Here is a 41,423-nt window from a genome sequence, read left to right on the forward strand (position 1 = left end):
GCGTAACGGCGGCGATTGACACGAAAATGGTCGAGCTTCAAAACAGTCTGCGAGACTTAAACAATGCACTCGAAGCGCCGTCGTTCAACGGTATCGGCCGAAATGAATTGCAGGACTGTAAAAAGAAGTTGGACCAGTTAGGAACCAATTTTTTCGACCCGCCGACGGGCCGTACAGCCCTTGCGCTGCTGACGAGGACGGCCAGCGAATTAGACAGGCTCGGCCACGAGATTGCGAATGAACCCGAGTCGGACCGGAAGTGGGAGTGGCTCACTCACGTGGCCGTTGCCCTCGCGCTCACATTCTCGCTGGTCGCTGTCGCGGCCATCATTGTGGCTACAGTGGGGGGAAGTGGCGCTCCGGCGCTAGTGAGCTGGCTCGCGACAATGGAGCGAATCGCCCACTTCAACTCGAGATCCTCGCGCGCGCAGGAACGGGCGGCGCAAGGCACCCGTCTGCCAGACGAAATCGCACGCCCGCTAAAACCCATCGCGGACTCGCTCAACCGCGTGAAAACCCAGGTGTATCGCCTGGAAGGTACCGCGATGATCGATCGCGTTGGCGTTGGCCTCGACGCGCGCGCGCGCGACTATCTTGCTACCCAACTTGAGAGCGCCGGTGCGGACCCACTCACCGAGGGTGCGGCAGACAGGGTGCTCCATCGCGACTATATCGACTCAGATATCGTGCGCTCCCTGATCCACGCGCTTTGGCGCGGCGAGCTCACGTTCCGCGCCGAGCATGTAGAGACCGGACTCCAGCATTTGGGCGTAGTCCTCGCGCTCGCAGCCGCCGCACCTCAAGACATGAACACGAAGGTTCGAGCCGCGTGGCAGGAACTGATGCCGTGCCTGGAACGTCGCGAGGGCATTGCGAAGCCGAGCGGTGCGCACGCCAGTCCCGCAGTGGGACAACAGCCGCGGCCCCATACTGCGCTGCCGCCGTATCCACACGGGGCTCCACTTGCGTGAGGCCATTACTCACCGATCGGGAGCGCTCGGCAGCGCGCTAACGACTTCCGGAAGCCTCTCTCGGATGATAGCCTGATCCAATACCCCGACAGGGGGAGGCAATATTGCACCTATGACTACCGGAAGCTGCTCAGGCAATTTCAGATGCAAGCATCGATGCGTCACAAAGGCAATTGTTCCGATAACGCCCTAAGAGGCCAGTTCAAAAATCCCGAGAGGGGCTGTTAACTTTCGAGGCGTCTGTCAATCTCAGGTATCCAGGCAACGGGGACTGAGGGAATGCAAGCGCCGATCATCGACGACGATTTGTGGCAACTGATCGAACCGTTACTGCCAGTGACCTGCCCCCAGTCTTAGAAGCTCTAACAAAATGATTTCCTGAGATGGCGCCAGCAGATGATGCAACCAGCCATTTTCAGGAAGGCTTCGTGAATGATTGCGAGGCGCTCGAAGCGGACTCGCAATCGCTTGAAGTTGTGCAGCCACGCGATCGTTCGCTCGACAACCCAACGCGTCTTGCCAAGACCGCTGCCGTGAGGCTCGCCGCGGCGAGCAATCTCGGTGGCGATGCCGACGGCGTGCAGGGGCTTGCGGTACTTGTCGTGGTCGTAGCCGCGATCACCCTGAACGATGTGCGGTTTAGACAAGGGGCGACCGCGCTTGCCTCGAATCGGAGGAATCGCCTCGATCAGTGGCAGCAGTTGGGTAATGTCGTTGCGGTTGGCGCCCGTGAGTATCAGCGACAGTGGAATGCCTTGGGCGTCGGTCAGGACGTGGTGCTTTGAACCTGGTCGCGCGCGATCTGTGGGGTTAGGTCCTGTTTTTGACCCGACCCCACTGCCCGGATAGAAGAGGAATCGACGACTACACGAGACCAGTCGATGCGATCGGCCGCACGGAGCTTGGCCAGAAGTACCTCGTGCAGACGATCCCAGACGCCAGCCTTCTGCCAGGCATGTAGCCGTCGTCAGCAACTCATGCCTGAGCCGCAGCCCATTTCCTGCGGCAGCATTTCCCAAGGGATGCCGGATTGCAGAACGAACAGGATGCCCGTGAGCACGGCACGATCGTCCAGCGGCTTGCGCCCGGGATAGCGGGCGCGCCGAGGCTTCGGTGGCGGCAGCAGTGGCTGGATGATTGCCCACAGTTCGTCGTCGAGTATTGGTTTGGCCATGTCCTTTGCGCAGCGATGACTGCGCAAAGGTTAACAAAAATCACTTTGAGTTAACAGCCCCCGTAAACTCATTTTGTTAGAGATTCTTAGTCCGAAACGCTTTTAGAGTCCGAGGTTAAAAACTTCTGCTCTTCATGCGCCCGAGCAAACTGCTCGGGCGTCAGGTAGCCGAGAGAGCTGTGAGGCCGCTCCGTGTTGTACTCGATACGCCACGATTCAATCAAGTGCTTGGCGTGACGCAGCGAGACGAACCAGTGTTCGTTCAGACATTCGTCACGGAACCGCCCGTTGGAGCTCTCGATGTAGGCGTTCTCCACAGGTTTGCCGGGACGGATGGGGGTGTCAGAAATTCCGTGTTCAAGGCGGGTTGAGAATCACACGGACGGTCGCACGAAACGATCGGCGTAGAGGTTAGCGAATTGGTTCGTGGCCGCTTTCCAGTCCTTGGCTGCACGCCCACAATCAGCGGTGATATTGCGCAGTGCCAGCCAAATGAGTTTCGTCGCTGCGTCATCGGTCGGGAAGTGACCGCGCGTCTTGATGATCTTGCGCAGTTGCGAGTTGATATTCTCGATAGCGTTCGTAACCGGCATGATATAGCCGGTGCCTCGCGTTTCCGCGCCGAGTGGTTTGAGCGTATGGTGTGACCATCCGGGACAGGGGCACTGGGGAGCACTTCGGGTGGGCAGGCCGTTGTTACACGATGAGCCGCGAGCTCGTGTTAGTAGTTGGCCGCCCCTGCGACCCGCCCGGTTGCGCTGTGAGCGCGAATCCGTAGTTGTCGTGCTGTCCCACCGGCTCCCAACAGTGATCTGATACGGGAGACGGTTATGCGAATCGTGGGGTTTGATGTCTCGCGCTCAGTGGCCGAGATCGCGTACCTGGAGGATGGCACGCTTCATGCAGGCGGCCGCACCGGGTTGCGACGCGACGAACTGGAGCGTTTTGCCGAGAAGCTGCGCGCCACCGATCATGTGGTGCTCGAAGCAACCGGCAACACTGCCGCCATCGTCAACGTGCTTCGTCGGCACGTCGCGCGCGTGGCGATTGCCAATCCGCTGCAAGTTCGGCTGATCGCGGAGGCTCGCGTCAAGACGGACAAGATCGATGCAGCCGTACTGGCACAGCTGTATGCAAGCGGCTTTCTGCCGGAAGTATGGATGCCGGACGAGCACACGCTGGCGTTGCGTCGACAGATCTCGCGTCGTTCACAGCTGGTGCGGCAGCGCACGCGGCTGAAGAACGAGATTCATGCGGTTCTGGCCGCGCATCTGATCGAGCGATGCCCCGCCACCGATCTGTTTGGCAAGAAGGGGCGTGCCTGGCTCGGCGTTCAACCGCTTCCGTTGGACGAGCGACTCGGTGTTGAGCAGCGGCTGCGCGAACTGGACCGCCTCGGTGAGGATCTGAGCGAGGTGGAGCAAGCACTCGCGCAAGCGACCATCGACGACGCGCGATTGCGCGTGATGCTGACGATCACCGGCGTCAACACCACGGTAGCGATCGGGCTGCTATCTGCCATTGGCGACATCGAGCGGTTTCCGAATCCGGAGAAGCTGGTGAGCTACTTCGGGCTCAATCCGTCGGTCTATCAGTCCGGCCCGACACCGGCCAGGCACGGCCACATCACCAAGCGCGGGCGCTCTTACGCACGGGCGATGCTGGTCGAGGCTGCCTGGGGCGCCACGCAGGCGCCTGGGCCGCTGCGCGCCTTCTTCCTACGCGTGCGCGATCGCCGCGGCCAGCAAATCGCCGTCGTCGCGACCGCTCGCAAACTCGCAGTGATCGTATGGTATGTGCTGACACGCGACGAGCCGTTCGCGTGGGACCGTCCCGCGTTGACCGCACACAAGTTACGTGCGCTGGAACTGCAGGCTGGAATGCCGGCGCAGCATGGCTCGCGAAAAGGCTCGGCTGCCGCCTACAGTCTGAAGAGTGTCCGTCAGCAAGAGCGAGCCGTGGCTGAGCAGTCTGAGCGAACCTATCAAAGACTGTTTAACCGGTGGAAGCAGTCGCGCCCCAAATCAGACAGCGCGCCGATACGGTGGCCGGAAGCGCGGACATAGCGAACGAGCGAAGTACGGCGTGGGGGGCTTGTGTATTTCATCCGTAGTGTATATAACCTTGCGAATGTCCGGGGGGAACGCGAAGAACGGTATCACGCGGTCCCAGGCGCTGCGCCAGGCAACACTGACTGTCGGGAATTTCTGACCCCATGGGCTTTCGGCAAAGGCATCGAGTTCGGCCTGCGCGGCCTCAGCGCTCGGCGCGATGTAGATCGGCCGAATCGCGGCCGCCAGCGCCTTGCGGTCTTTCCAGCTCGCGTAGGCCAGACTATTGCGGATCAGATGGACAATACAGGTTTGCAGCGTCGTTGCAGGAAACACCGTTGCCAGCGCCTCGGGCATGCCTTTGAGGCCGTCGGTCACGGCAATCAGAATGTCGCCAATGCCGCGCGTCTTCAAATCATTGAACACCTTCATCCAGAATTTGGCGCCTTCGGTGTTCTCGATCCACAAACCGAGAATGTCACGCGAACCATCGGGCAGCACGCCCAAGGCCAGATAGACAGCCTTGTTGCGGACCACGGCATCTTCGCGGATCTTGACACGCAAGGCGTCGAAGAACACGACCGGATACATCGGCTCAAGCGGCCGGCTTTGCCAGGCGGTGACTTCGGCCATGACTTCGTCGGTGACAGAACTGATGAACTCGGGCGAGACTTCGGTGCCGTATTGCTCAAGCAGAAAGCCCTGGATTTCTCGGACCGTCATGCCGCGGGCGTACATGGCGACGATCTTGTCGTCGAAGCCGGTGAAGCGTCGTTCGTGTTTGGGTATCAAGATCGGCTGGAAGCTACCGTCACGATCGCGCGGCACCTCGATACGGACAGGACCATGCTCGGTTAGAACCGTCTTGGCGCCTCGGCCGTTGCGCTGATTGGTGACGTTGGCCGGTTTGGCCCCGCCGGCCGGGTAGCCGAGATGATGGTTCATCTCTCCGTTCAGCGCCCGCTCGATCAAGGCCTTCTTGAAGGCCATCGTCGCGGCGCTAATGGTTACGGCTGTCATCGGGCCGTTGCCGAACTGCTCAAGCAACTCGGCGGGAATCGCCGGCAGATCCGCCGGCTGGGCTTTCGGTTTGCGTGGCATAAACTCTCCTTGGGAGCATGTTATGCCTCAAACACGAAATTCCGGACGGGCCCAACTTGACCGCCTCGAGCTTGAACTCGAGACTGAACATGCTTCTCGTTCCCAACTGCCATCTCCGGTTTCACCTTCACACTTTAACAAGGTGTCCACCGGAACGGCTGCAGCTCAAAATGGGGCCACCTCTTTTATCGGCATCTTCGACGGTCTCCGGGCTGCAGCTAACTGTTGTTATCCGCAGCCAACGCTGCGGCTGCCGCAGCTTCCTTGAGCAGACCCGCATCCTTGTAAGCGGTTTCAGCAAGCGTATACCACCCAGCGGCGTGCCTCTGCCAATCAGCACGCCTGCGCCCCTTAATGTCACCGTTTACCTCGCTATGACCAGCCTTCATAAAGGCCTCTGCGGAGCTCACAAGAGCTTCTTTAGCTCGGTCGGGCAGATCGGCCTTCGCGTAGGCGCGTGCGGCGAGCCCGTAGCGTCTTCCGGCCAAAGCGTCCATACCGTCCTGCGTGTCGGCTTGCGCGCCTTTCGAGAAGGCTTTCGCGGCAGACTCGTATCCGCCCGGCCCGCCCACCAACTCCCATTCCTGCCCAGCCATTTCGTAGATTACTGCCGCTTGGCTGAACCCACGAACTCCCTCGTGGACTTCTGCGGCGCTCTCAAGGGCTCGTGCAACCTGCGCGCGCTGACCAGGCACCCTCTCGAAGGCGGTCGCGGCGTTCATGTAGGTAAGGATAGCCTCTTCCTGCTGATCCGCCTCGTGTGAGTAGACTTCGGCGGCCTGCAGGTAGGCGAGTGCGGCTTGCGTGTGCTGGTCCGCGTCCCTATGAGCTATTGCGGCCTGCAGGTAGGCGGCTGCGGCCTGCGTGGGCAGCCCAGCCTCCTTGAAGGTCTTTGCAGCCTCCAGGTAACTTCTCGCGGCCAGAATGGAATCACGAGCCAACACGTGGGCTGTTGCGACCCTGTTGTGGACTTCTGCGGCGCTCTCGAGGGCCATCGTGACTTGCGCGAGCAGACCACCCACCCTCGCATAAGCGTCTGCTGCGTTCCGGTAGGCGCGTACAGTCAGATTAGCCAGATCTACTAGATCGGCCAGATCGTGCCGTTCAGCCTTCATGTATTCCTTCGCGGCCTTCATAAAGGTTTTTGCGGCCTTTTCGTAGGCTGGTCCAGCCGGCGAATGTAACTCCATCTGCTGAAGAAAAAGAGCTTCTGCACCCTCGTCGTAACACTTTGCAGCGGCCCTGTGATCACCGACCTCCGAGTAGAGTTTCGCGGCCTGCGTAGAGAATTTTGCGGCCTCCGCGGGCGAAACCTTTTGGGTCTCCACAGCCTGCTTATAGACTTCTAAAGCGCTCCCGATAGCTTCTGTGACCTGCGCGTGCTTATCATCCACCTTCGCAAAGGCCTTTGCGACGTTCAAGTAGGCGCGTGCAGCCAGTTCGGGTTGTTCAGCCGCCATGTATTCCTTCACGGCCTGCGTATAGGATTCTGCAGCCTGCGTATAGAAATTTAGGGCCTCCTGGCGAGGTTGCAGACCAGCAAGGTGCGTAAGGGCTGCTGCGACCATCTCATAAGCGTCTCCGGCCAGCTTCTGCTGATTAAGTGTTTTATAAGCTTCTGCTGCCAGTCTGAAGTTGACTCTAGCCAGATCGTACCGTTTGCGCTCCAGGTAGTATTGTGCGGCCTCCCAGTAGGCTTTTGCCGCCTTCCCGCGGGCGGCTTTGCCCTGCTCGTGCTGTCCAGCGTCCATGTAAGCTTGCGCGTTGGCCTGGCGGGCTGCCGCGACCTGCTCATAGGCTTTTTCAGCTAGATCGCGCCGATGCCCTTTTACATAGGCTGTCACGACATCCCCGTAGGCCTGTGCAGCCAGATCGTACCGCCCCTCGTCTCTGTAGGCTTCCGCCACCTCCAGGTAGGCATCCCCGGCCTGCGTGTAAGCTTGTTGGGCTTGAGCGGGATAGTCCCCCTTCATGTAGGCTTGTGCGGCATTCATAAAGTTTTGTGCAGCCAGATCGTGCCGCCCCTCGTGTCTGTAGGCTTCCGCGACCTTCAGGTAGGCGTCCCCGCCCTGCTTGTAGGCTCGTGCAGCTAGATCGCGCCGATTAACATCCACACCCTCATAGGCTTCCGCGGCCGCGCCGAAGGCTTTTGCGGCCTGCCAATAGGCGGTTATGGCGCGCCGAACCTCACCGCGGTAGTGGTACACCTCCCCTTGTGCGGAGGCCACCTGTCCGGCCATGGAACACCTGTCTTGATCAGCAAGGAAGATTGAAAACTCGTTGAGGCCAGTGCCGGATTCAGTGGTTTGCAGGAGATCGGCTTTCGCCGTCTCCGTGAGCGATTCCCCCAGCAGGCTCGCGACCCTTTCGCGGCTTACTACCTGTGAGTCTTCGCGGCCTATCAGGGTATCGTTATCGTGGTGCACCTTAAAATTCACATGAATAAAATCCGTCAGCTTCTTCACCGCGTCTTCGCTCTCTGCGTCGGCATGCTTATAAAGCGCTAGGATGCCGAAGGCGAGCAGACTCGTGGCTTTGCTTTTGTGATGAAAGGCACGGTCGAAGAAGCGATCCGCCCCTCCCATGTGGGTGATATCCCCAAGGGAAGCTCTGATCGATTCCGCACTATTGAAGTCAACGGACTTCAGCGCCCTGTTGGTGTACCCGTGACGTGGCTCGGACACGCATGAATTCCAATGGGCGTAGCGGCGAAACAAGCGAACGGGACTGTCAACCATGAGAAAGCTCCTTAAACCAACATCGGGGAACGCCGATTGAGACCACCGTTAGCCACCATACCCCGATTCTCGTATCGTTCGGAAGGCAAGAAAACGACGCCCCTGCGCCGCCAGGCTTACGGGGGCGAACCTTTTGTTAAGAATTTATCCGTAATTTAGGCGTTGTCAACTTAGGGAGGTTTGGCCGAAGCCGATGCATGAGTCCTCAGCGTCTCAAAAAGCATTGGACGGATTTTGGGTAACGTGGTGAATTCTCGCCATGCAGCAAAGCACACCGCGAGCTGATTGCGGTAAAGGCTTGATTTTCAGCGGTTGCGCCGAAGCGCGCTGCAAGGTTGGTGTTTGCAGTTAATGCTGTCCCATTGATTAGCGAGGTGACGGGTCCTCGGCATGCCCTGACTGCTTCGTGACCCCTGTCGAAACCAGGTCGCCCCCGCAGTGGGATGGCCCGTAAACCACGGGCCAGATATTCATAAAAACAATGTGGTGCAGTAATGCTGAGGAACCCTATGTTTCCGAGGGTTACACTGCGCACCGGCGCGAATGCCGTTGCTGATGCTGTATTGTCCGTAGCGTCGCCGAGCACCGCATCGGGTGAACACCTGAGATGTGCGCGGCACGCGCACGGCCCGGACGCCTTCGCGCCCTGGCACGCGGCGACCCGCAGGCGTGCACCGGAACTTCAGGACGACAGCCCTAAGAAACTCTAACAAAATGATTTTCTGAGACGACGCCAGCAGATGATACAGGCAGCAATTTTGAGGAAGGCTTCATGGATGATGGCCAGACGTTCAAAGCGCACCCGCAGTCTCTTGAAATGGTGTAGCCAAGCAATGGTCCGCTCAACGATCCAGCGTGTTTTGCCCAGACCACTGCCATGCGGCTCACCGCGCCGGGCGATCTGCGTGGCGATGCCCGCGGCGTGCAAGGGGCGGCGATACTTATCATGGTCGTACCCGCGATCGCCTTGCACAATTTTGGGTTTGCACAGGGGCCGCCCGCGCTTGCCGCGAATCGGTGGGATAGCGTCGACTGGAGTTGCCCCTGTAACTCAGGACAGGCGGACACCGTTAGGTTGATGACACCGCATTACACCTGAACTCGCGAGGCGAGCGGTATTTCAGGGCTTTGTGCGGGTGGCGCTCATTGTAGTGTTCAAACGCGATAGCCAGACGCGAGAGCGCGGCTGGTGCGTCAGACTTGTCCATATAGGCTGACCCTGCCTCGATTTCACGTACACCAAGAAGTGGTTAACTTCTGAGGTACGGAGAATCGAAATGAAAGATGGGAAACTGCCCAAGCGGCAGTACACAGAGGAATTCAAGGCTGAAGCCGTCAGGCTTGCGGCGTCGGTGGGCGGGCTCGAGGCCGCACGGCGCCTTGGTGTGCCGGTGGCCACGGTGGGCAACTGGTCAAGGCGCGGCGTTGCTTCGTCCGGCCCGGGCGGTGGGCCAGCCCCTGGAGAGGCGCCGGCCCGTCGCCCCGTCAGTGAGCTGGAGGCGGAGAACAGTCGCCTTCGTAGGGAATTGGCCGAAGCGAAGCTGGATGTAGAAATCCTGCGAAAAGCGACGGCGTACTTCGCCAAAGTGTCGCGATGAAGTACGCCTGGATCGACAAACATCGCGACCAGTACCCTGTCAACCGCTTGTGCCGCGTGTTGGGCGTATCGCGAAGCGGCTATTGCCAGTGGCGTGTGCGTCCACCGAGCTCCCGGGCGTTGGCCAATCAGGCCCTGGATGCCGAGGTGGCCGCCATCGACCAGGCCAGCCGCCGTAGCTACGGCCGGCCTCGAATCGTCCAGAGACTGCGCCAGCAGGGCCAGATGGTTGGCGCCGAGCGGGTTCGCAAGCGCCTACGGCGCCAAGGGCTGAGGCCGGTGTACAGAAGGCCGTTCGTGGTGAGCACCGACTCGGCACATCCTCTGCCGGTGGCCGCGAACCTCCTGGATCGGCGCTTCGATGGCTGGCAGCCCGATCAGGCCTGGGTGGCCGACATCACGTACGTGCCCACGGGCGAGGGCTGGTTGTACCTTGCGGCAGTGATGGACTTGGCTGGCCGGCGGATCGTGGGCTGGTCAATGTCCGAAGCGATAGATGCGAGCTTGGTGTGCGCCGCTCTGAAATCGGCATGGTGGCAACGCAAGCCGGACAAGGGCCTGCTTGTGCATACCGATCGCGGGTCGCAATATGCCAGTGGGCGCTACCGAGCGCTGGCTGGCGACCTGGACATCACGATGTCCATGAGCAGGAGAGCCAACGCTTGGGACAACGCGCCGATGGAGAGCTTCTTCAAGACGCTGAAGGTCGAGCGCATCTACCAGGTACGCTACGAAACGCGGGCGCAGGCCAGGCTCGATATCGTGGACTGGATCGAGGGTTGGGACAACCGCCAGCGCCTGCACTCGGCCAACGGCTTGCTTGCCCCTGTGGCGTGGGAGAATGCCTGCTTGGCTGCATGACTTGATGTACGTGGAAACGAGACAGGGTCAAAGGTGTTGCCTCGACCCATTGAACCTACCGTCGCTTTTGAGAGGATTTCCACATCGAGTTTCGCACTGGCTAATTTGAAAGAGACTGGATTTGACCTGACCGACAGTGTCCGATAGTTCTGCGCTCGGGTTCGTTAACCACTTTTCCGTGCAGACTGTTTCTCGCCGTTCAAAACCGGCCCAGGGTCGTCAGGATAGGACAACTCGAGCACCACACCGGACGGCAACACTTCGCACATTGTCCGTCAGGTCAAGTACCGGCTGATACAGCTAATTCCTTGCGTAGCCGACTGACTTCCGCCTCCAGCTCCGATACGCCGGGCTTGGCGCGGCTCACAGAGGCTGCCGCGCCTGGCGTGGCCGCCCCGCCTTCGCGCTGCTTGCGCGCCCAGTTTCCGAGGGTCGCCATCGGCACCCCCAAACGGCGTGCCGCCTCATTGTGTCCCACCGAATTTGCCAGTCTTGCCGCCTCCACCCGGAACTCATCCGTGTAGCGACGATTCGGTACCCCTTTTTCGCCCATACCCACCTCCGTTCAACAGATTATCCAACTTCTCTGCTGTACATCGTTTCGAGGCAAGGTCAAGCCTAGGGTCTGTTTACATTTGTTGAAACGTGTTTACATCTCGTCTTTTGCGCGAGCGAGACAAGATGATTCGAACGTTGTTGAGCGACGAGGTATGGGCGCGAATCAAATCGGTATTGCCGGGCAAGGAAGGCGATCCTGGGCGAACGGCGGTCGACAACCGCTGGTTTGTCGAAGCCGTCCTGTGGATCGGCCGAACCGGCTGCCCGTGGCGTGATTTGCCCAAGGCCTTCGGGCGGTGGCACACGGTGTACATGCGCTTCTCGCGCTGGCGGCGCAATGGTGTCTGGGAGCGCGTGGTGCACGCCCTAGCCGACGAAACGGAAATCAGATGTGTGCTGATCGACTCAACCATTGTGCGTGCGCACCAACATTCAGCCGGTGCTCGAAAAAAAGCGGCCCGCAAGCACTCGGCCGCTCCCGCGGAGGACTGAGAACCAAGCTGCACCTGGCCGTCGATGAAGCCGGACGTCCTCTGCGAATGATCGTTACCGAGGGACAAGTTTCCGATATTTCGCGCGCGAATGAAATGGTTGAGCACTTGCGCACCGGTGCAGTCATCGCTGACAAGGGTTACGACTCGGATGCCTTCGTCAACACTATCCGGGCTACCCGTGCGAAGGCCGTTATCCCGCCGCACTCGAATAGAAAGGCCAAGCGTCGGTACAGCCGAAAGCTGTACCGAACTCGCAACATCGTCGAACGATTTTTCGGTCGTATCAAACATTTTCGTCGTGTCGCCACTCGCTATGACAAGCTCGCACAGAACTATCTCGCCTTCGCTTCCCTTGCCTGCGCGTTCGGGCCGCTGGTGAGAATGTGAACAGAACCTAAATTGACAACGCCGCAGCGGGAGTGACGCCTACGATAACGCCGTGGCGGAAACGATCCACGGCGCGTCCACGGCGGAAGTGCTCCCTCCCATTGGCCCGGGGCGTCATCGGCGGGCCGGTGGAACCGGCAATCCTCGAATGGGGGAGACGGGGTCAACGATCGTCGGCCGAGGTGGTCAACTTGCCGCGATGCGAGGACGCCCATGCATGCGTCTACCGGGGCGCAAAAAGCAGGAGAGGGCATTGGAGTCACGTTGGCGCATGCACGCCATGCAGCAAAGCGCACCACGAGCGGCTGGCGATAAAGGCCTGCGCGCCCCGCATGGCGTTGGCGTGCGAAGTGCTGTCGGATCGGCCCGAAGCATGACCGGGCGGCCGGCGTGCGCGCAAGCTTGCGAATCCGGGCAATCATGACGTTCGCGCCCTGGTGAATTGAGCGCCGCGCAAACGGCGGGCGTTCAGGGTCGGAGTCCGGCGGAGGGTGATCACGTTCGCCGAACTACGTAATCAACGAAATCAGCGAAAACAGGGTTGCAAAATCTGTCCAAAAACCGCATTCTTGAGGCCCTTTAAAAGCGCATTTCGGCGGCATGATGAGAGGACTCATGATGCCAATCATCCGCGGCCCGGCCACGCCGCTCCGAGATACGCAGTCACACGCCGCAACCGATCATGAGAGTGAGTCGCCCTTGGCTGCCCACGGGATCTTTGGACCGGGCACTAAATCATCAAGTCTCATTTGACGAATTAAGCCACGCCAGCGTTTGTGAGGGAATAGATCGCCACTTTTTTTCCTCGCTCGGCGCTACGGCTGCCCCGATCCGGCTGCGCGTGAATGAGGTGTGGGCGGACGCGGCGCACGGCGCCGTCGCGCTTAACGCGCCGCCCCGCACCGGCAGCGAACTTCTCGAGCAGGTCAGCGCGACAATTAGCGCAGCCTTCGTGGGCGCGGACGTGCCGGGAAACATCGCCCACGTACAGGCTTTTGTGATCGCGAGCCAGCTGGCATGCGAGGAGTTCTTGAATGTGGACCGCCTATTGAGCCTGCCAAATGTCGAGCAAATTGCGTATCAGCAAGTCCTTGACGTCAGCGTCCGGGGCACCGAGGTTTGCTTTCACAAGACGACGACCTACAAGGCGAAGGGGAGTGAGACACTGGCGCAGGTCGTCGACCTGGGGATGAAGATATGGACCGAGCGCAGTTACCTTGGTTTTGGCGACAGTTGGCGGCTCCACGCCCAGGTGACCAATGCGGCGGTGCGTCTGAGCGGCGCACTTGAGCGCGACGTTCTGCTTGGCGCCGACGAGACGCTCACCCCCGCGGGGCGGCATTTCAAGGTGCCGATGGCGCCGAACGGTTTCTGGGGATGTATTACACAGGTATTTTCGCGGCTCGCCGGCCTGCTTGGCAAGCGGGGCATTGAGGTGGTCGTGGGCAATGCGGAAAATCTAGCCAGTGTGAAAGCCGTTACGCGCCCAGGGCAGCTCGAACTGAATTACCTGGATGAGGATTTCGATCGATCGGCCTTACTCGTGTGCGCAGAGCAAGACTACGGCTGGTGGAACAATGGCGTGGCGGAATATCGAAGCGTTGGCGGTCAGGTCATGCGCGGCAATTATCTCCTGGACGACGAGTTACAATTTAAAGCCTATATGGCGAACGGGGAGGCGAAAGCCGATCGGCAGGCCGGCCTTTTGCTAGCGTCGAAAAAACTGACCGTGGGGGATGATCTTCGTGCCGGGGGCCGCTTTGCGCTTGCGTCGCATACCAATCGCTATGCCGACGAGTACCTCACTCGGACCGTTCTCGCTGCCCAATCGACGGCGACGCTGTTCAAAGACCTCGTAGACGCGCTCGGGGGCGATCTGTTTCGGTACAGCATGACGAGCCATGATTTCATCACGCTGGACGCGGAGAACATCATGTCGCGACATGACGCGGAGTTGCTCGAGTATGCCCGGGGGTTAAGCCGCCTGGAGCGCGCGCAAACGGCCGAGGGATCGGCGATGGCGGCCGAGCTGGCGGAATTAAGGCGGCGCGTTGACGCGTTGGCGCGTGCGCACGACCTATCGGGGCTGAGTGAGCCCGAGCAGATAACGCAGGTGAAAAAACGCTTGGTCGTGGCGGTCATCGATCGGATTTCGGAGGCGTTTCCCGGTGATCCGGGGGGGGCCTTTCAAGTGCTCACAACGCTCGCCTATGCAGAGAAAGCCTCGCACGTCGTCATTCAGGGCGACGGTGGTCCTCAGTTTTTGAACGGACGCGATGAGACGCGCCAAATCTCCATCTTCATCAAAAGCCCCGCAGGGGCGAATTTTGCAGGTAAGGCTTTTATCAAGTTTTACTCGTCGGTAAAAACGCTCGGTGAGCGCGGCGCAGTTCGATTCGGCCGCACGACCTTGGCAAAGGACAGGTTTAACGAAGCGAAGATGTCCTCCGGTTCGCTTTGGTGCGTGGACGACAACGATGAGCCCATCTTGGTGAATGCCTGGTACAACGCAACATTCGTGCTTAACGTTCCGGCAACGCCACCGCTTAGCCCGTGGCCAGTGTGACGCAGTATGTCGTCCCGCGATGGTCGCCATTGTCACGCCCCTGCGGCCGGCTGAGGCCGGTCGGAGAAAATGGAAGCCAACGTTTCGTAAAATCGAGAAACGGAGGCATGGGTGAATCGAATTCCAAGAGCGGTCTATACGAAGGAGCTTCGCGACGAAGCGGTCAAGTTGGCGTTGGCCGAAGGTGTGGGGGTATCGGAAGCTTCCCGGCGCTTGTCGATCCCAATCAAGACGCTGGCAAACTGGATGCGCGCGGCGAAGGCCGGTAAGCTGAAAGATGTCGGCCGGCACCAGAGGCGGTATTGTCAGGTTGTTTGGTTGACGATGCGCCAATAGGGAGTTGCAGAAAACGATGCTCGTTATGCCGCCATACGGGCGGAGCAAGCCCATTGCCAGGCGGCGAAGGCCTGGGTGTGTACCGCGCGTTTATGCTCGGCATTGCGGTGATAGCGGCACGCCATGAATAGGTTCGAAACCTGACCGTGGATCGAGGTGAAGCGCTGCAATTGGCGTGCTGACTTAGAAGCTCTAACAAAATGATTTCCTGAGATGGCGCCAGCAGATGATGCAACCAGCCATTTTCAGGAAGGCTTCGTGAATGATTGCGAGGCGCTCGAAGCGAACTCGCAATCGCTTGAAGTTGTGCAGCCACGCGATCGTTCGCTCGACAACCCAACGCGTCTTGCCAAGACCGCTGCCGTGAGGCTCGCCGCGGCGAGCAATCTCGGTGGCGATGCCGACGGCGTGCAGGGGCTTGCGGTACTTGTCGTGGTCGTAGCCGCGATCACCCTGAACGATGTGCGGTTTAGACAAGGGGGCGACCGCGCTTGCCTCGAATCGGAGGAATCGCCTCGATCAGTGGCAGCAGTTGGGTAATGTCGTTGCGGTTGGCGCCCGTGAGTATCAGCGACAGTGGAATGCCTTGGGCGTCGGTCAGGACGTGGTGCTTTGAACCTGGTCGCGCGCGATCTGTGGGGTTAGGTCCTGTTTTTGACCCGACCCCACTGCCCGGGTAGAAGAGGAATCGACGACTACACGAGACCAGTCGATGCGATCGGCCGCACGGAGCTTGGCCAGAAGTACCTCGTGCAGACGATCCCAGACGCCAGCCTTCTGCCAGGCATGTAGCCGTCGCCAGCAACTCATGCCTGAGCCGCAGCCCATTTCCTGCGGCAGCATTTCCCAAGGGATGCCGGATTGCAGAACGAACAGGATGCCCGTGAGCACGGCACGATCGTCCAGCGGCTTGCGCCCGGGATAGCGGGCGCGCCGAGGCTTCGGTGGCGGCAGCAGTGGCTGGATGATTGCCCACAGTTCGTCGTCGAGTATTGGTTTGGCCATGTCCTTTGCGCAGCGATGACTGCGCAAAGGTTAACAAAAATCACTTTGAGTTAACAGCCCCCGTAAACTCATTTTGTTAGAGATTCTTAAAGCGGCGCATCACCTTCTCCCGCACCCGCGTAGGCTGATGCGAATTCTCCGCACGGTTGTTCAACCCTTTATGCTGGCGGTGTTCGGCGCTTAGCCCGAGCTCGTGGTGGGCCGCCGCATAGCTGCGCAGTTTGTCTGTGACGATCACGCGCGCACCGCCATGGCGCTTGAGCAGGCGGCGCATGAGCCGTTTGGCGGCGGCCGTGTCGCGACGGCTTTGCACCAGCACCTCAAGCAATGCGCCGTGTTCGTCGACCGCCCGCCACAGCCAGTGCTTTTTGCCGGGGATCGTCACGACCACTTCGTCAAGATGCCACTTTTCGCCGCGCCCCGCGGACCTCGCTCGAATACGCCCCGCGATGGCCAGACCGAACTTCGTCGCCCAGCACCGTACCGTTTCGTACGTGAGTTCGATCCCGTGGGCGGCCAGCATCTCCTCAACCATGCGCAGGCTCGGCGGGAATCGGTAATATAGCCACACTGCGTAGCTGATGACGTCGGGCGGAAAACGGTAGCCTATGAATGAGATCACGACCTCGCTCGAGCGCGCGGGGCTGACTGAGGTTTTTTTCATGTCGCATTCTATCCTCCATCGCTAACAACCTGACAATACCGTGGGCACTGATCGAACCTTTGCTGCCGACGCCAACACCGCGACGCCAGAAATATCCAGGGCGGCTACCGGTTTCAAACCGAGCTGCACTGAACGGCATCCTGTTCGTGTTCAAGACCGGGATACGCTGGTGCGACCTGTCGACCAAGTTGGGATTCGGTTCGGGGCCAACCTGCTGGAGGCGCTTGTGCGACTGGCAGAAAGCCGGCGTATGGATCAGGTTGCACCAGCTACTGCTGGACAAGTTACGCGAGGCGGGCGAGCTCGATTTCTCACGAGCAGCCGTCGATTCATCTGAAAGAGACTGGATTTGACCTGACCGACAGTGTCCGATAGTTCTGCGCTCAGGCTCGTTAACCACTTTTCCGTGCAGACTGTTTCTCGCCGTTCAAAACCGGCCCGGGGTCGTCGGGATAGGACAACTCGAGCACCACACCGGACGGCAACACTTCGCACATTGTCCGTCAGGTCAAGTACCGGCTGATACAATTCATCGTCGGTGCGAGCCGTTGGGGCGGGCGAAAAACGGACCCGAACCCCACGGATCGCTCGCGACCAGGTTCCAAGCATCACATCCTCGTCGATGCAAATGGCATCCCCGTCAGGGCAATCCTGACCGGCGCGAACCGCAACGACGTCACCCAGTTGCTGCCGCTCGTCGACGCGATCCCACCCATTCGCGGCGTGCGCGGCCAACCGCTTCTGAAGCCCAAAGTCATCTACGCAGACCGTGGCTACGATTCCGGGCCGCATCGTCAGCGGCTTCGCGAGCGCGGCATCAAACCGGTGATCGCCAGGCGCCGGACAGAACACGGCAGTGGCTTGGGCAAATTCCGCTGGGTTGTCGAACGTACTCATGCGTGGCTTCACAACTCTCGCCGTCTTCGCATTCGCTTCGAACGTCGGGCTGACATTCACGAGGCATTCCTCAAACTCGGCTGTTCTCTCGTCTGCTGGAACATCTTCCGGCGCGCTGAGCCGTCTTTTTGAAACAGTCTCTTAACGAGCACTGGTTCACGACGCTCGCGCACGCTCGGGCTGTCATCGCGGCATGGCGTCAGGACTATAACGAGCAAAGGCCACACAGCGCACTGAACTACCTTGCGCCGTCAGAGTTTGGGGTTCCACGCCGGAACCCCGGAAGATTTCGTTAGTGCGCTGGATGCATCGGCTGTGCCACCAGGCGCACGCCCAAGGCAGCGCAAACGCGGCTGATCGTCTCGAAGCGCGGTTCGCTGCCGGGCCGAAGCGCTTTGTACAGCGCTTCGCGCGCGATGCCAGAATCCTTCGCCACCTGCGACATCCCTCGTGCACGGGCAATGTCACCGATAGCAGCGGCCAGCAATGCCGGATCGTTCTCTTCAAGAACGGTTGTCAGGTACGCCGCCACTTCCTCTTCGCTGTTCAGATATTCGGCCGCATCGAACTCGGAGAGTTCGGAAACCTTAATTCTCTTGGTCATAATCAATCCTCCAGGGATTTCGCCAACGCAATGGCTCGCCGAATGTCGGCCTGCTGGGTGGACTTGTCACCGCCTCCCAGCATCACGATCACCAGCTCGCCGCGCTGAACGTAGTACAAGCGCCAGCCTGGCCCGAAATGTTCGCGCATCTCGAACACGCCTTCGCCTACAGGCGCCACGTCGCCCAAGTTGCCAAGCTGGGCCTTGCGCAGCCGCTTAACGAGGCGCTGCCGTGTCAGGCCGTTCTTCAGGCCTTGGAGCCAATCGGAGAACTCGCCGAGTTGTTTCACCGTATAGGTCATAAATCAACTGTAATCGATTGATTACGCAATGTCAAACCGATGCGGACGGCTTCGGCCGCTTATTGTCGGATAACAAGTGGTTTGCGACATTGAGGTCGGACGGAATTCGTGGAGGCCAACGGGTTAGGCAGCGATGTGATTCAAATAGAAGCGCTGCGTGAACGCGACAGGCGATTGGTAGTTCAGACGCGCCTGCGTGCGCTGCTGATTGTAGAAGATTTCGATGTATTCGCTAATCGCCAGGCGCGCCTGCTCGCGCGTGGCGAAGCGTTGATGATTGACCAGTTCATTCTTCAGCGTTCCTCAGAAGGATTCGATGGGCGCGTTGTCGTAGCAGTTGCCACGGCGGCTCATCGACGCGCGCATGTCGAACCGGCCGTTGAGTGCTTGATAAGCCAGCGCACAATATTTGGGCGGATTCAACCGGTCGTCGCAACACCATTGATCGACGAGGTGTTGCGTGAGAAGAAGTGCAAAGCAGGTATATCGGTTGTCAGGGCGAGCAGCGATTGACCTTGCCTCGAAACGACGTACAGCAGAGAAGTTGGATAATCTGTTGAACGGAGGTGGGTATGGGCGAAAAAGGGGTACCGAATCGTCGCTACACGGATGAGTTCCGGGTGGAGGCGGCAAGACTGGCAAATTCGGTGGGACACAATGAGGCGGCACGCCGTTTGGGGGTGCCGATGGCGACCCTCGGAAACTGGGCGCGCAAGCAGCGCGAAGGCGGGGCGGCCACGCCAGGCGCGGCAGCCTCTGTGAGCCGCGCCAAGCCCGGCGTATCGGAGCTGGAGGCGGAAGTCAGTCGGCTACGCAAGGAATTAGCCAGTGCGAAACTCGATGTGGAAATCCTCTCAAAAGCGACGGTAGGTTCAATGGGTCGCTGCAACAGCCTCGCGTAGTTTATCGGCCGGAGACATGAAGCCCAATGTTTTTCTGGGCCTTTCATTGAGCCGCGCTGCAATTTTGTTCAGCTCCGCCTGCGAGTATTGATCAAGTTGCGTACCGTGGGGCAAGTACTGACGCAGGAGTCGGTTCGTGTTTTCGTTGGTGCCGCGTTGCCAAGGACTTCGCGGGTCGCAGAAGTAGACTTTCACATCCGTGGCGATCGTGAAGTCTTTGTGGTTCGCCAGTTCCATTCCTCGGTCCCAGGTGAGCGACTTGCGTAGATGCTGCGGCAACCGCTTAACCTCGCGCTTCAGGCCCGCCACGACGCTCAACGTGTCCTTCCCCTTTACCTTGACGATGATGGCGAACCTCGATCGCCGCTCGACCAAAGTGGCGACATGAGTATTGTTGGCGCCACTGACGAGATCTCCTTCCCAATGCCCCGGTACCGCACGGTCGGCTGCTTCAGGTGGTCGCTCGTGAATCGAAACCGCGTCAGCAATCTTATTGCGAGCTCCCTTCGTGCTGGAAAAGCGTGAGTGACGCATCTTCCGTTGGGTCCGCAGGTGATACTGCAGCTCCTTCTTGAGAACGCCGCGCGCTTGCACGAACAGGCTGCGATAGATCGTCTCGTGAGACACGCGCATCGCCTCGTCATCGGCATATCGGTTCTTAAGCCAACCGCTCACTTGCTCCGGAGACCATTCGCGGTAGAGCTTGCGCTCGACCGCATAGCGCAAGCGCCGGTTCTGCTCCAGGAGGCAGCGTTTGGGACGCAGAGCAGCCTGCAAGGCTCGCTCTTGCGCTTCCAGAGCTCGATAGTGGCCTGTTCCGCCGTTACGCGCAATCTCACGGGACATTGTTGAAGGCGCGCGGTTCAACTGGCGGGCAATCGCTCGAACTGAAAGCCCAGCCGAGACGCCCCGCGAGATCTCTTCACGTTCGCTCAAGCTCAATGCCCGCAACGACCGCTTACGAACACTAGGGGTGTACCCTCCGCATAGTCGGATCACGCCGTAGATGGAGCCGGCAGGCTTGCCTAACGCCTTGCCGATGCCAAGAAACGATTCACCTGCTCGCCACCGTCGCCAAACCTCTGACTTGCCTTCCGGCGGCAAACCTGGCCGTCCCATTTGTGCCATTCCTCAACCCTCCCTCATTCGATATTAATAGGAAGGTGTTGCCTCGACCCATTGAACCTACCACGGCATACTTCGCGAAGGGGTCGCGGTGAAGTATGCATGGATCGACGCTCACCGCGACCAATACGACGTAAGCCGTCTGTGCCGAGTGCTGAGGGTCTCGCGCAGTGGCTACTGCCAATGGCGGGTACGGAGGCCAAGCGAGCGGCGGCAGCCGCAGGCGGCCTTCGATGACGAAGTCGCCCGTCTGCACGCGCAGAACCGCGGCTGCTACGGCCGTCCAAGACTGGTCAAGGCGCTGGCCGCCCAGGGCATGAAGACGAGCGCAGAGCGCGTGCGCCGCAGCTTGATACGTCAAGGTTTGCGGCCGGCATACCGGCGGGCATGGCAGACGACCACAGACTCGGCTCACCGCTTGCCGGTGGCGCCGAACCTGCTGGCGCGACGCTTCGATGGATGGGGGCCGAATCAGGCGTGGGTCGCGGATATCACGTACCTAGCGACGGACGAAGGCTGGTTGTATTTGGCGGCCATTCTGGACCTGGGAAGCCGGCGCATCGTTGGGTGGTCGATGTCCGAGCGCATCGATGCCAAGCTCGTGTGTGCGGCGCTGCGCTCTGCGCACGGGCAACGTCGGCCGCCTCGGGGCTTGATTGTACATAGCGATCGCGGCGTGCAATACGCGAGTTGGTCGCACCGCGCGCTTGCTCAGGGGTACGGGATGGTCATGTCGATGAGCCGGCGTGCCAATGCTTGGGATAATGCGCCGATGGAGAGCTTCTTCAAGACGCTGAAAGTCGAGCAGACGTCGCGATGCCGCTACGAAACACGAGCCCAAGCAAGACTGGATGTGATGAACTGGATCGAAGGCTTTTACAATCGTCAACGCATCCATTCATCGATCGGGTACCGCACGTCGTGTGATTACGAAACGATGCTACAAGCGGCGTGAGTTGCTGTACGTGAAAACGAGGCAAGGTCAGATCTCGCGGGGCGTCTCGGCTGGGCTTTCAGTTCGAGCGATTGCCCGCCAGTTGAACCGCGCGCCTTCAACAATGTCCCGTGAGATTGCGCGTAACGGCGGAACAGGCCACTATCGAGCTCTGGAAGCGCAAGAGCGAGCCTTGCAGGCTGCTCTGCGACCCAAACGCTGCCTCCTGGAGCAGAACCGGCGCTTGCGCTATGCGGTCGAGCGCAAGCTCTACCGCGAATGGTCTCCGGAGCAAGTGAGCGGTTGGCTTAAGAACCGATATGCCGATGACGAGGCGATGCGCGTGTCTCACGAGACGATCTATCGCAGCCTGTTCGTGCAAGCGCGCGGCGTTCTCAAGAAGGAGCTGCAGTATCACCTGCGGACCCAACGGAAGATGCGTCACTCACGCTTTTCCAGCACGAAGGGAGCTCGCAATAAGATTGCTGACGCGGTTTCGATTCACGAGCGACCACCTGAAGCAGCCGACCGTGCGGTACCGAGGCATTGGGAAGGAGATCTCGTCAGTGGCGCCAACAATACTCATGTCGCCACTTTGGTCGAGCGGCGATCGAGGTTCGCCATCATCGTCAAGGTAAAGGGGAAGGACACGTTGAGCGTCGTGGCGGGCCTGAAGCGCGAGGTTAAGCGGTTGCCGCAGCATCTACGCAAGTCGCTCACCTGGGACCGAGGAATGGAACTGGCGAACCACAAAGACTTCACGATCGCCACGGATGTGAAAGTCTACTTCTGCGACCCGCGAAGTCCTTGGCAACGCGGCACCAACGAAAACACGAACCGACTCCTGCGTCAGTACTTACCCCACGGTACGCAACTTGATCAATACTCGCAGGCGGAGCTGAACAAAATTGCAGCGCGGCTCAATGAAAGGCCCAGAAAAACATTGGGCTTCATGTCTCCGGCCGATAAACTACGCGAGGCTGTTGCAGCGACCCATTGAACCTACCATGCCTTGGTTCTAGCAAAGAAGTTGGCTCGGCAGAAATAGCCAAAATAGTGCTTGAACTGAGGCAGGAATTCCCCTTGACCGATCTTCTCCAGGCTGCGAGGTTGCCACGCAGTACGTACTACTATCGGATCAAAACGCTGGCCACCCCAGACCGGCATGGTGGGCTCAAGGCGAAGATTCAGGCGGTCTATGCTGCACATCGCGGCTTGTATGGCTATCGTCGCATCACCTTGACTATCCGCAGTGATGGCGAGCTGGTCAATCACAAGAAGGTGCAGCGCCTCATGAACGAATTGGGAATCAGGTCGAGGGTGCGCAGGAAGAAGTTCCGGTCGTACCAGGGCGAAATCGGCGAGGCCGCGCCAAACCTGCTCAATCGTGAATTCACCGCGTCGGGCCCAAACGAGAAGTGGGTTACCGATGTGACCGAGTTCCGGGTCGCGGGGAAAAAGCTGTACCTTTCTCCGGTCATGGACCTCTACAATGGGGAAATTGTTGCCTACGAGTCGAGCTATCGCCCCGACTTCCCGATGGTCATGGGCATGCTCAGGAAAGCTGTCAAGAAACGCGGAAATGCGGCTACACCGATGCTTCATTCAGACCAGGGTTGGCACTATCGCATGCAACCGTACCGAGCGGCACTGGCGCGCTATGGAATGAAGCAAAGCATGTCGAGAAAAGGAAATCGCTTCGATAACGCGGCCATGGAGAGCTTCTTTGGCACTCTGAAGGCCGAGTACTTCCATCTCTCGGACTTCGAAGACGTCGACGCATTACGAGTAGGTCTGAAGGGCTACATCGACTACTACAACCGGCGCCGCATCAAATCGAAACTTGGTGGACTGAGTCCCGTGGAATATCGAATGCGAGCGGGAAAAAACTAACGCTTCAACGTCCAACTCTCGGGGTTCAGTTCAAATCCGGGGCGATTCATCACCCTCCCCGCTCAGCGTCATGACCGAGCAGCGATATGTCAAGCCGTCGGCCCTTGCGGTTTGCGCCCGTGCCCCACCGGGCTGCGCAGTCGCGCCCCCCGGGCCCACCGCGTTCAAGCCACGCATATCGCGTCGGAGACCGCAGGCCGCGTGGCGCCGATGCTCGTCGTCTGCCGCCGAGCCCGCGCACGATACTTGCAGGAAAGCGTGTGCAGCGTTAAGCCCCCCGGTTAAGCCGCGTGCGGCTCTGTCACATAGTTGGCGGCCGCGGCGAGTCGCCGCTCCAGCCCCCTCTTACCCTCGATATGAAGGGCGATACTCGTAACCACATCTACAAACTTCTGCTCATGCTTATCGGGGTTATGAACGGCCGCTTCGGACATATCACGAAGCTCACTGAATCCGTCAATCGCGCCTTGCATGAGCAGTCGTTTGGTCACCCTGACGCGCAGTTTCGAACGGGCGACGCTGCGATCGGCCGGTTCCTGCGCATCGAGTTCCGACGACAACTTTGCCTGCGCATCGAGTTCCGACGAAAACTTTGCCTGCGCATCGGGATTCTTCGACAACGCCAGATATCTCGCCATCAGCGCAGCAACGAAGAATTTGTCGGACTCCGGGCCCCCCTCCGCTAGAAACTGCCGCTCGAGCTCACTGAGCTTTTCGTTGGCCCACCCTTTAATCTTCTCGACATCGTGTAACGACGGTGCCGTGACCTGCTTTTCCTCTCGTCCCGCCCTGACCCATTCGACGACGGCAAAACCTAGCCAGAAGACGGCCAACGTGACGACGGCCGTCGTCGCGGCCAGCGCCGCCACACCGCCGATGCCGAGATACGCAAACCCGCCGAGCAGCACTGAGAGCGTCGTTGTCCCCACCCCGACCCCGATACGAATCTTGGCATTAAGTCGTTGCTTGTCTGCCACTTCGATCGAATGCTCAGCGTTCTTCAACAACTTGGCATGCACGACGTTCGCTAGCTTGTTCGCGACGAGAAGTGATTGCTTGTCGGATACCTGGAGCAGTTCGTGGAAGCTCGCTTTGCCCGCCGAGCCCGTTTTTTTGTCGACGAGCAGTCTTTCATCGAGCGCCTTCAAATTTTCGGATGACCACGTGGCTTCATTCGAAGCGGCTAGCCCCTCGCTCGTTATCCCGAGCACTTTCACTTTAAAGTCTGCCAGCGTCTGCGCGTCCTGGGCGGCACGCGTGTGCTCTATCGTGCCTTGCGCGATATGCAACACACCGCCTATGGCACCGAACACGCCGGTGAACGCGCCCAACAGCGGGGAAATTAAAAAGCCGAATTTGGTGCCTGCCCAATTCAATAATCGCACCACGGTGGCCCCTGCCTGAACATAGACGTCGCGAACATACCAAACCCTGTTGGCGCGCGCGGGTAAGCTCGCCACTGCCGAGGCCGCAATGAGCTCCTTCTCTTTGAGGGCCGCTGCCGCCTGGTAGGGGTTCGGGCGCGCGGCTTGTTCGTCGCTGCCCTGGATGGCGGCATCGGCTTGCCCCTCACCCACGGCGTCCACCTTGGGCGCTTCGCGCCGAGCGGCGCGGGCTTTTTGCTCGGCCGCCTGCCTCTTGCGCTCGTTCGCTTGTGTCTTGAACTGGGCATGGATCTCACGGAACTCGGCGGCGGCCTTCTCAACTTTGCCGAGCTCTTCGTTGCGCTTTTTTTGCTCGGCGGCTTGTTGGCGGCCCAGCCACCAAACGGTTAACACTTCGGCGATCGCCCCACCTTGCATGACCGGATAAATCGACATGGTGGCGGCAGAGCCGAGGGTTCGCACTTTCTCAAAAAACTGCGCGACGGTACCGCTCAAGTAGGCCGCCGCCGCGGCTAGCCAGCTCCCGTATAGGGTCGGCGTCCACCAACCGCGAGCGCTGGAGGGCACCGGCTTCGAAGCGCTCGCCGGCGCCGCTACCGGCCCGTGCAGAGACGCCCTCAGCGAGACGGGCAAAAGGCCACAACTTAGGCCCCCTTCCTCTTGAACCCCACCGCCCGGGGGCGGGGCGCTCCCTTTGTGTGACGGCGGTGCGGCATGCTCCGCGACGCGCACGCGCACGCCCCCGCTCGGGGGACATTCTGGCTCGCAGGCCCGCTCTTTATTTATTTGCAGCAACGGTCGCCAATTCGCCGCGCCGACTACTACCCTTTTCGGGTCGGAACACTCCGCGGGCGGGCCGCCGGCCATAATGGGCGCCACGATGTGTAGCCCCGCCTCGCCGCATACGTTCGCCAGCCTATGGCGTACGTGATCGTTGAAATGCGAAGGGGCAGATTTAAATTTCTCGACAAGATCTTCGCCCAGGGGGCCGTTGGGCGGCGTCAAGCGACTGTGCTCCACCTGGACATGCAAAGCAAACGGCTGCGCCGGGTCAGCCTGCGCCGAGGTCTCAGCGCCTCTCTTGGGCTCCAGCCAGAAGATGCTCTCTAGGCATGTGTGCAGACCCCGGAGATCGGACTTGTTGTCCGCAAGAACGCCGTCTGCCGGGGGCGAGGCATCGGCAGGCGGTGTCCACCACTCGTCATGGCGCACCCGCACCTTGCCCTCGGACGTCAAAGTCATGTGAGTGGCGCTTTGAGGCGAGCCCGTCGAGAATATGGGCATCGCATATTCCGCAGCGCGCCGAGGGAGCTCCGCGAACTCACGCGTGCCCATCAGAATCGCGAGCGCGTGCGCCGCCTTGCGCACGTCACCCTTATCGGCGCCGCTGCGTTGCAGCGCTGAGGCGACGAGCTCGACGATGTGCTCGAACCCCGCCTTGCCGCACGCCACGGGCGTGAGTGCGTGATTTTTGGCGAGGGTTTCGCGGTCGATGAGGATGGCTCCGTCTTGCGCGAACGTCGTTATCGTCAAGTCTTCCGCCGCGCGTTCCGTGTCGAAAAACCGATTGGCCAGACATGCGTAGACCTCATCCGTGGGCTCGGGCGCGTCGCATGTCTTGGGTTCGGTCGGCTCGTCGGGGGGGGCTATCTTGTTAATCCTCTCTTCTTCGGAAATTGAGGCAGTGGCGACAATGGCGTAACCGTGGCGCATAACTGAGAAGGCTTAAAGTCATTGGCAACTCGCGACTTTTACCCCAAAACCCGGCAAAAAACTTTCGAAATTGTGCATAAACTTCCATACCGTGTCAGACCACAGCGCCTGATGCACGACGCTTAGAGGCCAGTTCAAAAAGTCAGTTGAGTGTTTCTGAGGATGTTCCAGCAGACGAGAGAACAGCCGAGTTTGAGGAATGCTTCGTGAATATCGGCGCGCCGATCGAAGCGGATGCGAAGCCGCCGGAAACGATGGAGCCAGGAGTGGGTGCGCTCAACGACCCAACGATATTTGCCCAGCCCGCTGCCGTGTTCGGTCCGACGCTTGGCGATCATAGGTTTGATGCCTCGCTCGCGCAGTGCGCGCCGGTGCCGGGTGGAATCGTAGCCGCGATCGGCATAGACGATACCGGGCTTCTGAAGCGGGCGGCCGCGAACACCGCGAATCGGTGTAATCTCGTCAACGAGGCGCAGCAACTGTGTGACGTCGGCGGCGTTCGCGCCGGTGAGGATCGCGACGATTGGGATACCGTTGGCGTCTACGAGGAGGTGGGGCTTGGAACCGGGTCGCGCCCTATCCGTGGGGTTCGGGCCAGTTTTTCGCCCGCCCCAACAGCACGCACCGATGACGAATCGACGGCGGCATGTGAGAGATCGATTTGGCCAGCTGCGCGCAGTTTGTCCAGCAGTAACTCGTGTAGCTGCTCCCATACGCCGGCCTTCTGCCAGGCGTTCAATCGTCGCCAGCAAGTGGCTCCTGAACCGAAGCCCAGGCGGATCGGCAAATGGTTCCAGCGAATGCCGGTCTTGAGCACGAACAAGATGCCGTCGAGTGCTGCTCGATCGGGCACGCGCGGGCGACCAGGATCGCTTTTCGCGCGAGGCTTCACCTCTGGCAGTAACGGTTCGATCAGTTGCCACAAATCGTCGTCAATGATCGGCGCTTGCATTCCCTCAGTCCCCGTTGCCTGGATACCTGAGCTTGACAGGTCGCCTCGAAAGTTAACAGCCCCTCTCGGGATTTTTGAACTGGCCTCTTAGGCAACAACGTTCGGCGCTGCGGTGCGTGCATACTGCGAGTAATGTTCGGCACCTTATCAGTCGTGCTCAGGATCAATACCTCAAATACGAAATTATTGACAGCCCACGACGACGAGCCTCAGTCCCGCTGCGACACCCTCGTCAAAACGGCGCTGTCACCGTAAATCTCACACCTTGTTGCAGCCCGCCCATCCCGGTGCTCGCGCTGTAATCGAGTCCGAACACCAGCGCGCGAGTCCTGAGCTTCGTTCCGACGCCAATCTGCACGCGATCGCTGCCGTAAGGGCTGCCGGGGACGAAATACACTGGCCCGCTCGATGCGAGATCCGCATACGCGAGCCCCGCCAGGCTCTGTCCGCTGAAGTCGTGCTGCAATTCGACGCGGATGTAGGGCGAGAACGTCCCGATGAGCGTCGCCTTCGAAAAACCCCCCGCACACCCAGCGCCCCCGACAGCGTGTTCACGTTCTGCTTGAAATACGTCAGCGCGTTGAGTCCTGCACCCGACTCGCTGTATTGGTCGAGCGTCGAGCGCGACGCGCTCAGACGTCCGCACGGCGAGAACAACCAGTCGTCGCTGCGGTACTCATACCCGGCCGACAGCGCCCCGAAGAACTGCTGACCATTGCGCTTGCCCGTCGCGTAATCGTTCGCGTCGATCACCCAGCGTCGCGAATCGAAGCTCAACGTTCCGAAGCCCGCCACTGCATCGACGAACAACGTCCGCGTCGGACGGAAGCTCGCATACCGCGCACCGCTGTAGCTATCGCCCGTGCTGCGCGTACCCGAACTGCCGATAACGGTCAAATCGTGGCCGTAGCCCACGCCCGCCCCCAGCGAGAACTGGTCCGAAAACCGGTAATCCGCGCCCATCGTTACGCCGCCCGTCGCGAAGCGAAACCCCGAGCGCTGCGCCGACGTGTTGGCCAAACCGAAGTCCACCGTCCCCGCCGTCCAGAACGCGAAACGCCTGTCTTCGTTTGCCCCCGCTCCGGGCAGGTTCGGCACGCTGCCATCGCCCGTTCCGATCCCGCTCGCGCCCACGGACTTGTCTGGCGCGTCGAGACCGCGCGCCTTGCTCTGCGCCATCGGACTCGCATCGCCGCGCAGACAGGCGTCGCGCTCCGAAATGCCGACGACGTCGTCGCAGCACGATGCGTCGCGCTTGCGCTGCGCGTTCGGCAGAATCACGTTAAGCCCGTTGCCCGACGGCGCGCGTCCCGTGCCGTGCAGCGCTTCGAGACGCGCGTTGTAGTTGCCGATCTGCGTTGTCGCGAGTCGGCGTGCCGCCTCCACCTGCGCGCCTATCAGGCCGGAGACGTCGGGATCGGTCGACGGATCCTTGCGCGGCGCGGCGGTGACGCGTGCGGTCGCCGGTGCCGATGTCGCGTTGGCGTTCGACAGCGTGTAGGTGATGATCGCCGTCCCGGCGAACGCGGCCGCTGACGCGAAACGCAACCTGTAGCGGTTGCCCGTCGCTCCGGCCGACGCGGGTGTAGCAATGAGCGTCACGGTGCCCGCATTCACCGGCGACACCGACACGAGGTTCGCGGCCGTGAATGGCCCGCCGATGGCGCCGCCGGTGATACTAACTTTTTAGAAAGTAAATTCATTGTGCCGCATATTGGCACTCGGGTTGTTGGAAGAACGATTTGACGAGTTCGGGCAGTTTTTGGATTCGCCGCAGGGCGCCAAGTGCGAGTTTTTTCATGTCATCGCTGTTTTGCACAAGGCGTCGGCTGACCTGGCGTTTGACATGCGCCCACACTTGTTCGTCCGGGTTCAGTTGCGGTGCGTACGGCGGCAGGTAGAACAGCTTGAGCCGGCCATCGAGCGATGCGACATAGTCTTTGACGAGCTTGGATTTATGGATGGGATGACCATCGACGATGAGGAACACGGGTTTTGTCGCGCCGATCATCAGGCGCGTGAGGAATTCTTTGAAGGTACGTGAGCTCACGGAACCTTCATGAATCATGAACCGGAAGTCGCCGCGTGGGCTGACTGCCGAGATCATATTCAACGAGAACCGGCGTCCGGTCACGGTAACGACAGGCGTTTGTCCAATCGGCGCCCAGGTTGTGCCGGTGTGGTAATCGGAACGAATGCCGGCTTCATCGGCGAAGTAGATCGTGGCACCTTCGGCACGGGCCTGGGCTTTGATCGCGGGATAGGTTTCGGCTTCCCACTGCTGGACTAACTTGGCATCTTGCTGCCACGCTTGGTACAGCGGCTTTTGAACCGAGAACCCAAGCAGTTTCATCACGCGACTGACGGAGGCCAACGCCAGGGTTTTTCCGAACTGCCGTTTGATCAACTCGCCGATCAGCGACAATGTCCACAAACCGAATTCGAACTTGAACTGTTGCGGGGAGTTCTCGCGAACGGCTTGGGCAATCCAGCGCATTTCGTCGGCGCTGATCTTTGGCGGGCGACCGGAAATCGGTTTGGCCAGCAATGCATTTTGCCCGCCGTCAGCGAACTTCGCGAGCCAGCTAAAAATCGTGCGAACACTCAGGCCGTACGCAGCCGCCACGTTGGCTACCGCTTCGCCTGCGCGCACCGCTTTGACGGCTTGCTGGCGCATGACCTGGAGGGTGTGGTGGTCCAGTTTGCGACCGTCGGATAAGCGTTTGCATTTCATCTCGACACTATATCGCAAAAGTGATTTTACTTTCTAAAATGTTAGTATCAATGTCCGTGGTGCCGTTGGCATCGACCGTCGCTTGCAGGTTCGACGCCGGCACCGGCACCGCGGCTACCGTCACGGTCACGGCGATGGGCGTCGATGTGCCGAAGGCATTCGTGAGCGTGTAGGCGAACGACACGTCTGCATTCGTGGTCGCCGCCGGCGTATAGACGATGTCTTCGCCGTTCTCGACGGCCATGCCGCTCGCAGGCGGCGTGGAGATCGCCACGCGCGAAACGGCCCACCCACCGCATTGGCCGTCGCACGGATGGTGACGGGCGTGGTCGAGGACGTTCGCACTTGTACCGCGGGCGCCGACGGCACCTGATTCGACGTCGCGGAGTTGATCGTGAGCGGCAGCGTTTTCGTCGTCGAGAACGGCGCGCCGGGGCCGGAGGAACTGTCGGTGACCGTGATGTTGATGTTGTATGGTCCACCGGGCTGTGTCGGTGTCCCGGCAATGGCGCCATTGGCAATGCCCAACCCCGGAGGCAGACCGGTGATGGCGTAATTGTAGGGCGCGGTGCCGCCGCTGACGGAAAGCGGCTGATTGTATGGCTGCCCGGCCGTGCCGGCGGCCAGCGCGGTGGTATTGATCGCCAGTGTCGGGGCGACTGCCGTGTACACGTAGTTGACGTTGGCCGCGCTCGTTCCCCCAGCCGCCGTAACCGTGACGCCGGCCGTGCCGACACCCGGCGGCGACATCACCGTAATGCTCGTTGCACTGACGGTCGTCACGTTAGTCCCGGGCCGCCCGCCGAAAGACACATCGGTCACGCCGACGAAATTGGTCCTGGTGATCGTCACTAGCGTACCGCCGCTCGCAGGCCCGGAAGGCGTGGTAAGGCTTGAAACGGTCGGTGTGCTTGCGAAGACAAATGCGTTACCCATCGGCGTCGACGTATCGTCCGGCAACGAGACGAAGATAGTTGCGGGACCCACGGCGTGTGCAGGCGCAACAGCCGTGAGGTGTGACGATTCGGTGACGACGACGTTTGTGGCCGCACCGCTGTCGAAGCTCACCGTCACTCCCGCGACGAAGCCGCTGCCTGTCAGTTCGAACGGCGTGCCGCCGGCCGAGGAGCCGCTGGTAGGAGACACTGACGGAGGGCAAGAGGAGCGGCCCCGAATGCGAATGACGCGTTCGCGAAAGCCAGTACGAGAAGCGCGGCGCGAAACCGGTTATACCAGGACGCGGGCAGTCCGCCGCGAATATTCATTCTTGTTTCCCCGAGTTGCTGACTTCCGTTACGCCGAGGTCGGTTTCAATGGACCGCCGCCGGTGCTGCGTTCATATCCGCCGAGATTGTTGCCGTTCGACGAATGTTTTCGAGTAATGATCGATATTCGGCAAGTCGCGCGAAAGAGTAAAAAAGCTTTGATTTCCCGTCAAGCGCCGCGCGACCGACACCGTACGCGCATGGCCGGATCTGCGGGTAATCACCGACGTTTTCGCTGTTCTCTACTCTGCAAAGACTTCCTGCAACGTCCGCAGGGTGCTCAATAGCGTTTTATCGGTAACGGCGCCCTCTTTCTTTACCAGGCACACCTTGTCCACGGCGCGAAGTTGGTCCAGCAAAATCAGCCCGCTCGTGCGCATGAACGTAATCGGAATACGGAACGGCGCGGGCCGCCCCTTCGTCGTCATCGGCGCGACGATCACTGTGCGCAGATGATCGTGCATTTCAGCCGGCGAGACGACCACACACGGCCGTGTCTTCTGAATTTCGCTACCCTTTGTCGGGTCCAGGGCAACGAGCCAAATCTCCCCGCGCGCTACCACATCAGCACCGAATCGTCAGCGTTGGAAAACTCGCCCATCACCAGCGCGTCATCGCCAGCAGCGGCCACATCCTGGCTGGCCTCAGCCCAGCCCTCACGCGCCTTCTTTTGCGGTTTTCGAATGACAAGCGCGTCGTCCTCAACCGCAATATCCACTTCCCCCTCCAGACCAAGCTGAGCAAGAATCGGTTTGGGGATCAGTACCCCCTGTGAATTACCCATCCTTCGAATCGTAGTTCTCATAGTATCACCGTAACCACAATGTTATTACATAAAAAGTCAAATGGCAACACAATGTTATTACTTTAATCCTCACGTGTCGCGCTCGTAAGTATTGCCCCGGCCGAAGTCCTGAATGTCGTCGGGCACGTGCACCGCTGGATGGCTTAGGTACCGCAGTGCGGGCGGCAGTCTTTCGTGATTGCTGCCCGCAGGCTCACTTCTTCTCGAATCAGTCCACACGGCTGGAGCACGTCGGCCACTTCGATGCGAGGTCCGGCGCAGGATGATATGCAAAGTTATTTCTGGGACGGGACACTAGCATATCCGCGGCAACTGCTCTCCGCTCAGCATATCCAGCTCGCGCGAGCCGCCGATGGTGCTCAAGTGGACCCCTGAGCTTCGCCGCGCCGCCTCAACGTGCCCGATGACTGCCGCCCGTTCGTCGAAGCGCCGCATAACCGCCACTGCGCGGCTGGCGTGGTCGGCCGGCACCAGCACCACGAAGCGCCCCTCGTTTGCGACGTACAGCGGATCGAGGCCGAGGATCTCGCACGCACCGCGGACCGCATCCGACACGAGAATGGCGGCTTGATCCAGGTGAATGGCGACGTTCGCCGCCTGCGCGATCTCGATCAAGCCGGTCGCAAGGCCGCCGCGCGTCAAATCGCGCATGCAGTGCGGCTCCACGCCCGCTTCGAGCAGCCCGAGCACCGCGCCGGCGAGCGGTGCGCAATCGCTCGTGATTTCCGATTCGAAGCCCAGGCTTTCGCGCGCCGCCAGGATGGCGATGCCATGCCTGCCAATGTCGCCGCTCAGGATCGCCGCGTCGCCGGGTCGAACGTGTTGCGGCGCGACCGGCCGGCGCGCGCGAATCAGACCCACGCCTGACGTGTTCACGTAAACACCATCCCCCTTGCCCCATTCCACGACCTTCGTATCGCCGGTCACGATGCGCACGCTCGCCGCGTGCGCCGCGTCTCGCATCGAGTCGATGACCCGGCTCAGCGCCTCGATGGAAAAGCCCTCTTCGATCACCAACCCGACGCTCAGATAGCGCGGCTCGGCACCGCACATCGCCAGGTCGTTCACCGTACCGTTGACCGCCAGCGAACCGATGTCTCCGCCGGGGAAGAACAACGGCCGCACTACATAGGAATCCGTAGTAAACGCAAGCCGTGCGCCTCGGGGGTCGATCTCGAGCGTGGCGCCGTCATGCGTGAAGTCTTCGGGCGCGGTGGCGAGCGCCGGCCGAAAGAGACCCTCGATCAGACCGTGGGGAAGCCTGCCGCCGCCGCCATGCGCGAGTTCGATGGCGCCGCCCGCGGCCGCTGGCGCCGGACAGGCGGGAGAAAGAAACGGGGACTCGCTCATGTGGGCCTCTCGTTGCCGTGGCTTGTTGCGTCACCATCGCCCGCGTCGTTGCGGCTCGACGCCTCCGTCCGGCGGTAGCGAAAGTAAGCCGCGCAAACGCCTTCGAATGACACCATCGTCGCGCCGAGCGGGTGTTCCGGCGTGCAGCGCGTGCCGAACGCGGGACAATCGCAGGGCTTCTTGCGGCCACGCAGCAGTTCTCCAGCAATGCACTCCCCCGCGCACTCCGTCGGAACCACGCCATCTGTAAAGCGCGTGAGCGCGTCGTAGCGCTGGTAGCGGGAAGCGAGACCAAGCCCGCTCGCCGCAATCTCGCCGATGCCGCCCCAGCGCTGCGCTTGCACCGTGAACACCCGGGCGACGGCCTCCTGCGCAGCACGATTGCCTTCACGCCGCACCGCGCGGCTGTACTGGTTCTCGACCGCGGCCTCGCCAGCCTCGAGCTGTCGTATGCACAAGTAAAGTCCCTGCAGCAGATCGACCGGCTCGAAGCCCGTCACCACGATCGGGACGTGATATCGCTTCGCGATCGGCTCGTACTCCGTGTAGCCCATCACCGTGCAGACGTGCCCTGCCGCCAGGAACCCTTGCACACCGGAATCCGGGTCGCCCAGGATCGCTTCGATTGCCGGCGGCACGAGAACATGCGGCACTAGCAGATAAAAGTTTTCGAGACGCTCGCGCTCCGCTTGCAGCACGGCCATCGCGGTGGCGGGCGCGGTGGTCTCGAAGCCGATCGCGAAAAAGACGACCGCACGCTGCGGCTCCTTGCGTGCGATCGCCAATGCATCGAGAGGCGAATAAACGATGCGGATATCCGCGCCGCGGGCCTTGGCGCCAAGCAGGCTGCCGCCCTCGCCCGGCACCCGGAGCATGTCGCCGAATGAGCAGAACGTCACGCCGCGCCGGCCGGCTATCGCAATCGCGGCATCGACGACGCCCGCCGGCGTCACACAAACCGGGCACCCCGGGCCGTGCAGCAATGTCACGCCCGCCGGCAGCATCCGGTCGATGCCATGCCGCACGATCGAATGGGTCTGGCCGCCGCAGATCTCCATGATCGTCCAGGGACGCGTCGTGACGCCTGCTGTCGCCGAGCGTAGCGGCGCGCGGCAACCGGGTCGCGCCATTCGTCGACATACTTCATCTGCCTGTCTCCCGGGAATCGAAATCGGCAAGGTATGCAAGCGTCCCGAGCGCCTGCGCTTCATCGATCACGGCAATCGCGAAGCCCGCATGCACCATCACTTAGACGCCCGGCCCGGCCTCCGGGACGTAGGCGAAGTTCGTCTGTTTGACGATGCCGCCAAAGGCAACCCGCCCCTGCCGGGTAAGCGGATCGTCGCCATCGATGCTGAGAATCTGTCCGGGAACGGCTAGGCACATCAGCGCTTCTCCTCAATCATCGGCTGTGCCGCAAAGACGGCCTGCCCTGCTGCAAGCCCCCCATCGTTCGGCGGTATGCGGCGATGGCCCCAGGTCTCGAAGCCCGCCGCACGCAGTCGTGCGATCGCCAGCCCGGCGAGCCGCGCATTCTGAAAGCACCCGCCGCTCAGCAGAACCCGGCGCATGCCGATGCGCCACGCCACCTCGACAATGATTGCCGCGAGCGCATCGTGAAACGCGGCGGCAAGCACGGGCGCGGCCATGCCTTCATGGCTTGCGTGTGCGAGCGCGACGAGCGTCGGCCGCCAGTCGGCGACGAGCGTCCCGCGAGTGTCGCGCAGCACAGGCGCGGCCAGCTCATGGGATCGGTCCGCGCGCTGGGCGATGGACTCCAGCGCGATCGCCGCTTCCCCTTCGAAGCTTGCCCGACGGCACACGCCGACGATGGCCGCGGCTGCATCGAACAGCCGCCCCGCGCTCGATGTGAAGGGCGAGTGGATGCCGCGTGCGAGCATGGTCGCAAATAGCGTTCGCTCGCGGTCTGTCAGCGCGGCAATCGGCGGGCACTCCATCATCGTCAACGCTGTCTCGCCGAATGCCGCGTAGAGCGCACCGAGCGCTGCGCGATCAGGCTCGCGCGCGGCCCTCTCGCCGCCGAGCAGGCGAAACGGCAGCAAATGAGCGACGCGCCGAAGGCGGCCGTGCTCGAGCGCAAGAAATTCGCCGCCCCAGACGGTGCCGTCGCCGTCGTATCCGCTTCCGTCCCAGGCGACGCCGAGCAGCGGCGCTTGCAGACCGTTGTCGGCCATTGCCGCCAAGACGTGGGCAAGGTGATGCGGCACGTGCTCCACGCGAGCGGACCGGCGTTGCGCGACCTGCGTGCTGTGATAGTCCGGATGGGCGTCGCACGCAATCGTGCGCGGCGCCACGCGGTACAGCCCGGTCATGGCGTCGATCGCTCCGGCAAAGGCTTCACGGCCTTCGTCGCTGTCGAGATCGCCGATATCGGGGCCGAGCACCAGACGCCGCCCCGACGTCAAGGCAATGGCACTCTTTCCGTGGCCGCCCAGCGCAAGGATCGGCGCGGCATCGCCCGTAGTACCACCCAGCTCGACCGTGAGCGGCGCATAGCCTCGCGCATGCCGCAGGACCACGGGCTCATCCGCGATCACGCGCACAATCGAATCGTCGACCGCATGTGCGATCACCCTGTCGTGGACGGGAAAGAGATCGGCTATCCCGGCAAGCCTGTCGAGCGCATCCCGCTCGTCGACGATGATCGGCTCGCCGCCGCGGTTGCCGCTGGTCGCCACGATCGGAAAGCCGAGCTCTTGCATCAGCAGATGATGCAGCGGCGTATAGGGCAGCATGATGCCGAGCCACGCGTTCGTAGGCGCAACGGCTGGCGCCACAACGGCCTGACCAGCACGCGCGCGCAGCAGCACGATCGGCGCAGCGGCGCAAGTCAGCCGCCGCCGCTCCTCTTGAACGATCTCTGCCAGCGCCTCGGCGTCCTCGATGCCCGGCACCATGATCGCGAAAGGCTTCGAAGGCCGGCGCTTGCGCTCACGCAGGCGGCTCACCGCGGCATCGTTGCGCGCGTCGACGAGAATCTGGAAACCGCCGAGCCCCTTGATGGCGACAATCGCGCCCGAGCGCAACGCATCGGCGGCCGCGCGCAGCGCGTCGTGCTCCGTCGCCCGTGCCCGCCCCGCCGCATTCCATAGTGTCAAGCGGGGACCACAAAGCGCGCATGCGTTCGTTTCGGCATGAAAGCGCCGTGATTCGGGATCGTTATACTCCGCACGGCATGCGGGACACATTGTGAAGCGTCGCATCGTGGTGCGCGAGCGATCGTAGGGGATGTCCTCGATGATGCTGAAGCGCGGCCCGCAATGCACGCACGTCGTGAACGGATAGCCGTAGCGCCGATTGCCCGGGTCGCGCATTTCGGCGAGGCAGGCCGGGCAGATCGCAAGATCGGGCAGCACGACGGCGAAATGGCCACCCTCTTGCGTGCTCGCCATGATCTCGAAGTCGCGCTCGCCTTGCGGCGCGATGCGCAGAATGCTCAGCTCACGCACCGCGGCCGGCGGCGCCGTCTCCGAATCGAGCCGGGCAACGAAGCGCTCCAGCACGTGCGCTGGACCTTCCACTTCGAGCACCACGCCATTGCCGGTGTTGCGCACGAAGCCGGCTAGCCCCGCGCTCACCGCGAGCCGGTGCACGAACGGGCGGAACCCGACGCCCTGCACCGCGCCGTTCGCTTCGATCCGCAGCCGTTGAAGGGAGGCATCCGTCATCGCGGCGATCGCGAATTCGCTCATTTGGACTCGCCCCCGCCGTCCGGCACCTCGAGTTCGAGGCTTTGCAGCATGACGTGCTGCGCGTGCGCATCGTGCACGTCGTACGACGCGACGATGCGCAGCATCGCGTGCTCGGCCGACGTGCCGCGCACCTCCTCGTCGAAATGCTCCCGGAAATGCGCCGGCGAAAATCCGCTCAGCGCGCCAAGCCACACTTGAACTTCGCGCACGCTCCCGGCGCCCGCTTGCGCCGCAGCGGACTCGACTTTGCGCACCAGGTCGCGAACTATTCCTGTTTCATGCATGGGACAATCCCTCCTGCGAGCCGCCCCGAAGCCGCATCGCTTCGGCGATCACGCAATCTGCGACCTGCTCCGCGGCAGCGGCGACCGCCTCCGTCATCGCCGCACCGGCATCGAAAGAGGCACCTTCGATCGCGTAGACGACGATGTGCCGCGATGCGACGCCCAACGCCTCCGCAAGCGCAATCGCATCGGCGAGCCCGAACGCGTGACTGGACGTAAATGACATGTCCCGCTCGGGCTTGCCGGTTGTCAGATCGATTCGGCGGATGCGGCCCGGCGCCCCCATCGGGGCTGATGCATCGATGCAAATCAGCGCGTCGGCGGCGGCCACGTCGTCGCCGATCATCATCAGGTCGCCGCTGCGCGTGAGGACGCAGACGTCGCTCAGCAGGCGGCCCGCGAGCCTGCTCGTGACAAGGGCACTGATGCCGTCGTCGCCGCGATCCGGATTGCCGATGCCGATCACACGCACGCTGCGCGTCGCGGCAGGCGGGTCGATCATGTTCGTCATGTGCGCTCGACCGACAGTTTGAGGAAGTGGGCGGAACATGAAATGCAAGGGTCGTAGTTCCGGATGCTCCGCTCGCAACGATCGCGAATCACGTCATCCGGCTCATCGATAAGCGGTGTGGCCGCCGCCGCGAGATCCGCCTCCATGCTCGGCTGATTCTGCGAAGTCGGTGGCACGATGCGCGCGTCGCGGATCATGCCTTCGTCATCGAAAACGTACCGGTGCCAGCAGATGCCGCGCGGGGCCTCCGTGCAGCCGAAACCGACGACCGCGCGCGGCTCAATCGGCATGGCCGCCTGCTCGGGCGGCTCGTATTGCGCGATCAGCCGCAACGGCGTTGTCAACTTAGGGATGTCGTCGAAGCCGATGCACGAATCGACAGCGATTCAAAAAGTATGAGACGGATTTTGGGTAACGTGGGTGAATTCACGCCATTGAGCAAAGTGCACCGCGAGCTGTTTGCGAAAGAGCGGCGCGCGCAGCAAATGTCGTTTGAGTGCGAAGTGTTGCCGGATTGGCCCGAAGCTCGAGAGGAAGGTTTGCGTGCGCGCTAGGTCGCGAAAGCCACGCATGCGCCGCTCGCGCTCCCGCGTAGGTTGATGGCTGTTCTGCGCGCGATTGTTGACTCGAGCCGCTGCTTTGACGAACACATGCTTTACATTGGCCAGCGCCGGGATGTCGGCTTTAGCCGCCGGATAGCTGCGCAGTTGCTCGGTCACGATCTTGTGCGGCACCGGGTTCGAGCGCAGCACGCGCTTAAAGAAGCGCTTGGCGGCCGCCTTGTCGCGCCGCTTCTGCAGCAGGATGTCGAGTTGCGCGCCATGCGCGTCGACGGCGCGCCACAGCAGGTACTGCTCACCGCGCAGGCCTACAAACATCTCGTCGAGGTGCCACGTGCTACCGGGCTTGCGGCGTGCCGCTTTCACCCGGTGAGCAAAGCCCGCGCCAAACTTGTCGCACCAGCGGCGGATCGTCTCGTAGCTGACTATCACCCCACGCTCGAACAGCAACTCTTCGATGTCGCGCAAGCTGAGCTGAAATCGGAAGTACCAACGCACGGCATGGCTGATGACCGACGCCGGGAATCGGTGGCCGTGATAGAGTGATTTCGGTTTTCTCATCGCTTCATCGTACGCCAACTTACCGATAACGTGACAGTGCCAACCTCCGTACAAACAGGAAATTAACAAATTCCTGCTGTACGTGAAATCGGGGCAGGGTCAGTCTCGCAGTGGGCTGCATTACGACGCGTGGCCAGACCACGAGAATGAGGTGCTAGCGGCGCGTCTGGTGGCGTTGGCGCATCAACGTCGTCGATTCGGCTACCGCCGGCTGCACGCCCCGGTGAAACGCGACGGCATGCACGCCGATCTTAAGCGCAGCTATTGCCTGTACCGTGAGGCAGGGCTGGCTGAATGGTCGGCGCATGAAGTGCCTGAGCGTCGTCGTCGACTTCACGAAAGAGGCTGTGGTAGGTTCAATGGGTCGCTGCAACAGCCTCGCGTAGTTTATCGGCCGGAGACATGAAGCCCAATGTTTTTCTGGGCCTTTCATTGAGCCGCGCTGCAATTTTGTTCAGCTCCGCCTGCGAGTATTGATCAAATTGCGTACCGTGGGGCAAGTACTGACGCAGGAGTCGGTTCGTGTTTTCGTTGGTGCCGCGTTGCCAAGGACTTCGCGGGTCGCAGAAGTAGACTTTCACATCCGTGGCGATCGTGAAGTCTTTGTGGTTCGCCAGTTCCATTCCTCGGTCCCAGGTGAGCGACTTGCGTAGATGCTGCGGCAACCGCTTAACCTCGCGCTTCGGGCCCGCCACGACGCTCAACGTGTCCTTCCCCTTTACCTTGACGATGATGGCGAACCTCGATCGCCGCTCGACCAAAGTGGCGACATGAGTATTGTTGGCGCCACTGACGAGATCTCCTTCCCAATGCCCCGGTACCGCACGGTCGGCTGCTTCAGGTGGTCGCTCGTGAATCGAAACCGCGTCAGCAATCTTATTGCGAGCTCCCTTCGTGCTGGAAAAGCGTGAGTGACGCATCTTCCGTTGGGTCCGCAGGTGATACTGCAGCTCCTTCTTGAGAACGCCGCGCGCTTGCACGAACAGGCTGCGATAGATCGTCTCGTGAGACACGCGCATCGCCTCGTCATCGGCATATCGGTTCTTAAGCCAACCGCTCACTTGCTCCGGAGACCATTCGCGGTAGAGCTTGCGCTCGACCGCATAGCGCAAGCGCCGGTTCTGCTCCAGGAGGCAGCGTTTGGGTCGCAGAGCAGCCTGCAAGGCTCGCTCTTGCGCTTCCAGAGCTCGATAGTGGCCTGTTCCGCCGTTACGCGCAATCTCACGGGAAATTGTTGAAGGCGCGCGGTTCAACTGGCGGGCAATCGCTCGAACTGAAAGCCCAGCCGAGACGCCCCGCGAGATCTCTTCACGTTCGCTCAAGCTCAATGCCCGCAACGACCGCTTACGAACACTAGGGGTGTACCCTCCGCATAGTCGGATCACGCCGTAGATGGAGCCGGCAGGCTTGCCTAACGCCTTGCCGATGCCAAGAAACGATTCACCTGCTCGCCACCGTCGCCAAACCTCTGACTTGCCTTCCGGCGGCAAACCTGGCCGTCCCATTTGTGCCATTCCTCAACCCTCCCTCATTCGATATTAATAGGAAGGTGTTGCCTCGACCATTGAACCTACCGTCGACATCGTCGTCGACCATGGCATCTCAGGTTTGTATGTCGCACAGGCATGGGAGCGTGCAGCTCACTTCCGCGGCTATGCCAAGGCGGTGCGAACAGACCAGGGACCCGAATTTACGAGCCGCGCGCTTGGCCCGTGGGCGTATGCGAACGGCGTCATGCTGAACTTGATTCAGGCGGGCAAGCCACCGCAGAATGCGTACATCGAATCGTTCCACGGCAAGTTCGGCGACGAATGCCTTACCGAGCATTGGTTCACAGCCCTTGCTCACGCTCGGGCTGTCATCGCGCCATGGCGTCAGGACCACAACGAGAGTCGGACTCACGCAGCTCTCAAAGAGCTGGCGGCGGCCGAATTCGCCCGACGATTGGTGATTTTAAACAGGCCGACTTGACCCGATACGCCGAAAAACCTGCTCTGGATTGGGTACAAAAAACCCAAGCCGATCACGGCGCAGCTCAACGTCGGTGGCCGCCACGTCTATCTGAAAAACATGCTCAACCGCTTGCCGATCCACCGCGCCGACGACATCGCCGCACTTCTGCCGCATCGTTGAGCACCCGCCGCCGCTGGATTGACGGCAATTTGCCCGCGGGAGGTCTTCACCGGGTGCTTACGATTGCGCTTACTCGCACAACGAATCCTCCTTGAGCGGGAGCTGGTGGGCCTGATGCGTGAGGCGGTGCAGAATCGCGCCGACGGGTGCGGGGTCCCTCAACCGTGTGCCCGTGGTCGGGCGGCAACTGGCCAGTGATCGCGGCTGCGCGCGTGTCGACACGATTATCGAGCATTTCGGACAGATTGTTGCGCCCCGCTGGTCACTTTTACTGTCTCAATAGTGTTAGCTTTAGTA

24 protein-coding genes and 24 pseudogenes (1 of these 48 cut by a window edge) are annotated in these 41,423 nt (G+C 61.1%); 16 read left to right on the plus strand and 32 right to left on the minus strand.

What is annotated here, in order from left to right:
* Nucleotides 1-971 carry the 3' portion of a hypothetical protein gene (locus tag AB870_RS24650; protein ID WP_047909240.1) on the plus strand. The gene continues 82 nt to the left of window position 1, outside the view, so 971 of the gene's 1,053 nt are visible here — the last part of the coding sequence; its start codon lies beyond the left edge, outside the window; the stop codon is at nucleotides 969-971.
* 362 nt (nucleotides 972-1,333) lie between these two features.
* On the opposite strand, the pseudogene AB870_RS26070 reads toward AB870_RS24650, so the two are convergent.
* The 3 pseudogenes from AB870_RS26070 to AB870_RS24670 form a co-directional block, all read right to left on the minus strand.
* A pseudogene (locus AB870_RS26070) lies at nucleotides 1,334-2,145 on the minus strand (IS5 family transposase).
* Nucleotides 2,146-2,231: 86 nt separating this feature from the next.
* Nucleotides 2,232-2,498, minus strand: a pseudogene (locus AB870_RS24665) (integrase core domain-containing protein); the annotation flags it as partial.
* A gap of 21 nt (nucleotides 2,499-2,519) precedes the next feature.
* Nucleotides 2,520-2,741: pseudogene (locus AB870_RS24670) on the minus strand (transposase); the annotation flags it as partial.
* Nucleotides 2,742-2,975: 234 nt separating this feature from the next.
* Between AB870_RS24670 and AB870_RS24675 the strand changes: the two are divergent.
* Nucleotides 2,976-4,211 (plus strand): IS110 family RNA-guided transposase, encoded by a 1,236-nt coding sequence (locus AB870_RS24675; RefSeq protein ID WP_047909156.1) that lies wholly within the window; start codon nucleotides 2,976-2,978, stop codon nucleotides 4,209-4,211.
* A 33-nt stretch (nucleotides 4,212-4,244) separates the two neighbouring features.
* Here AB870_RS24675 and AB870_RS24680 read toward each other — a convergent pair.
* From AB870_RS24680 to AB870_RS26670, 4 genes and pseudogenes are all read right to left on the minus strand, one after another.
* Nucleotides 4,245-5,297 (minus strand): annotated as a pseudogene (locus AB870_RS24680) (IS256 family transposase); the annotation flags it as partial.
* Nucleotides 5,298-5,515: 218 nt separating this feature from the next.
* Nucleotides 5,516-8,035, minus strand: a complete 2,520-nt coding sequence (locus AB870_RS24685) for a soluble NSF attachment family protein (protein WP_084664343.1) — start codon at nucleotides 8,033-8,035, stop codon at nucleotides 5,516-5,518.
* A gap of 706 nt (nucleotides 8,036-8,741) precedes the next feature.
* A pseudogene (locus tag AB870_RS26075) lies at nucleotides 8,742-9,068 on the minus strand (transposase); the annotation flags it as partial.
* 37 nt (nucleotides 9,069-9,105) lie between these two features.
* Nucleotides 9,106-9,249: pseudogene (locus AB870_RS26670) on the minus strand (integrase core domain-containing protein); the annotation flags it as partial.
* Nucleotides 9,250-9,312: 63 nt separating this feature from the next.
* On the opposite strand from AB870_RS26670, the gene AB870_RS24695 reads away from it, so the two are divergent.
* Nucleotides 9,313-10,493 (plus strand): IS3 family transposase gene (locus AB870_RS24695; RefSeq protein ID WP_157112536.1). Its coding sequence is split into 2 segments (ribosomal slippage): nucleotides 9,313-9,601 and nucleotides 9,601-10,493, totalling 1,182 coding nucleotides; the frame shifts between segments, so codons are not numbered across the junction.
* 298 nt (nucleotides 10,494-10,791) lie between these two features.
* Here the strand turns inward: AB870_RS24695 and AB870_RS26080 are convergent.
* Nucleotides 10,792-11,046 (minus strand): annotated as a pseudogene (locus tag AB870_RS26080) (transposase); the annotation flags it as partial.
* A gap of 128 nt (nucleotides 11,047-11,174) precedes the next feature.
* Here AB870_RS26080 and AB870_RS26085 point away from each other — a divergent pair.
* From AB870_RS26085 to AB870_RS24715, 3 genes and pseudogenes are all read left to right on the plus strand, one after another.
* A protein-coding gene (locus AB870_RS26085) for an IS5 family transposase (protein WP_157112537.1) occupies nucleotides 11,175-11,932 on the plus strand; the annotation gives its coding sequence in 2 pieces (ribosomal slippage) (nucleotides 11,175-11,496 and nucleotides 11,496-11,932; 759 coding nt in all).
* An 841-nt stretch (nucleotides 11,933-12,773) separates the two neighbouring features.
* Nucleotides 12,774-14,498, plus strand: a complete 1,725-nt coding sequence (locus AB870_RS24710) for a hypothetical protein (RefSeq protein WP_064674964.1) — start codon at nucleotides 12,774-12,776, stop codon at nucleotides 14,496-14,498.
* 111 nt (nucleotides 14,499-14,609) lie between these two features.
* Nucleotides 14,610-14,795 (plus strand): annotated as a pseudogene (locus tag AB870_RS24715) (transposase); the annotation flags it as partial.
* Nucleotides 14,796-14,857: 62 nt separating this feature from the next.
* On the opposite strand, the pseudogene AB870_RS27620 reads toward AB870_RS24715, so the two are convergent.
* The 3 pseudogenes from AB870_RS27620 to AB870_RS24730 all read right to left on the minus strand — a co-directional run.
* Nucleotides 14,858-15,031, minus strand: a pseudogene (locus AB870_RS27620) (IS6 family transposase); the annotation flags it as partial.
* Nucleotides 15,027-15,839 (minus strand): annotated as a pseudogene (locus AB870_RS26090) (IS5 family transposase). The pseudogenes AB870_RS26090 and AB870_RS27620, both read right to left, overlap by 5 nt.
* An 82-nt stretch (nucleotides 15,840-15,921) precedes the next feature.
* Nucleotides 15,922-16,503, minus strand: a pseudogene (locus AB870_RS24730) (IS6 family transposase); the annotation flags it as partial.
* A gap of 35 nt (nucleotides 16,504-16,538) precedes the next feature.
* On the opposite strand from AB870_RS24730, the pseudogene AB870_RS26095 reads away from it, so the two are divergent.
* From AB870_RS26095 to AB870_RS26100, 3 pseudogenes are all read left to right on the plus strand, one after another.
* Nucleotides 16,539-16,832 (plus strand): annotated as a pseudogene (locus AB870_RS26095) (transposase); the annotation flags it as partial.
* A gap of 197 nt (nucleotides 16,833-17,029) precedes the next feature.
* A pseudogene (locus AB870_RS24735) lies at nucleotides 17,030-17,532 on the plus strand (IS5 family transposase); the annotation flags it as partial.
* A pseudogene (locus AB870_RS26100) lies at nucleotides 17,526-17,696 on the plus strand (integrase core domain-containing protein); the annotation flags it as partial. The pseudogenes AB870_RS24735 and AB870_RS26100, both read left to right, overlap by 7 nt.
* On the opposite strand, the gene AB870_RS24740 reads toward AB870_RS26100, so the two are convergent.
* The 3 genes and pseudogenes from AB870_RS24740 to AB870_RS26675 all read right to left on the minus strand — a co-directional run.
* A complete protein-coding gene (locus AB870_RS24740; protein WP_174554749.1) occupies nucleotides 17,693-18,004 on the minus strand; it encodes an addiction module antidote protein in 312 nt (103 codons plus the stop codon). The pseudogene AB870_RS26100 and the gene AB870_RS24740 sit on opposite strands and share 4 nt — an antisense overlap.
* Nucleotides 18,005-18,006: 2 nt before the next feature.
* The gene (locus AB870_RS24745) at nucleotides 18,007-18,306 is read right to left on the minus strand and encodes a type II toxin-antitoxin system RelE/ParE family toxin (RefSeq protein WP_047909252.1); all 300 of its coding nucleotides are present in this window, start codon (nucleotides 18,304-18,306) and stop codon (nucleotides 18,007-18,009) included.
* Between the two features lie 123 nt (nucleotides 18,307-18,429).
* A pseudogene (locus tag AB870_RS26675) lies at nucleotides 18,430-18,717 on the minus strand (IS3 family transposase); the annotation flags it as partial.
* A gap of 161 nt (nucleotides 18,718-18,878) precedes the next feature.
* Between AB870_RS26675 and AB870_RS26110 the strand changes: the two are divergent.
* Nucleotides 18,879-19,166, plus strand: a pseudogene (locus tag AB870_RS26110) (transposase); the annotation flags it as partial.
* A gap of 12 nt (nucleotides 19,167-19,178) precedes the next feature.
* Here AB870_RS26110 and AB870_RS24755 read toward each other — a convergent pair.
* Nucleotides 19,179-20,336 carry an IS30 family transposase gene (locus AB870_RS24755; RefSeq protein ID WP_047909254.1) on the minus strand — a complete coding sequence of 386 codons (1,158 nt, stop codon included), beginning with the start codon at nucleotides 20,334-20,336 and terminating at the stop codon, nucleotides 19,179-19,181.
* Between the two features lie 64 nt (nucleotides 20,337-20,400).
* Between AB870_RS24755 and AB870_RS24760 the strand changes: the two are divergent.
* The 3 pseudogenes from AB870_RS24760 to AB870_RS24770 all read left to right on the plus strand — a co-directional run.
* A pseudogene (locus tag AB870_RS24760) lies at nucleotides 20,401-21,288 on the plus strand (IS3 family transposase); the annotation flags it as partial.
* Nucleotides 21,289-21,316: 28 nt separating this feature from the next.
* Nucleotides 21,317-22,267 (plus strand): annotated as a pseudogene (locus AB870_RS24765) (IS30 family transposase); the annotation flags it as partial.
* Nucleotides 22,268-22,305: 38 nt separating this feature from the next.
* Nucleotides 22,306-23,160 (plus strand): annotated as a pseudogene (locus AB870_RS24770) (IS3 family transposase); the annotation flags it as partial.
* A 281-nt stretch (nucleotides 23,161-23,441) separates the two neighbouring features.
* Here the strand turns inward: AB870_RS24770 and AB870_RS24775 are convergent.
* The 5 genes and pseudogenes from AB870_RS24775 to AB870_RS27300 all read right to left on the minus strand — a co-directional run bounded on the left by AB870_RS24775 (nucleotide 23,442) and on the right by AB870_RS27300 (nucleotide 30,218).
* On the minus strand, nucleotides 23,442-26,258 hold the full coding sequence (locus AB870_RS24775) for a hypothetical protein (RefSeq protein ID WP_047909258.1): 2,817 nt from the start codon (nucleotides 26,256-26,258) through the stop codon (nucleotides 23,442-23,444).
* A gap of 134 nt (nucleotides 26,259-26,392) precedes the next feature.
* Nucleotides 26,393-27,210 (minus strand): IS5 family transposase gene (locus tag AB870_RS26115; protein ID WP_157112539.1). Its coding sequence is split into 2 segments (ribosomal slippage): nucleotides 26,393-26,862 and nucleotides 26,862-27,210, totalling 819 coding nucleotides; the frame shifts between segments, so codons are not numbered across the junction.
* A gap of 232 nt (nucleotides 27,211-27,442) precedes the next feature.
* Nucleotides 27,443-28,389: pseudogene (locus AB870_RS27490) on the minus strand (autotransporter outer membrane beta-barrel domain-containing protein).
* A 520-nt stretch (nucleotides 28,390-28,909) separates the two neighbouring features.
* On the minus strand, nucleotides 28,910-29,944 hold the full coding sequence (locus AB870_RS24795) for an IS630 family transposase (protein WP_047906187.1): 1,035 nt from the start codon (nucleotides 29,942-29,944) through the stop codon (nucleotides 28,910-28,912).
* A 7-nt stretch (nucleotides 29,945-29,951) separates the two neighbouring features.
* On the minus strand, nucleotides 29,952-30,218 hold the full coding sequence (locus AB870_RS27300) for an Ig-like domain-containing protein (RefSeq protein WP_047909262.1): 267 nt from the start codon (nucleotides 30,216-30,218) through the stop codon (nucleotides 29,952-29,954).
* A 120-nt stretch (nucleotides 30,219-30,338) separates the two neighbouring features.
* On the opposite strand from AB870_RS27300, the gene AB870_RS27305 reads away from it, so the two are divergent.
* Nucleotides 30,339-30,500: a hypothetical protein gene (locus tag AB870_RS27305; protein WP_237170169.1), complete on the plus strand. Its 162-nt coding sequence runs from the start codon at nucleotides 30,339-30,341 to the stop codon at nucleotides 30,498-30,500.
* A 170-nt stretch (nucleotides 30,501-30,670) separates the two neighbouring features.
* Here AB870_RS27305 and AB870_RS27625 read toward each other — a convergent pair.
* The 11 genes and pseudogenes from AB870_RS27625 to AB870_RS24850 all read right to left on the minus strand — a co-directional run.
* Nucleotides 30,671-31,090, minus strand: a pseudogene (locus AB870_RS27625) (IPT/TIG domain-containing protein); the annotation flags it as partial.
* Nucleotides 31,091-31,451: 361 nt separating this feature from the next.
* Nucleotides 31,452-31,772 carry a type II toxin-antitoxin system PemK/MazF family toxin gene (locus tag AB870_RS24805; protein WP_047909263.1) on the minus strand — a complete coding sequence of 107 codons (321 nt, stop codon included), beginning with the start codon at nucleotides 31,770-31,772 and terminating at the stop codon, nucleotides 31,452-31,454.
* On the minus strand, nucleotides 31,766-32,014 hold the full coding sequence (locus AB870_RS24810) for an AbrB/MazE/SpoVT family DNA-binding domain-containing protein (protein WP_047909264.1): 249 nt from the start codon (nucleotides 32,012-32,014) through the stop codon (nucleotides 31,766-31,768). Before AB870_RS24810 ends, AB870_RS24805 begins: the two co-directional genes overlap by 7 nt.
* A gap of 294 nt (nucleotides 32,015-32,308) precedes the next feature.
* Nucleotides 32,309-33,364, minus strand: coding sequence for a hydrogenase expression/formation protein HypE (hypE, locus tag AB870_RS24815; RefSeq protein ID WP_047909265.1), 1,056 nt, complete (start codon nucleotides 33,362-33,364; stop codon nucleotides 32,309-32,311).
* A pseudogene (gene hypD / locus AB870_RS24820) lies at nucleotides 33,361-34,511 on the minus strand (hydrogenase formation protein HypD). Before hypD ends, hypE begins: the two are co-directional and overlap by 4 nt.
* A gap of 101 nt (nucleotides 34,512-34,612) precedes the next feature.
* Entirely contained in the window at nucleotides 34,613-34,750 is a 138-nt protein-coding gene (locus AB870_RS27630; RefSeq protein ID WP_167362761.1) for a HypC/HybG/HupF family hydrogenase formation chaperone, read from the minus strand.
* Nucleotides 34,750-37,077 carry a carbamoyltransferase HypF gene (gene hypF / locus AB870_RS24830; protein WP_237170171.1) on the minus strand — a complete coding sequence of 776 codons (2,328 nt, stop codon included), beginning with the start codon at nucleotides 37,075-37,077 and terminating at the stop codon, nucleotides 34,750-34,752. Before hypF ends, AB870_RS27630 begins: the two co-directional genes overlap by 1 nt.
* Nucleotides 37,074-37,361 (minus strand): hydrogenase/urease maturation nickel metallochaperone HypA, encoded by a 288-nt coding sequence (locus AB870_RS24835; RefSeq protein ID WP_047909266.1) that lies wholly within the window; start codon nucleotides 37,359-37,361, stop codon nucleotides 37,074-37,076. The genes hypF and AB870_RS24835 overlap by 4 nt, the downstream gene beginning before the upstream one ends.
* On the minus strand, nucleotides 37,354-37,827 hold the full coding sequence (locus AB870_RS24840; protein WP_237170172.1) for a hydrogenase maturation protease: 474 nt from the start codon (nucleotides 37,825-37,827) through the stop codon (nucleotides 37,354-37,356). The genes AB870_RS24835 and AB870_RS24840 overlap by 8 nt, the downstream gene beginning before the upstream one ends.
* Before the next feature lie 41 nt (nucleotides 37,828-37,868).
* On the minus strand, nucleotides 37,869-38,204 hold the full coding sequence (locus tag AB870_RS24845) for a nickel-dependent hydrogenase large subunit (protein WP_237170173.1): 336 nt from the start codon (nucleotides 38,202-38,204) through the stop codon (nucleotides 37,869-37,871).
* 54 nt (nucleotides 38,205-38,258) lie between these two features.
* Nucleotides 38,259-38,993 carry an IS6 family transposase gene (locus AB870_RS24850; protein ID WP_047909409.1) on the minus strand — a complete coding sequence of 245 codons (735 nt, stop codon included), beginning with the start codon at nucleotides 38,991-38,993 and terminating at the stop codon, nucleotides 38,259-38,261.
* A gap of 97 nt (nucleotides 38,994-39,090) precedes the next feature.
* Between AB870_RS24850 and AB870_RS26685 the strand changes: the two are divergent.
* Nucleotides 39,091-39,361, plus strand: a pseudogene (locus AB870_RS26685) (IS3-like element IS407 family transposase); the annotation flags it as partial.
* Here the strand turns inward: AB870_RS26685 and AB870_RS24855 are convergent.
* Nucleotides 39,350-40,507, minus strand: coding sequence for an IS30 family transposase (locus AB870_RS24855; RefSeq protein ID WP_047909269.1), 1,158 nt, complete (start codon nucleotides 40,505-40,507; stop codon nucleotides 39,350-39,352). The pseudogene AB870_RS26685 and the gene AB870_RS24855 overlap by 12 nt on opposite strands.
* Before the next feature lie 61 nt (nucleotides 40,508-40,568).
* On the opposite strand from AB870_RS24855, the pseudogene AB870_RS24860 reads away from it, so the two are divergent.
* Nucleotides 40,569-40,964 (plus strand): annotated as a pseudogene (locus tag AB870_RS24860) (integrase core domain-containing protein); the annotation flags it as partial.
* Between the last annotated feature and the right edge of the window lie 459 nt (nucleotides 40,965-41,423).

Source organism: Pandoraea faecigallinarum (assembly GCF_001029105.3).
In the GTDB taxonomy this organism is placed as follows: domain Bacteria; phylum Pseudomonadota; class Gammaproteobacteria; order Burkholderiales; family Burkholderiaceae; genus Pandoraea; species Pandoraea faecigallinarum.

Excerpts from the sequence above, each read along its gene's own strand:
- AB870_RS24850 (WP_047909409.1), bottom strand. The coding sequence starts at position 38,993 with ATGAGAAAACCGAAATCACTCTATCACGGCCACCGATTCCCGGCGTCG.
- hypF (WP_237170171.1), bottom strand. The coding sequence starts at position 37,077 with ATGAGCGAATTCGCGATCGCCGCGATGACGGATGCCTCCCTTCAACGG.
- AB870_RS24835 (WP_047909266.1), bottom strand. The coding sequence starts at position 37,361 with ATGCATGAAACAGGAATAGTTCGCGACCTGGTGCGCAAAGTCGAGTCC.
- AB870_RS27630 (WP_167362761.1), bottom strand. The coding sequence starts at position 34,750 with ATGTGCCTAGCCGTTCCCGGACAGATTCTCAGCATCGATGGCGACGAT.
- AB870_RS24675 (WP_047909156.1), top strand. The coding sequence starts at position 2,976 with ATGCGAATCGTGGGGTTTGATGTCTCGCGCTCAGTGGCCGAGATCGCG.
- AB870_RS24740 (WP_174554749.1), bottom strand. The coding sequence starts at position 18,004 with ATGACCAAGAGAATTAAGGTTTCCGAACTCTCCGAGTTCGATGCGGCC.
- AB870_RS24810 (WP_047909264.1), bottom strand. The coding sequence starts at position 32,014 with ATGAGAACTACGATTCGAAGGATGGGTAATTCACAGGGGGTACTGATC.
- AB870_RS24755 (WP_047909254.1), bottom strand. The coding sequence starts at position 20,336 with ATGGCACAAATGGGACGGCCAGGTTTGCCGCCGGAAGGCAAGTCAGAG.
- AB870_RS24685 (WP_084664343.1), bottom strand. The coding sequence starts at position 8,035 with ATGGTTGACAGTCCCGTTCGCTTGTTTCGCCGCTACGCCCATTGGAAT.
- AB870_RS24745 (WP_047909252.1), bottom strand. The coding sequence starts at position 18,306 with ATGACCTATACGGTGAAACAACTCGGCGAGTTCTCCGATTGGCTCCAA.
- AB870_RS24775 (WP_047909258.1), bottom strand. The coding sequence starts at position 26,258 with ATGCGCCACGGTTACGCCATTGTCGCCACTGCCTCAATTTCCGAAGAA.
- AB870_RS24795 (WP_047906187.1), bottom strand. The coding sequence starts at position 29,944 with ATGAAATGCAAACGCTTATCCGACGGTCGCAAACTGGACCACCACACC.
- AB870_RS24855 (WP_047909269.1), bottom strand. The coding sequence starts at position 40,507 with ATGGCACAAATGGGACGGCCAGGTTTGCCGCCGGAAGGCAAGTCAGAG.
- hypE (WP_047909265.1), bottom strand. The coding sequence starts at position 33,364 with ATGAGCGAGTCCCCGTTTCTTTCTCCCGCCTGTCCGGCGCCAGCGGCC.